This is a genomic window from Salmonirosea aquatica (genome assembly GCF_009296315.1).
In the GTDB taxonomy this organism is placed as follows: Bacteria; Bacteroidota; Bacteroidia; order Cytophagales; family Spirosomataceae; genus Salmonirosea; species Salmonirosea aquatica.
Genome location: NZ_WHLY01000001.1, coordinates 115,343 through 173,013, shown reverse-complemented (window position 1 = coordinate 173,013; position 57,671 = coordinate 115,343). Strand labels below are relative to the sequence as shown.

The window sequence follows — 57,671 nt, the reverse complement described above, 5'->3', positions numbered from 1 at the left end:
AGCTAAATAGATAGTCCCAAAGTGCGCTTATTGGAGGCCAAGCGGAACATTTCGTACGAATGTGGGCGCCCCCCCCTGTATCGGCTGGTGGATTGGCTCAATGAAGTGCCTTTGGCCAAGACACGTCAGGCCGCTTTTGTGCGATTAATTCCTCAAAATATTGCCCCGAATTGAATTCGCCAACAGTATCCAGTTGTAATGAGAACCTCTACAAGGGCGAGCCCGAAATCCTGGCCATGAACCGACTCGGCTACGACGCCGGTACAATCGGGAACCACGATTTCGACGGGGGGATCGACAACATGGTGACGCAGTTTGGCAAGGCCCGCTTTCCCCTGCTGATCGGCAACTACGATTTTTCCAACACCGCCCTGGACGGCCGGACCAGGCCATACCGGATTTTCGAGAGGGGCGGGATACGCGTCGGGGTGTTCGGGTTGGGGATCAAACCCGACGGGATGATCCCCAAAAGCGCCTTCGGGGAAACCAAATACCTCGACCCCCTGGAAATAGCCACCGATCTGGCAGCCACCCTCCGCCTGGACAAACAGTGCGACTGCGTCATTTGCCTCTCGCACCTTGGCTTCAGCTACCCCGATGACCGGGTTTCGGACTATACACTGGCCGCCGGGACCCGGCACATCGACCTGATTGTCGGGGGGCACACGCATACGTTCCTGACTGAACCCGTAGCCGTTCCCAATGCCGATGGGTGGCCCGTCTGGATCAACCAGGTCGGCTTCGGAGGCATCGACTTAGGCCGCATCGATCTCACCTTCGAGCGAGGGAAGGCTATCTTTGCGACGGGCAGAGCCGTTGCGGTAAGAACAGTGACAGTTAATTCTCCAATCAACATTCCATGAGAGCTAAACAAAGCTTGGGGTAATCCTGGTTAAGCGGCCGTCGTCATACTCTCCACTAACTGCGAACTAGCGTATTAAATAACGGCGATAGTAGGAGCATCAATTTTGAATTAGCGGGTCAAATCGACCACGGCCATGACGGGAAGGTGATCCGAATAATAGCGTCCTTCCTGTTGGTCGGTCAAGGTAGCGTGCTGTAGGACGCGTACCTTAGCGTTCACAAAGATGAAGTCGATCCGGCTTCTAATGGGACCCTTGCTCACCCAGAATCCACTAGAAGTGTTAACCGGCCCGTAATGCGGTGTTTTTGTTTGCATATAAGCATCCATCAGCTTTCCTCCCTCGACCACCTTCTGGTAGGTGATCGACGTGGGGGATGCATTAAAATCCCCGGTCAGGATAACGGCCCGTTGACCCGTAAGTGCGGTGATTTGGGCATGAAGCACTTCTGCACTTTTCTGCCTGGCTATATCACCCCGATGGTCGAGGTGGGTATTGAAAAAGTAGAACTCCCTGCGCGATTTTCGATCAGACAGCTTACACCACGAGGCGGTTCGCGGATAAAAAGCGTCCCAGCTTTTACTGCCCTTCACGTGAGGCGTTTCAGAAAACCAGAAAGTATCCGAGTCCAGTACCTTGAAACGATCTTTACGATATAAAATAGCCGTGTATTCACCAGCCTTGCCCTCCACCCGGGGCACACCATACCAGCCGAACTCCGGGAGAAGTTTCTCAAGATCGGCCATTTGATCCGCCTGTGCTTCCTGTAGGCCCACAATGTCGGCCTGATGGTACCTGATCAGACCGACAACGTTCTCCTTGCGAAACTCCCAGCCATTGATGCTGTCAATTGTATTTTTGTAACGGATATTATAGCTCATCACCCGCATGTTCTGAGCCTGGGCCAGGTAGGATGACAGGGCGATGGCAATTGTGATAAGGTACCTTAAAGATAGACTTCCCAGCATGCTCTTCATAAGGGCTATCGGTTAATAGGTGATTCATTTGTACGAGTAGCTATTCCGCTTTTTTACGGGATCGCTCCTCGCTTTGTCTGATGAAGTCAATTCCCTCCACCGTAAATTTCGAAGAGTCGTCTTTGGTCTTTTGGTAATAAGGAGAGTACATGCTTGCCGCAACGGTGCCCTGGTCTAGGTCGAACGCCAGAAGTCGGATGTACCCCCCTCCGAGGTCCTCATTCTGGTAGTTTTGAAGGATTTGGTACACTTTATTCCCCGCTACTCCCGTGTCGACCTTCATTGCCGAACTCATGACATGTCCGCTCAGTACAAACCGAATGTTCGAGTGCCTTTTGACGAGTCGCTCGAAAACCACCTGTGGGCTGAAGTCCCCGTAACCCGCATTGGAGCTGGCGACTTCGCCACGCGGCGTCAAATGGTAGTGTGTTACGATGATTACGTTGTAATTGAAGTATTCTTTGATAATATCCCCGGCCCAGTTGATCGGACCCATGCGGGGGCAAAACTCCATAGTCACCACCAGCCAGTTTGTGTCGCCAACCTTAAAAGTATAGTAAGCGTTGTCGCTTTTGCCAGGTTCGTAGCGGCCGCGTTGGTTTTTGAACCGGCTCACCGGAAAATATGAGTTGAATTTAAAGGTTTTTCTCAAATTCTGGTTCACATTGCCCGGTGCGGCGCTACCACTGTAAAAACCCACGGCCTCGGTATCGTGATTTCCCACGGCAATAGCATAGGGTATATGATTGACGTCCAGGGAATCATAACCCCTGCTGGCGATCTCCCAGTGGTCGTAATTATCGAAGTTCACCAGATCGCCAACATGTAGTACCATCGGTACGTTGAGGGAATCCTTGTGCTTGACTACCCAATCCATGCGGCTATAAAACATCTCCGGCCGTGCCCCCACTTCGGACTGCGTGTCAGGGAAGACGGGTATCGTGAATTTCTGGGCAAAACCACTGCTGGTAATAGCCACACAACATGCGAGTGGCGCTAGTAGTAACTTTATTAGGTGTTGCATGAGCAAAGGGATGATAAATGGCAAATGTTGGAAAAATGAGTGCGAAATCAGAAGCTGAATACCTGATGGGTTCTTTTGATTATTTTCCGTAGGCACTTAATTGGTCTTTTTATGCTGCCGGGTCATGACATCCCGCACCACCCTAAGATAGGAAGCGTCAGGATCGTCCCGGGTAGGTACCAGGTACCCCCCTTCACCGAGTTCGTTCCAGGCGTATAACAGCATCATGCGTTCCTGGGTGGTCTGATCCGGATGCCGATCCATCCAATCAAGGGCGTCTTCCAGAAAGCCTTCGAACTGAGCCGTCGTCCGGTCCGGGAAATACCAGCCTTCGGGTTGTGTCAGGCCATTGGCTCCTTCCCAGGGCCGTTTGTCCCATCCTACGGTCACTTCCGGTATGTAGGGTTGGGCGGGGGTACCTGCCCAGTTCTTTTTATGAGCTTCTACCAGCTCGGAATACGGATGGGCCTCCGAACCCGCCGAATAGCCGGGAATGATATTGTAGTGCGTTCGGTGCGTGAATCCAGGCGTCGAAGCGGAGCCGCATCCAGCTATAGACAAGCCGTTCAGGCCACCCCTGCCCGCAACAGCTTGCATGCTGGCTAAGCCTTCTTCTTCGATTCCCTTTACATTGAACAGTACGATCAAGGGTTTTCCTCCTACTTTAACGTATTGATTATCCCTGAAATAGGTCATCCAGTATTCAGTTGCTTTTTCCCAGTTCTCCGCCCCTATAATTTCAGAACCGGAGTGGTTGGCAACCAACAGGCCAAATTTTACCCTATGTTTGTTCTTTGCTTTCAGATACAGGTTCAGGCTGGTGTGGTGGGGTAGGTTCTGTATGGCCTCCGGATTTAGGGGTCCCTTGTTATCCCGCCAGTACCAGCAGAAAAGAAAGAAATCGACCCCGTTGTCTGCGGCAAGATCAATCTGCCTCTCCATGATTGCCTGAGAATCGTCCCTCCACCCCAGATGGGCGCCCGGTTGGAAAAATCTTCAACAAAGCGTCGGGTCAAGTGAGTCGGCGCATTTTTGGCCCAGGGTTCAGCCGGATTGCGAGCATGCCTATTTCGGCCCGCCCATCCGTCAAAATAGTATACCCCGATCTGAGCCCTTTTTCTGTTTTCGGTACCCTGTGCGCTACTGGGCCGGATGCCGCCGGCAAAAACGAGGAGGAAGAGCAGCCCGGATAGGTTCCATGGTCGTCTCATAGCTATGAAATGATTTAGGGTTTAAGATGAATTTCTCGTTAGTCAGTAACCGGACAGCATCGTCTGGTAATGAAACTATGGGCAAAGCCAGCAATATCAACGAGAAAACTAATCTGAGACAATCGGTTGGTAAACTTCCATCACCACGCCCCGGTCCCTTATAACCAGGGTGTCCGTGGCGGAGTAGGTATTCGTTCCATCCGAAAATTGGTAGCTCAGGTGAATCGCGTCACGTTTTTTATTCCCCCATTCGTCGGCATCGTCCAAGAATTTCCCGGTACCGGTGATTGAATAGGAGGCACCCTGCTTACTGCTTACCACACACTCGTTGCCAGAAAAGGTAAGGAGAAGGTTTAAGGAACCGGTAATCAACGATGAACGAATCACTCCGTTAACTGCGACCTGGTTCTTCGAGGTGGTCGTCAGTGTCCAGACCTCATCGGATGTGACAAACTGCTGCCGGTACGACGTGGTTTCGAGTTCCTGGCCGGCCGAACTCTTCACCGTGCTTTTTCCCCGATGGAAGTAATTCCCATGGTAAGGATTGACATACTTCACGGCAAACATGGTGAAATCTTTCGGTACAACTTCCCAATGGCTCGTAACTCTGCGGTCGGGCTGAGCAATGGCAGACTTGCCCCGAAGGAGGGAATCCAGATTCATTACCCCGGTAATTCTGATGGGCACCACGTAGGCAAGCTTAGTGGCTAAAGTGTCATCAAAAAAGGCGTCAGTCAATTGTACCTCGACATTGCCATTGAACTCTCCTGCCGGAATAATTAGTTCATTGGCAGAACTCAGAGTATAGTATTCTTGGGGCAAAGGATAAATCGGCTGCCCGGTCGAAGCGAAAGCTGCATTTTCACAGAGGGTGTTGTCCACCTCTATTTTAAAAATCCGATTAGCATCGTTTTGATAAACCCCGCCCATTACGGCCGATATCAGGAATTTGTGGTTGTTGTCATTCGAATTGTCGTAGATATCATCACCTAGCACCAGGGTCCGGACGGGATACTGATAAGGGAAGTAACCGGTCGTATATTCAAAGGCTGGAAAGGCGATTTCCTGATTTTTACAGGCAATCAAGCCGACGGACAGCAGCAGAAATAGTATCTTTTTCATATTAGAAATCTTGCAGGTTATTTTCATGGAAAAATAGGACGGCTACCAACCTTGGTTTTGAATCAGCGCATTGTACTTAACCACCTCCGTTTCGGGGAGAGGCCCATAATGCATGTACTCATTATTGTAAACACGGGGCTCGACATCGATTATCATAATACCTGTTCTATTGATGTTAACCCCCTTGGCTGTTTTTGTCAGATTTTCTTTCCAGCGCCGCAAATCCCAGAACCGAAATCCTTCAAAACTCAGCTCCAGCCTGCGTTCGTTCCGGATTAGTTTCCGCATTTCTTCTTTTGTCCCGATGGAGGCCAGGTAGGCGTCAGGTTGCGCGATGCCAGCGCGCTTGCGAATAGCGGCAATTACATCACGGACAGAATACCCCCACGCACCGGTTCCATCTGGGCCCCAGGCTTCATTGGCGGCTTCGGCATAAATCAGGAATAATTCGGTATAACGCATGTGTACCTCATAATGCTTCTGGGTGGTTGGAGCCACCGGATTCAGATTGACTTCTTCCACCAGAAGTTTTTTCAAATAGTATCCCGTCCGGGTGGATGTTTCCACCGAATCCTTAGCGTCCACTCCGCCCCCTACCCCCGTAGTGATCGTTTTACCCGAAAAAGTATTTCCGTTATAAGCAATGTACAGGCGTAAGCGGGGGTCTCGGTTTGCGTATGGTTTTGTGGGGTCATACTTGCTTTCCGGTTGTGTAATCGGATAGCCATTGGCGGCCGGAAAGGCATCCACCAAGTTTTGGGTGGGATTGACATTACCTCTGCCAAACAGTGAGGGGGGGAAATTGGCCTGCTCTCGCGCATTGGACGAAGCGACAGGGCTCCGCCACAAAATCTCCTTCTGATCGATCGGCGTTCCGGCAGATACATTCAGTGCATCGACCAGGGATTTGAGGTAAAATCTATGTCCGGCCGGATCAAGCCCGTTTAAACCGCCAATCTCCGAAAGTGCTGTTCCGGCATAATCGGCGGCCTTTTCCCACAAGGAGGGTTCATTGTGAAAGGCAGGACTGGCATTAAGTAAAGCAACACGGGCCCGTAAAGCCTTTACCATTCGGGCACTGATTCGCTGATTGAGTTCCTGCCCAAAAATAATATTGTAATTCACGACCGACACGTGCTCATAACCAGCGGGCAACTGGCTGGCAGTATTGATATTGCGATAATCATCCATCGTCAGATATTCCAGGGCTTTATCTATATCGGCATAAATCCGCTGGATGGATTCTTCAAAAGTGGCCCTGGGCAAATTAAAATTGTCCTGAACATTCAGGAACCGATCAAAAATGGGAATGCCCAGCATCTGCCCATTGTTTCCAGGCCCTGCCACTGTAACCAACAGATGGTACTGAAACAAAGCGCGCAACGCATGGGCTTCACCTTTAAACCGCTGCGTGTACATCCAGTTCAGTTCTGGTACCGACCCTTTCCAGTTGACCGTATCGATTACAGTAATGAACTGGTTCAGACTTTGAATGCCCGCAATGCAATTGTTCCATTGACTAACCGGATTAAAAATCGAGGACCACTGTCCGGTAGCCATACGTAGATAGTCATTAAGCTTGTTGTTGCTGACTGCATCATCTGTGGCGACATCATTGAAACTCAGATTATTGGTGGGGATCCTAGCATAAGCAGCCATCAGCACTCCCTCGGCAAAGGATGGGTCTTTATAGATTCGGTCTGAGGTAGCGTGGTTATCGTTCACGGGATCGAATAGTTCACACCCGGCTAATGAAAAAGCGATTAGGAAAAGCAGACTATATTTCTTCAAGGATATTGACATAACTTTAGAGAGTTTAGAACGAAGCATTGACACCCAGGGAAAACGACCGATACTGTGGTTCGCTACCAATATTCAATTCCCGAATATCCCGGTATTTTGAAACAGTAAGGAGGTTAGAGACATCAGCGAAGCAGGAGAATGACTTTACGTTTAGTCGGTTTGCTAGCTGAATCGGAAAATCATAGGTCAGTTGGAGGCGGTCTAGCGTAAAATAGTTGTCACGATATAGCCAGAAAGACGAGTTGCGGTAATTATTGTTACTGGCAATGGAGCTCAACCGGGGAAAGGTAGCCGTTGCTTTGGTGGCTTCGGTCCAGCGATTCATGGCATAGGTGGAATACTTGTCATCACTATCTACCCAAAAGTAGTCGTTCGATAGCATGCCATCGGCACCTGTTCTTCCATTGCCCCGAGCAAATAAGGTCAATCTTTTGTAAGCAAGCCTAAGATTCAACCCATACGAAAAGGGTGCCTGGGCTCTGCCGATACGCTTTTCGTCATTTGCATCAATGATACCGTCTCCATTTTGATCAATGTACTTGATGTCGCCCGGCCTGACAGTGCCAAAGGCCTGGACAGCGTGGTTGTCAATTGTGACCTGATCCGGAAAGAAACCATCCGCGACCAACCCGAACCGGGCATCCACCGGCTGCCCGGTTCGGTAACGATACCCATCCGCATAGAGCTCATCCTTTTTCTTTACTTTCGAATCGGCATACAAGGCATTTATTCCCAGTGCCATTGTCCAATCGCCAACATTTTGCTGGTAGGTGATCCCGATTTCCGCTCCCCGGTAGGTATTTTCATCAAAGTTCTGGTACGGGATATAACCGGTAAAATAGCTGGGATAAATGGTTTGCGGCCTCGTGATAATACCCGAGTACGTACTGGAAAAAATATTGGCATCAATTGATAGGCGCTTGGCAAACAGCATACTTTCAAAGCCCACATTGACTTCTTTGCGTTGTTCAAACGCAAGTTGGCTGTTCCCCCCGTTGATGGGTACAGTACCGGCTCTGGACCGGGTACCTTCGTACCAGGAATAACTGCCTGAATTGCCAAAGCGGTCATCATAGTAATAAAAGCCATCGATACCCGCGTCTGAGTTCATGGCTCCGCCTGATATTCGCAACTTCAGGTAATCCAGATAGGTGGCTGAAGAAAGAAAATCTTCGGCACTAATCACCCAGGCTAAGCCTAACGAGGGTGAAAATGCCGTCCGGTTTCCTTCGGGCAACTTGGGCGAATTGACATAAGCGCTGCTGAAATCCACCAGGTACTTATTCTTATAGCCGTAGGTCAGGCGCAGGCCCAGATTGGCATTCTTACTACCCTGCAAGTTTTCCTGCACTTTGTCGTTGGTTAGGAATCCCAATAATGAACCTGTTACATGGTGCGTCTCATTGAAGGTGCGGTCGTAATCGAACAACCCGTAAAACCCTATTCTTCTTCGATACGAAGCATTGTCGACATTTTGTGTTCCGGAACGCACATCTTCTCCAAATTGCCTTAGGTTAACAATACGGTCCTGTTCATCCCATACCGGCTCGTATACCGCATACTGATTGCTGATAAATTGATCGTAATTGGTAAGGTACTCAAAGCTTAAATTAGTATGGAAACCCAAACCTTTTATGGACCGACCCAAATCAAAATCAATGCGGTTGTTGAACGAAAAGGTACGCTGTAGCTGCTCAATTTCGCCCCCCGAATAAGCGGCGGCAATAGGGTTGGTTGGGTAACTTGTGGTACCACCAAGCAGATACATTCCGTCTATATCGCTTTTACGCTGCCTTAGCACAGCGTTTTCGGGATCAATGGTTGAAATGGGTAGTAAGGGCGCAAATAGATTGGGGCGCAAGGTGGCAGCATTCGACCAGTAATTCCCCTGCGGGCCCCGATTATTATTCAGAACAACCACGGCATCCAGAGCGCTTTTAACCCAGGGATTGATCCTTAGGTCAATATTTCCCCTAACATTGAAAATATTTGATTTCGCGGATTTTCCCTGCCCGAAATCATAAAGACTTCCCGTCTGAGTCCAGCCAATGTTGGAATAGTAGGTAGCGACCCTGTTTCCTCCCGAAAAGTCTAACATTGCTCTCGAAAATGGCTTAAAGTCGTTCAAATATTCACCAGAGTAGTAATCGACACTCGGATATCGGTAGGGATTACCGGCGCGGTAATTCTGGATCAACTCGGGGCTATACTGGAGGCTCAATCCATCATTCATTCTGGCTTCGTTATAAAGTTCCATATATTCGGCCGATGGCAGGTACTTAGGTAAGGCGGCGGGCTTGGATACCCCGTAAAAAGCCGAAGCGTTGATCTGCCTTTTATAGGGCTGCCCCCGTTTGGTGGTGACCAGCACGACCCCGTTGACTGCGTCATTCCCATACATAATGGCCGAGTTGATGTCTTTCAATACGGTAATCTGCTCCACTTCGGCCAGATTGATAGTACTGATGTCGCGCGGGAGTCCATCCACCACAAAAAGGGCATTACCAATGCCCCGAATATTAGAGCTTCCCAGCAGGCCGGGAAGCATACCCGTCATCGCGGAAGCTATGCTTTGGGTATTGTCAAATTTCCTGAGCTGGGTAGGGTCCAGCACGCTCACCGCGTTGACCTGGTTTGCCTTTTTTACCTTACCAAAGGCAATCCGAACGTCATCTTTCTGGCCTAACAGAAAGCTGGACTTTTTTAGTGTCAACGCTTCTTTTTCCATATATTGCTCAGGCTCAAAAACAGCAGGCTCGTAACCTTCCGCTTCGATCAGCAGGTTGCTTGCTCCTGTAACAGAGAGTGAGAACCTACCCTCGGCGTCAGTATTCGTGACCGCAATACCTTCATTGGCGTATACCCATGCGCCCTTGATGGGCTTGCCATCTTCATCAGCTACTACCAGTTTAAGGGTGCTGCCTTGCTGAGCGCGGGCCCAACCCGGATAAAACAGCAGCCCACAGCACGCAAAGGTGAAAAGGTACTTATATAGTTTTTTCATGAAATTCCATTTTTAATCAATAATCTAGGATAGATAGTCTGGAGCTTACCAGCCAGGATTCTGGGTAAAGCCTTCATAGAGCCTCGTGTCACCGAGCTGGAAGGGTAGCCAGTTGTGCTTTTTCTCAAATACCCGGGTCACCACTACTCTTTCGCGCAGGTTGATCGGTTTTCCATCAGGGCCGCGGTCAAAATCAATCGCTGTCTTCTGCAGGTACTCCTGATTCCCGGCAATATTCCAACGGCGCAGGTCGAAAAAGCGGTGCCCCTCAAAAGCCAGTTCGACGGCGCGCTCCCGAATTATCTCATTCATAAAGGCCTCTTTTGAGGCAGTGAATTTATTGGCCAGGTTCGGCAGTTGCGCCCGGTTCCGAATCGTATTGACCGCATCGACCGCTGTAAGCCCGATCACCGGCGATTTGGCTGTGGGTGAGCCATACCCGTGTAGGGCCGCTTCTGCGTACATCAGATAGACATCGGCAAGACGCATGATGGGGTGGTAGGACTGGAAATTTCCCCAGCGATTGTCCCAGGGGTTGTTTCCTTTTGGAGTCCACTTCCGGTAAAAATATCCCGTCACACTGCCCGCTACCCCATTGCTGGCCGGGGTACCATTGCGGTGCCTGCCCGAATTGGACAGCTGGGCAAATTCATTCTCCTTGGCGGCCGCTACGCTTGCATTATCAACCAGCCGGACGCCATCATACACAATATCTATGTAAAAGCGGGGTTCGCGTCCCGTCCAGGGGGCATTTGGGTCATAACCCGACTGCGGGTCGTCGATGGGCAGGCCGTTGGCCATCCCGTAATTCTTAATGTAATTGTGGGTAGGTACTTCTACCCGGTTGTTACCGGCTCCAAACTGAACCGGGTTGGAGGTTCGGTTAGTCGTGAATCGTACAAAGTTTGGTATGATTATAGTGGGGTTCATGATCACTTCCGTCCCGCCCGGACGCTCGCGGTTTCCGGGAGACCAGACCCAGAAATTATTAGTCCATGTCTCCCAAGATTGTAACTGGTATGCCCCTGATTCGTTACAGATCCGAATGACCTCAGCAAACGTGTCAGCCGCCCGCTTGCACAATTCAGCATCGTAGGTGTTGCTGCCGGTCGAGGACTCATTCATCATCGGGCTACCCGCATACAATAGGTTTTTACCCAGCAAGGAAAGTGCATGAATTTTGGTAATCCTTTGGGAGTTATTCCCTAAGGTAGCCTTCCCAACGCCCGTATCGTCCCACTTCAGGGGAAGCAATGCGGCGGCCGCCTCAAAGTCCTTTGCCACTTTCATAGCCGTTTCCCGGTAGGTCAGCCTGGGCAATTTCAACTCTTCCGAAGAGGACAGTACCTCATCTACGTAGGGCAGACCGCCGTACCAGCGCATAAGTTCGAAGTGGAAATAAGCGCGGAAAAATAAGCATTGCCCCTCAATAATGTTCCGGGCTTCCGGGTCTACATTGGTGAGTAAGTCCAGCTTACTCAATCCAAGATTGGCCTTCCGGATGGCGTACCAGGCAAAAGGCCATACCCGCATGCGGGTAAGGTTACCGCTGTAATCCATCCTGGGGCTAGCTCCGTACAGGAAAGTACCCTGGTTCCAGTAGTTGCCGTCATCCCAGACTATGGGTACATTGGATAGTACTTCGTCGGATGAACTGAAATTGTAATACTGGTTCCCTCCCAGAACTTTATGGATATCCACAATGCAATCGTACATTTCCTCCACATATCCCTGAAAGCTGACAAAACTACCAAACACATCCGTATCGCTGATGCTTGCCTCGGGCGCCCGGTCCAGGTAGTCTTCGCAGCCTCCGCAGATAAAGCCGATACTTACAATACCCGCTATGAAGGCCAACCTATATTTATGCATTATACTTTTAATACGTTTCATTTTTTAAAAGGTTAAGTCGAAACCGAAGTTGATCCGTTTGGGTGTAGGATAAGCGCCTGCGCTTGCATCTCCCCCTGATGAGGCAGCTTCACGGTCGTCGGGCAGCCGTGACCAAAACAAAAGATTATTTCCATTGACGTACACACGCAGATTAGACAGGCCGAGTCGCCTCAGAACAGGATCTTGAAAGCTATAGGCGATTTCGGCCGTTTTGAGCCTGACATAGGAGCCATCATAAATAAAATAATCTCCGATAAACTGTCCCTGTGATTTCCAGCGGGGAATGAACGAAGTCGCATCGGGATTGTCTTTTGACCAGTGGTCCCTGACATGCGCGAAAAGCGTATTCTGGTACATGTAAAAGTTACTCAAAGGCACATTCCTCGATACATTATTTACTCCATACAACTGGACCATCAGGCTAAATCCCTTGTAACTTCCGCCCATGGTAGCGTTGAAATTGTTTTGAGGTACTTCTGAAAAACCGTACGGTACTGTGTCATCGTTTCCCGTAATTACACCATCTCCGTTAAAATCAAGTATGTTATAGTACCCTGGTAGCTTGGAGAGATCATTGGTTTGCTGTGGTGTACTGGCAAATACGTCATCCCATGTATTATAAAAATCGGTACGTACCTGTGTCCTAACTTGTCCAATTTGGTAACCAGCCTGCTTTAGGTAATCCACCTGGAATAAAGGATCGTCACGATTGATGATTTTGTTTTCGGTATGCGTTACTGAGAAAGCTCCCCACAGGTGAAGCCCGGAAGGAAAGGCTTTGTTGAGCCGCAGTTCCAGTTCATATCCTTTAGAATTTACCCGGCCGAGGTTGGCAGCAGGGGGCGTGGCGCCGAAGTAGGGAGGGATGGCCCTGGAGGTACCACTGATGATAATATCGGTCCTGTTGTCGGTAAAATAGTCAAAGTTTACAGAAATGAGATCATTAAATAGACCCATTTCAGCGCCATAGTTGGATTTGCGAGCCTTTTCCCAGCGGATATTCGGATTTCCGACAATCTGCTCCTTATAGAAATTATAAGGGCTTCTTTCGTTCGGGTTGGCGTTTAAGCGGGCGGAGGAAATTCCGCTGCCCCCGTATTGGTATTGTGATTGGTAAGCCCATCGTTCCCCTCCCGTGTCGTCCCCGACCATGCCAGTACTGTACCTGAATTTCAGACGGTTTATCCAATCCAACTTAAAGAATTTCTCATTGGAAACGTACCAGCCTACCGCCAGCGATGGAAAAAAATCGAACCGGTAACCGGGGCCAAACTTTTCTGAACCGTTATAGGCTCCGTTGAACTCAAACAGGTAGCGCGTATCATAGTCATAGGTTGTACGGAAGACCCACTCCTCCCGGTAACTCGGGAACATACTACCCCGGGCATATTGCTCTCTTTTAAAGAGTCCCATGCCCCCTACATGATGCAAATTGAAGTCACGGCTATAGTTTAGCTGATGCTGATGCGTCAACCTACGGGTTATCGCAGAGGCAGTAGTTGTTTCAGCGTTGATATTCCAGGGATTTACTACCCAGTCAAATGCACTTGCTGCTACCACAGGGGTAATTTGGGTATATTCGCTAGGGTCTTGGTCGCCCCCAACGTAAAGATTAGGAAATACGATTTTGCCCAGTAGGTTTCCTTCGGGACGAACATGGTTCTGATCCGCGATACCTCCTATTGTCTGGATACCATTATCGTAAAATAAGGTTCCGGTATAACTTAATCCTTTGGTCAGGAAATCAAGCTTTTGTTCTAACAGGAAATCGGCCCGCAACTCTACATTACGCTGCTGCCAGATACCCGTATTGTAAATCAACGCCACTGGGTTTTGTAAAGCTTCCGGAGGGAGCGCATAGCTTTGTCCCCAACTTCCGTCTTCGTATTGGGGAAGAATCACATCGGGTGGGAATCGGTAGGCGGCCGCCCATGCCAGGGGATTTGTACCAGAACTCCCGTTATTAAACGAGTAGTTGGTGTTTTTCTGGCTGAAAAGCCCAGCCAGATTTACCCGCACATTGGTCGTTTTTGTCAATTTAAAATCCAGGTTGCTCCGGAAGTTGAAGCGGTTGAACCCGTAGCCGGGATCATAGCCCTTATGGTTGTCATATTCCCGGAACATGTCCCCTTCATTGAGGTAGGCCAGCGACCCAAAATATTTTACGAAACTGGTTCCTCCCGTGACATTAAGGTTAGCCCGCTGGGACCATGATACGTCCCGGAACATCGCTTTTTCCCAATCTACATTCGGATAAAGCATGGCATTTTCGGGCGTCTGAGGTTGTTTGTAGCGTAATGCCACGTCATAGGGGACATAATCGGCCCAGGAAATCGGACTTATCAGCCCTTCGCGCTCAATCATCTCATTCCGAATCATGATGGCTTCGTACGAATCCAGCTTTTCAGGTAATCGCGATACCGACAAAGCCGTAGCACTATAATTCACAGAAAGCTGTGGTTTGGATTCGGAGCCCCGTTTAGTGGTGATCAGAATTACACCGTTGGCACCTCGTACGCCGAAAACCGCTGTTGCTGACGCATCCTTCAGGACCGAGATACTCTCTACCTCGCTTACATCCACATTGCTCATTTCCCGTTCGACGCCATCAATTAGAATCAATGGTTGACCTCCGTTCCACGTATTTCGGCCACGGATGTATATCTCGGTAGCATTACCAGAGGACAATGTCCCCCCCGGCTCACCACTGGAAGTGATGGTGGTCAGGCCGGGGAGTTGTCCGGTCAACGCCTGCTTCAAGTCGGTAACGTTGCCTGTCCTCCTCAAATCCTCGTTGGTGGTCTGTACGATGGCTCCCACTACGCTCTGCTTTTTCTGGGTACCGAATCCAACCACCACCACTTCGTCCAGTATTTTTTCATCAACTGCAAGTGTAATTTCAATCGTATTGCGGTTTCCGACGACAATCTCCTGAGGAGTATAGCCTACAAATGAGAAAACCAGCACAGCAGTCTGATCAGGTACATCCAGCGAGAACCCCCCTTGTGCATCGGTGGTGGTACCACGCTGGGTACCTTTTACCAGAATACTCACCCCCGGAAGGCCATCTCCTTTTTCATCAACCACTTTTCCACGAACCCCAATATCTTTACTATTGGTTTCAGGAGCTCTGTTTGCCAGTTGGTTGTTCATTCGTTTTTCTATACTGGACAAAGCTTTCTGGTTGAGTTCTTTTGACTCAATGGACTCCGGGACTTGAAACGATCGCAAACTTTGGCGGTTTTCATTCTTTCTTTTAATCACAATCGTTTGATCTACGATCTGGTAGGTCAGGGGCTGATGCTTCATTATCTCATCCATGAGTTCCCCGACCGAACCACCTGAAAAGTCTAGAGTAACTAAGTTTGCTTTTTTGATGAGCTTGTTATCATAGAAGAAAACAAAGCTGCTCTGCTTTTCAATTTGATTAAACACCACTGTTAGGGGAGCGTCTTTTACTGACAAAGTCACCCTTTGGGAAAAAACGCCTGCGGAGACGTGCAAACAGGTGATCAACAGGAGAAGGGAAGAAAGCTTCATCGCTAAGATCAATTTAGGAAAATAACGCTTACGTATATACGTTTTTCTCTTTTGTAAAAGAATGTGCATATATTTGGATTAGTTTTGGGTTTCTGAATTGTTTTTTGGGTCACAAAGGGCAATACATTTCTGGCTCGCTATTCAGCGAATTAAGATAGAACCCGAACTTATAACCGTTTCAGCCCCCCTGAAACGGTTTTTTTAATTCAGGCCTGCCGCGTTTATGTTTGATGTTATTTCATAGGCATCAATAATTTACTACTCGGATATAATTATTTTTTTTCCTTCTTGACGAAACTTTACCCCACCTACTTCCAGGATCTTAAGAACTTTGGATAGATTGGTATTTCGTTCGATCTGCCCCACAAATTCGTATTCTTTAACCCGACCCTCATAAACCACTTCAACATCGTACCAACGTGATAGCTGACGCATAAGCTCAGGCAGGCTGATATTGTCAAATCTGAATCGCCCTTCCTTCCAGGCTATTACCGAACGGGTATCCACTTCCCGCACATTAAAGGGCTGCTGCCGGGGAGAAGCTTTTTGAGACTTGTTAAGCAACAGCGCCTGCTGCCCTGGCTTGAGTAGGAGGCCTTTATCCCGAACTCCGGAAAGGTGTACCTTGATACTCCCCTCTACTAAGGTAGTTGTGATACTTCCTTCATCGGCATAGCTGCTCACATTGAAGCGTGTTCCCAGCACTTCCACAGTTTGATTTCCGGCTAATACTATAAATGGAATACGCCTTGTTTTATGAGTTGCTTTGGCTACTTCAAAATAGATTTCACCGGTTATTTCAACTAGTCGCTCCTGGTTTGAGAATACGGTAGGGAAACGGATGGAAGAGGCGGCATTAAGCCATACGCGGGTCCCATCGGGTAACTTAACCTGATACTGACCCGCTTTGGGAGTTGTAATGGTATTGTAAGATACCGCTCCGTCAGTAGCTTGTGGGTTAAGAGAGGACCGCCCGGATTGTTCATAAATAATTTCCCCCTCTTTGGTCTTGATGATCGTTGCATTTTTTTCACGAGCGAATTCTCCATTTTTTAAGGCTTCAAGTACTATCCGCTCCCCGTTGGCCAGCGTAAGCACCGCGCGGTTATCGCCTGGAGGGACGTCTGCTCGGTGCACTGCCGATTGTGATACTGCACGATGATTTGTCTGCGTCTGCTGGAAGTACCAGTATGTACCGCCAAAGAGGGTAAATAAAACTGATGCAGCAGCTATCCATTTAGGCCAGAATTTTATTATTCTAGCCTGAGGTGATTGCTCAGATCCTGGCAAAGATTTAAAGATCGAAGCAAGATGCTTTTCCAGTGTAGCATCTTGAAGATCAGTTCGCTGAGTATTAGCCAGCGATAGGTACCAGCTTTCGAGAATGGCCTTCTCGGCGTCGGTGAGGTTTCCTTCCCGATACTTTTCTAGTAATTTTTGAGCCTGAGACACCTTCATGAGGATAAACCATCTGCTTTATATCTATAAGACGGGCGGGGAAGGCCAAGGTAGTAGATGAATATAAAAAAAAAGGAAAAAAATTATAGAAAGCGGAGGAAGAGAGCACAAATAAAGGCAATATCCAATTTTTGACGGAGAATAGAGAGAGCATTATTAATCTGTTTTTTTACAGTTTTGTCCGAAATATTCAATTCCTCGGCAATTTCTTTATAGGTAAGGTTGTCCTGTCGGCTGAGCTCAAATACTTCTCGCATCCGTGGAGGTAACAGAGATACTTCTTTTTCGATCTGTTCCCTAAGTTCCTTTTCTCTAAAATAGTGATCGGTTATATATTCTCCTTTTTCAAGAAAGCAGTCTAAAGACTGAACATATTTTTCTTCAATTTTTTTATGGGCGATAATATCAAGAATGCGATTTCTTGTGGAGGTATACAGGTAGGATGAAAGCGCTGTGCTAATATTGATATTCTCTCTTCGGGTCCAGAGTTGGGTGAAAAGCTCCTGTACTACATCTTTAGCTTCCTCTTCATCACCTAGCATACGGAAGGAGTGCCTAAACAAAATTCCCTTATAACGATGGTAGATTTCGGCAAAAGCCAAGGAGTCACCGTCGGTAATTAGGGCGGTTAGTTCCGTATCACTATACTTATGATAAATATTCATACAGAATTAAAACATAAATATATCATAATACAATGGTTATGATGTGAACTAAATATGAAGAGTGCTTAACATAGGTTTAAATAAATGGTTATTTCACACATTATCAACATAGTAACTAGGGAAATCTACTGTTACTTTTAGAGATTTTTTATCCTTACTTGTGGGTGAATAAAGTCATATACTCACTTCTGTTGTTCTGACAGATATAAATTTATGGTAGTGTAACAGAATTTATGCCGTTACTAAGCGACGTTTTTACCCAGATGTAAGCCTTCATCATCCCGTAGTGCATATCGTTTTTTTAGAGAAACAGATCGTCTTGCTAGCCGGCCGCTTCATGTACGTCCTGAAATTGAGGTTCTGCCGCTCGATTTTCTGAGTCTTCTTCTTTGCAACCGTGTGCTTGTCGGGCGGTATGTGTTTCTTGTAAGACTTCCAATCATCTGTATAATAATATCTTATGTCCAAGCGCGCCAGTTTACGCATCAGCTTCTTGCACTTAGCGTCGTCGCGCTTACCAATCTGGAAGGCGAGTATCTTGCGACTCTAACCACAGTAGCGGCCCGCCGCCCGGGCGTACCAAAGCCAAAGGTTGCCCGCCTTGCGTCTGCCCACCCACATCTACATCGCGTCGATCATCACGCTCTGATAAGTGCCCTCGAAGTCCGGCTCACCGTGGGTTTTGAACCACAGTCGCAAAACCGCAATCACGGTCATCGCATTCATTATCAGCACTCTGGCCGTGTCGCGAATGCCGCTGCAGTTCAGAGCCATCTCACAAACTTTGCGCTTGACGCGCGGGTCGGTGCCAGGATACCTATACTCAAACTGAAACTGCTTGCGGCAGTCCTTACAGTGAAAATTCTGCTGACCATTGGCCCTCCCGGCGGCCGTCGAGACGCGCACATAGCCATGAATCATGGTTGAAAAGGGGGCTTCGTTCTTAAAGGTATTTGCACGGGTAAAAGTAGCATATTCATACGCTTTTACACGTACCTTAACACCATCCATTCTCATCGCCTTTAGCGCTCGTTATCACCGAACCCGATGCCCACCCTTCGGCCGATTTTAGAAAAGGGCCACCAGCGCGAGTTCGAAACCCCGCCCAGCTTCACCTACGCCCAGCGCCGGTTCTTCTTTCAGATCACCGACGAGATTAAGCCAGTACTGGCCAGTTTGGACACCCAGGCAAACCAGGCGGGATTTCTGCTCCAGTTAGGGTACTTCCGGGCGTCCTGCCGATTCTTCTCACCAGCGACTTTTGCTCAAAAAGACTGGGAGTTCACCGCTCAGCGCGTCTCGCGCAAGGGGGCCGCCCCGCCAACGCCCGGTTATGCCGACTCAACGGCCCGGCGTCACCGGAGCCTGGTCTTGACCGTGCTCGAAGTGATGCCCTTCGCCGACGCTGTTCGGGAACGGTGCCAGCAAGAGGCCAACGAACTTGTAGCCCATGGCTTTGGCGTACTGCACCGCCAGGTGACCCAGGCCGCCTATCCCCGAGATGATCACCCATTCGCCGGCACGGGTGTCCGTTTCCTTCAGTTCCTTATAGACCGTGACCCTGGCGCAGAGAATGGGTGCCGCCTCCAGGAACGAAAGGTTATCGGGAAGATGCACAACGTAGTCCGGGTTGGCCCGTACGTACTCGGCGTAACTGCCCTGGACGGAATAATCCGTGTTCTGCTGGCTATGGCACAGCGACTCCCAGCCGCTGTGGTAATACTCACAGTGTCCGCAGGCCGAGTACAGCCAGGGTATGCCCACGCGGTTCCCTGACCTGCGTCACGCCTTCGCCGACGGCCACCACGGTGCCCACGCCTTCGTGGCCGGGAATCAGCGGCAGGGTCGGCAGGACTGGCCAATCGCCGCTGATGACATGGAGGTCGGTTTGGCAAATGCCGCAGGCGGCCACTTTCACCAGGATGCTGCCCGGTACCACTTCGGGTATGGGTACCTGCTCGATCCTGAGCGGTTGGCCGAACTGCCGGGCCACCGCGGCGTTTCATGGCTTGGCCATTGTGATGTTAAAAAATCGGCGGGATATTTCTCCTGCCCCAATCAGTTTGCCAAAATTAGCCCCCTGACCTGTCTGCCGGGGCGACACAGATCAGTTGCCAAAGTGAGCATGCTCAGCTCAAGGTTGGATGAGATGCCATTTTTTTGCAGGAATCTTTCCCTCTCAAAACCACCCTGCTTAACCCATGAAAACCACCGTAGTCGCCACCGACCTCACTTCCAATGCCAACAAAGCGGTTCACTTCGCCATGCAACTCGCCCGCGACCGGGGCGCAAAACTGGTCATTGCCCTATTGCATGGCGGTCATGTGATAGATGCCCTGGAGGATTATTGTGATTAAATCCTAACGGATCTGTTGATCGTTTCGAACAGGCAAAGAGGCTTTTTTGAAAAGCTTCACAACCCTTCAATGACAAAAAATTAATGGTGGATACCCCTGTGCCGCTTTTGGTCTACCACCAACAGTCCCTTGAATATACGCTCAAAGCGCCAATGGTGATCCTAGGATGATTGAATGGGATTATACAGGCAATAATCACAGGTTGGGCTGAGCAACATCATTCTGAAAGTAAACCCCGCTAAATACCTTTGTAACTAGGCCATTGGAATGAGCCCCTATAGAACCTTAAACATTTTCAACTATGAAAACGATGATGGAAATTCAAATAAATGTAATGGAACAACTCCGTTGGCAGCCTACTCGGTGGATTCCGCAATTGCAAATTTGAATCCAGTCATGCATTCAATAAAACGGCGATAAGGCCAGTAACAAGTCCGCTTCTGCCGCCATTTAAATCCAATTATGGATTCACTAAAACACAAACGATCATGCTGAAATTTCCCAGGATCTCCGTCACGCTGTCCGTTTTTCTACTAGTGTATTGGCTGACCCCTGCTGCTGCCCAGAACACCGTCCTGACTACCTCGGGCGCCCTACCCGGCGGTGGCACGGGGGCTAGCAACGTTGTGGTGGGGACGAACAACACTTACCCGGCGGCTGACCATGCCAACCTCAATGTATTCGTCGGCCAGCAAGCAGGCGTGGCTTCCACGACCGGCAGCCAGAACTCATTTTTAGGCTATCAGGCCGGATACAGCAACACCACCGGAAACAGCAACTCATTTGTAGGTTCCAGGGCCGGGTACAGCACTACCACGGGCAGCAACAACTCGTTTTCGGGTTACAGGGCCGGGTACAGTAATACGGAGGGCAGCGGCAACTCGTTTATAGGCTCTGAGGCCGGGTACTATACCACTACGGGTAGCGGCAACTCGTTTATCGGTACTGGGGCCGGATTCCAAAACATCAGCGGGGGACGGAACTCGTTTACAGGCTATCAGGCGGGATTCCAAAATACGGGTGGTAGCAACAACTCGTTTACAGGCTATCAGGCCGGGTACAGCAATAATGCGGGTAACGACAACTCGTTTATAGGTTCTCAGGCCGGGTACAGTAACAACAGTGGAAACAACAATTCGTTTATAGGCTCTCAGGCCGGGCTCAGCAACACCACAGGATTCAGCAACTCGTTTGTCGGTTCTAACGCCGGGTATAACAACACGGTAGGCAGCCAGAACACGTTTGTGGGCTATGAGGCCGGGCGCAACACCACTACGGGCAGCGGCAACTCGTTTATCGGTACTGGGGCCGGATTCCAAAACACCAGCGGGGGAAGCAACTTGTTTATCGGTACTCAGGCCGGATACAGCAATAGTGCGGGTGGCCAAAACTCCTTTATAGGTTATAGGGCCGGGTACAGTAACTCCTACGGAAGCGATAACTCGTTTATAGGTTTTTTTGCCGGATACAGCAATATTGCGGGTAGCGACAACTTATTTATAGGTACTCGGGCCGGGTATAGCAATAACTATGGGGGCAATAACACGTTTATAGGTTCTGGGGCCGGAGCCGACAATATTGCGGGTAGCAGCAACTCGTTTATAGGCTCTGGGGCCGGGCACAGCAATACTCACGGAGGCCAGAACTTGTTTATCGGTACTCAGGCCGGATACAACAATACGATGGGCTGGGGAAATTCGTTTACTGGCTATCAGGCTGGCTACAGCAATACTATGGGTAGAAACAACTCGTTTACAGGACCTAGGGCCGGGTTCAATATCATTACTGGAAGTGGTAATTCTTTTTTTGGTAACGAAACCGATGCTACCGGTGCTGATAAAGCGAACCTCCAACGGGCAACCGCCCTGGGAAATAAAGCCCTTGTAGGTGTGGATGACGGCCTGGTGCTGGGCGACACGGCCAATGTCAAAGTCGGTATCGGCACAGCCTACCCCAACCAGCGGCTGACCCTACGGGGCAACATGAACTTCGTAGCCTTCGACAACTCGCTGCGCCTGAAAAACCAACCCTTCCTGCACTTCAACGAACACGAGAGTCTGGCCCTTGGCCTGGGTGCAGAGATTCCCGCGGGTGCGGAGAAAACGGTGGTGCTTGGGGGGAATGAATCTTCCGTGCAAATCCCTGGAATCCTGAGTACCTACCGGCCCAACGCCGGGCAGTACTTGACGGTCGATGCGCAAGGCAAAATTATCCTGAACCAGCCGCGCGTGCAGGTAGCGAGCGTGGCCGATTGGTCGGACAAGGTTTTCGAGCCGGGCTACGCGCTGCGGCCTTTGGGCGAGGTGGCGGATTTCGTCAAAAAACACAAACACCTGCCGGGGGTACCTTCAGCGGCGGCGATGGTATCAGAAGGGATGGAAACCACGGCGTTCAACGCGAAGCTGTTGGAGAAAGTCGAAGAACTGACGCTGTACGTGGTAGAATTGGAGAAGAAAGTAGCCCAGATAGACGAATTACGCGCCAAGGTATCAGCCCTGAAAAAGAAATAGAAATAAGCAATTGTTCCAAAAACGGTTACAAGTTATAGACAAGTGTAAGGAGGAAAGTCTAGGCCGGCGCCGAGCTCAGCCTGAGGTGCGTTCCCTACGTCTACTTCGCCACCGCGAGCAACCGGCAGGCCGTCGTTGACGCCCACAGCACTTCCGTCCAGGGTTTTTTCGTGAAGCCCAGCGGATTCGATGAGATAAAGGAAACCCTTAGGGCTTGTTGGAGATTTATAATTGACTTACTTTCAGTATTTTAATACCATTGAAATACTGAATAGGCACCTTGATTTACCAAAAGTACAGACGATCCGCTTGACAATCACTGCGATTATCATTCGGCAAATTATAGGTTTGACCAAATTTAATTTCCCAACACGCTCTTAAAAATTAACCGGGTACCTTTCAACACAATAAAACCGCTGACAACAGCTTCCCATGTTCAAGAATAGGTTTTTTATAGAACCTCTCATCGCGGCCGCTTTCTATCCCGTGAGCACCAATATGCCGGAAATTTTTAAAGTACAAGTCAATAAGTGGAAAGAGCACTTTACCGGTGAACTGGGTCAATTGTTGAAATTTAAGTTTCTATACATTTATAATAATAAAGAATTATTACAATGAAAACGATCGGCATTTATACCGTGTTGTTATTTCTCGCGGCACTTCTTACTTCATGTGGCATCAGTGCCGCTCTTGTTACCAACCACAATCAAAATGCCACTGAGGTACACTTAAGTGGGAACAATTTCAAAGTAGTCGATCAGGTAAGCGGAAGCTCCGAGGTGACTTACGTATTGGCAATTGGAGGTATGAACAAAAGGCAATTGTACGAAAATGCGTACTCAACGATGATGAAGAAAGCCAACTTGCTGAATGGTTCCAAAGCCATAGTCAACGTGATGACAGAAGAACACGTCAGCGGTTTTGCCCCTTTCTTTGTCAGAAGAACCATAACTGTGAGTGCACATGTAGTTGAATTTACAAGGTAAGTTTAAAGAAATGAGTACGACCTCGTGTTGGACAAGCCCCTGACGCTCATTGGTGAGCCGAATAGCGTGATAGACGGGCAATCGAGGGGCGAGATTCTGCGAATTGTCTCGAATCAATTGCTGGTGCAGGGGCTGACGTTCCAAAACGTGGGCATTACGAGCCTGGAGGAATGGTCGGGGATTAAGGTCAAGGAGGTTTCGCACAATATTATACGCGGGAATCATTTTCAGAACGCCTTTTTTGCCCTCTACCTTTCCAATTCCAACCACGTGCAAGTGCTCGACAACACGCTGGGCGGCGTGGCGCACCGGGGCCGGCTCCGGCAACGGCATCCACGCCTGGCAGTGCGACGGCCTGCACTTCATGTTCTCGCACGCCGACGATTACCTGGACAACACCTTCCGCCGCAACGGGGCCGGGGTGGCGGTGATGTATTTCAAATATGTCAGGATGCACAACAATATTTTTGAAGAAAACTGGGGCAGTGCTGCTTCCGGTCTGCTGCTGAAAGACATCAGCGGAGGCTCGATCATAAACAATATTTTAGAAAAAACACCGTGGGTGTACTCATGGAGGGCGCGGGGGACGTTCCTGGGTTTGTCGGTAATGACGCTATGGGCAGCCCTGCCGCTGTTGGCAGCCGTTCGGCATTTCTGGCGCAAGGATTTGTAACAAAGTAATTTTCCTGCTTGAAGTAGAGTACCGTAGTTAAAAAAACGCTGTCAGGTTTGTCTCCCTGACAGCGTTTTGCCTGTTTTATGTTGAAAGTAAGGACCGGGGTTGGCAATCCGTTCAAACTACCTGCGAAGCAGTCAATTCTTTTTCCAGCGCGATGGCTCCGGGAAAAAGGATATTGTTTTCCAGGTGGATATGTTTGTGCAAATCCTCCTCGAACTCCTGCAAAAGGTTGTACGCCACGCGATAAGTCGTGCATCCGTCTGCGGGAACGGTGTAGCGGTCGCTCAGTTCGGCGATTTTAGCAAAACGGTCTCCTTCGTCGATGTGCTCGTGCATCATCATCGCAATCGGATTCTGTACCGTGCCGTAGATGGGGGTAGCCACTTCCTGGTTTTCGCGTTGCGCTTTTGCCATTTTTTTTACAAAAGGAAACAGCATCAACTCCTCTTTCTTCATGTGGGTGGTCAGTTCGCCCACCGACTGAGCGAACAGTTCCCGGATTTCCAGTAACTCGGGGTGGCGTCCGCCGTGGACGACGCAGAGTTTATCGAGGTAGGCCGACAGTTCGGGCATTTGGGCTGTCACGTAGCCGTGGTGCCGGGTTTCGATGTATTCGGCCAGTCGGTCGAGGGGCCAGGCGGCATAATCGAGTTCGGGCGCGGCGTCAGCTTCCAGAATTGCGTTGATTTCGTCCGTAATTTGGTCGGCGTCCAACCGGGCCGCCGCGCAGGCTTCGGTCAGCGGAATGTTGCCTTTGCAGCAGAAGTCGATGTTGTGTTGGTGGAAAACGGATGCAGTGCGCCAGTTTTTAGCTACGATGGATCCTATGGTTCTTTCTTTCAAAGTTGTCATGATTCAAACGGTTTGTTTTGCATGTGGGGTTGATAATTCAAATTCAGGAATGGGTTTATGGAATAGTCCGACGCCGAAAACAAGCAGACAGGTAACCTTGGCCACTTCGGCTGCGACGTAATAAAAATGCAGAAATGAATCGGGTACCACCGCGCCCCGTATGTGCAGTTCCGCACGGGTATCGAGGGCGGGCAGCAGCCAGAGCGTCTGGATCAAAAGAATCAGTAGCGGCAGGATGAACGTGAGGTTTGATTTCAAGGTAAAATTGCCTCTACAGAATAGAGAGAAGGTAATCATCAGGGCAAAAACCCACTCCACCTTATTGAGAGCGGCAAAGACCAGTCTCCCGATGCCCAGCCCCAGGGCAAGCGTAATGTCGGGAGCTTGGAATTTGAGCGGTGCTTCGAGAAAACTGATAGCCACGACAAAACCAATCCAGAGGAAGGTACAGACGACGACAATGGGGGATTTAATGTTCATTCAGTTAACGGTTGCCCTGCGACTACGCTCAGAGTGGCAGAAGGTGTTTCAGGATTGAATTTTTAAGTATATAAATACCTTTTTATCTTTTATTTATTCAAAATTATACTACTGCCTCTCCTTGATATAGCTTAACCCTAGGTTCAACTCTTCGTTGAAGTGCGTGATGGTAGTGGAATGAAGCATTACCGACAACCGATCACGGATTTGAGCAAATTCAGCATGAACCGGACATGGTTTGATAGCGGAACATTCTTGCAAACCCAGCCCGCAGCCCGTGAAAAGGCGATCTCCGTCCACGGCGCTCACAATATCCGCCAGGGTGTTATTACGCGTTTCGGCATCGGTGTAAAAGCCTCCTGTCGGTCCCTTTGCCGACTGGATGAGGCCGCGCTTGCTGAGGTCCTGCAGAATTTTGGCAATGAACGGCTCGGGCGAATCGATGCCAGCGGCTATCTCCCTGATGCCCACTTTCCGGCCATGTTCCGATTTTTGGGCAATGAAGAAAACTGCCCGCAGGGCATACTCACAAGTTTTGGAAAAAAACATATTATTGGATTGATTGAGACAAAGGTAAGGCAGGTTTTCCAAGTATAAAAGAGTTTTTGGTATTTTATTCTTGGGAACAGAAATCCATGTCGCCAAAAACCGTCTCTTCATGATGAATTGCCTGTTACAGGCATAACCACCCGGTGTGGGGGAGCATCAGAAAGTGTGACGTCATCAAAACCTTTTTCGGCGTTTGCTCCGGTACGAATTCGGACCTCTGATCGGAAGCCGATCGCGCGTGGTCGGCCACGCGTTGAGATAAAATAAAACCCGCCCCCTACCTGAACAAGTTAAGAACCACCTGGGCTTGCTAGCGGGAAATTGGCAGACTAAAACCGATTCTCCTTAAAAGAGACTCACGCGCTTTTTCAATGACAAAATGACCCAACACTGGTTATTGAAATGGCTAGTTGTCCTGATGGTTGAAAACTTCAGACGATGGGACGATCGCTCCCGAAGCCCACACAAGACTCGTGATGGCACAAGCTGGCTGCTGGGGGCTGTCAGATCCAACTGTTGATGCTGCGCCTTGTGTACCAGGGCGGTGATGCTCATTAAACCTAAGACCTAAAGTACTCGGAGGAGGCTTCTCCTTTTGGTCGGAATGTCCAGTAAGACGATGAAAAAGAGCATAAATATCAGCATCATGAAGAAAAGGAATCGATGAAACCGTAATTTAACCCCACCTTCGTAACTCCCTAATCTCATAATGCGGTCCCCCTGGTAATTAGATCGCACAGCCCCAATATTATTAATGGCAAGGCAACAGCCTGGCTTTGGATTTGAAAAGTGTGCAGCATAATAGCACATATTAGTTTAGCTGCACACTTTTTCCGTGACTCACATCACTAGCCAAGCAAGCTATTGTAATTAACTGAAATCCGCTCGTGCACGAAAATACGCTGGGAATACTTCACTATTTCACGAATCTCCCAATGATCTGGCGGATGCAGTGACACAGAAATCGTTTTATAAGTGATATGATATCTCACAGCATAGTGGTGGGACACACATAGTCACTAACTGGCAGAATGCCTTCGTCTTTAATGGCTTTGAAGCCTCCGCGCACATCAATCAGGTTGTGATACCCACGGGCTCTCAGCACCGAAATGAAAATCATGGAGCGATAGCCGCTGGCACAATGCACGAGGTAGTTTTTGTGCTTGTCTATCTCCGCAAGATGTTCGTTTATATAATCCAGCGGGATATTTTCTGCACTGATGACGTGTTCGGAGTCGAACTCGGAGGCTTTCCGGACGTCCAGTATGCTCAGTGACGGATCCTGCTTAAGTTGATCAGGTATTTCTGAGGCGGCAATGGAATCAATGTGATCTATTTCCTTTCCTGCCCTTTGCCAGGCCTCAAAGCCGCCTGCCAGGTATCCGATCGTGTAGTCGTATCCTACTCGCGCCAGTCTGGTGATTACCTCTTCTTCCCGACCGGGATCGGCAATCAGAAGTATTGTCTGTTTGATGTCCGGAATCATTGTGCCGACCCAGGGAGCAAAACTTCCGTCAATGCCAATGTTAATCGAGTTAGGAATGAAGCCATCAGCAAAATTTTGTGCATCGCGCGTATCGAGCACCAACGCGCCGGTTTCGTTCGCGGCAGCCTCAAAGGCATCGGGACTGAACCCCTGGCCACCGCGTTCGAGAACTGTATCGATGCTATCGTAGCCTTTGATATTCATCATGACATTTTCGGGAAAATAGGCCGGTGGAGCTGTCAGGCCTGATAGTACCTCCTGCATGAATTCTTCTTTGGTCATATCCGGGCGTAACGCGTAGTTGAATCGCTTTTGATTGCCCAAAGTATCGGTAGTTTCCTTACTCATATTCTTGCCGCACGCGCTGCCAGCGCCATGTGCCGGATACACCACAAGGTGGTCAGGCAAAGGCATGATTTTCTCCCTGAGCGAGTCATATAAGTGGGCTGCAAGCTTCTCCTGGGTCAGGTCAGCGGAAACTTTTTGTGCGAGATCGGGGCGGCCTACGTCGTTGATAAAAAGGGTGTCACCAGTGAAAATCGCCGCATCATTCCCTTCCTCGTTCGTAAGCAAATAACAGCTACTCTCCATGGTGTGTCCCGGCGTGTGCAACACGGTGAAAGTAATACCACCTACCCGCAGAACTTCACCATCGTGTGCCACCAGCGCCTCAAAACCCGGTTTTGCCGTAGGACCATACACAATCGTTGCGCCGGTTTTCTTAGCCAGGTCGATGTGTCCTGAGACAAAATCGGCATGGAAGTGAGTTTCTAACACGTACTTAATTTTTGCGCCATCTTTTTCGGCTCTTTCTATGTAGGGGGTAACTTCACGAAGCGGGTCGATCACCACCGCCTCTCCGTTGCTTTCGATATAGTACGCCCCTTGCGCAAGGCACCCGGTATAAATCTGTTCAATTTTCATTTTTTTTGTCTGATAGGTTTACAATAAAAGGACAGTGCAAATTTGCATATCACCCATATTCCGATCAGTGACATTTATCACCTACCAGCCTGTATTTGACAATATTTTATCTTCCGGAAAAAAGAACATTGCCTGATTGAACATGGTAATCAATAGGCAGAAGTACCTCTCGGCCGCCGGCCCGGGGTGAAAAATTACGGCGGCATCCTTCGCATTTACTATGATAGGTTAAAATTAGAAAAGCGTACAGGTCCAGCGACAAATTGGAGGTGACAATTGTCATGAAAGGCGAAAGCGGTCGTCATAAGATCAGCCCAATAGCATGGCTACTTTTGACAGCCGATATGGCTAATTGTCAGGCTGATCGAGTATTCACGATTACACACGCAACTGGCTTAGGAAGGTCCCAAATAATGAACTGTTTTCCTTAGACGCTCAACTCATGTCTATTACGCCAGAACTGTCCTGACAATCACGCCAATGCTGTTGGAAATTCAGAACATCCATCGAACTCTCTTTCATTCGCCGGATACGATTCATTTAATTTCTTCGACATGCCAATTTCTGACAGAATACTTCATGATTCTTTAAAAGACCGAGTTATTTCGGCCGACAAAGCCGCATCATTATTCCACGACGGAATGGTTGTCGCATCCAGCGGTTTTACAAGAGCGGGTGTTAGCAAGGTCGTCGGCGCACTTGCCAGTCGTGCAACACTGGAACCCTTTGAGATGACACTGCTCACCGGTGCTTCCCTGAGCCAGGGCACCGTCGGTACCCTGGCTCAGGGAAGCACCGGTGGCACTGAGGGTACCCTTTCAGACAGACCGATTCATGCCTACGACATCTGTGGGCAATATTCCTAAATTCGCCCAGCTGGCTGACAAAATCATTATCGAGATCAATACGGCGGTTCCCCTTTCGCTCGCCGGATCACATGATATTTTCCTCACGGGTAATTACCCGAACCACGCCATCATCCCAATCACCGCACCGGGTAAACCTGTCGGAAAAAACAATGCCATTTCCAGGATTGTGCCCATGGTTTCGCACGTGGACCATACCGAGCATGATGTGGATATCATCGTCACTGAGCAGGACCTGGCCGACCACAGGGGGCTTGCCCCACGCCAGAGAGCGAAGGTGATTATTGAAAACTGTGTCCACCCGGAGTATCAGTACCCTATGCAGAAATACTTCACAGATGCCTGCAAAAGTGGAGGGCATACGCCACAAGTACCGAAGGAGGCCCTGAGCTGGCATGAACGGTTTCGGCAATACGGAACGATGCCACGCCGCCAGGTACTTGCACGAATATGACTCAGACTGTCAGCTAAAAAAATAACCAAATCAATTAAATCCATGAAAACGACTTATTTATTCAAATGGCCCCTATGGATAGGTTTGTGTCTTGGGGTTATTGCCTGCATCGATCATCAGTCACCCGAACCAAAGAAGATGCGTGTGAAAAGTCTGGTCAGGATTCTGCCCGAAGAACCCGGGGTAAGGCATGTCAGCCTGCTTACATACGACAGTCAGGGAAAATTGAATGAAATTTTTACCTACCAGACACCCGACAGCGCTGCTAACCAGACTGAAACGAGCACCTATCAGTACGATAACCTGGACCGTCTATCCGAGATGTTGCGTATCCGGAGTGGAGGAGAAAAAGAACATTACCTGTATAGTTATGATCCGGCGGGAAAACTGGCTGCCATCAAGTATACCAGCGCTGACCATACTTTCTATGACTTTCTGCTGGCATACGATGGCAATGGAAAGCTTTTGTCCACCAAAAGGTCTTTCAATTTCTTTAGTGCCCTTTCCTACGTAAAACTCAATACCTATTCATTTAATGAAAATAATCTGAGTAGGGTGGTTGCCACTACCACGATAAAACGGGTGGTTCCCGGTACGTGGACCGAAACTGCTGATTTTGTTTTTGACAGCCACCCCAATCCTTTCTACGGTAATGTGCTGATTCCGGCACCAGTGAGAATTGCCTCGCCTACAACGGGTAACTTCGGGCACTATACCTATTACGGAGGAATTGACAATGTACTTCATTTAAGCGAAAACAATGTGGTGTCGTCCAGTGTGGATGGGCGCTCAAAAACAACTTTCAACTATACCTATGAAAGTTCGGGACTGCCAGCCAGCCGTGAAACCCTTGCCAGTTTCACTATCGAAGGACCTGCCCAGCTTACTGAAACCCTTTTGTATGAATATGAAGCATACTAGAAAATCCGGGATTGGCCTGGAAATAGTCACAATCCGGCTGGGCGAGCAACTAACAAGGTACTACGCAAATTCATAGAAGAAGTGCTGAAAGTGAAGCATTACCACCTGATAGAAAATGCCCCTCAGCAATGAATGCAAAGGGCATTCAGGTCCTTGACCCATTGCTTTTGCCTTAGGATAAACCCAGCATTTTTTCAAAGCCTGGCAGCTATTTAAACTATAAACTTTATAACCGAAGTACCGTATCCACATTAACTAGTGTAAAAAATTGCTAAAATACTTTAAGTTTTGGATAAATGTGCCAAACCCAGGTGGTCGTATGTGAATTACCTTTGCTCCTGACAGTGTATTGTATTTTTCTTATGAAAACATGTCTTTACAGTTGTTTGACCTGGCCGGTAAAACGGCTCTCATTACCGGAGCGAGTCAAGGGATTGGACTAGCGCTGAGCCGGGGGCTGGGGCTTGCCGGAGCGCGGGTAATTCTGAGTGCCCGTCGGCCGGACACCCTTCATGCAGCCGTTCAGAAATTACTCAGCGAGGGAGTAGACGCACATGGATATGCATTTGACGTCACGAATGAGGCCGAAGTCTTGGATGCCGTAGCAAGTATTGAAGCCACACACGGGCCATTGGACATTTTGATTAATAATGCGGGGATCATTAGACGTAATCCGGCTGAAAACCTGACACTTTCGGATTGGGATGCAGTAATCCTAACAAATCTGACTGCTCCTTTCATGGTGGCTCAGGCCGTTGGGCGGCAGATGATCGGCCGGCGCGGCGGAAAGATCATCAATATTTGCTCCCTCATGAGTGAGCTGGGACGTGATACGGTGGTGGCTTACTCGGCTGCAAAAGGCGGACTGAAAATGCTGACGCGAAATCTGGCAACCGAGTGGGCAGGGTATAATATTCAAGTCAACGGGCTTGCCCCGGGGTATATAGCTACCCCTATCAACGCCGATTACCGTACGCCCGATAATCCTTTGAACGACTACATCCTCAGTCGTACGCCCGCCGGTCGCTGGGGTGCGCCTGCCGATCTCGTGGGGACAACAATCTTTCTGGCTTCTGCCGCGTCGGATTTTGTCAACGGACAATTGATTTATGTGGATGGCGGTTTGGTTACTACTTTCGGAAAACCCTTTAATACGGTAAAACCAAAAGATTAATTTGAAGCCGCTGAACAATTATCGCTGGTGGGTTTGCGCGCTGATTGCAACAGCCACGGCGATTAATTATCTTGACAGGCAAAATCTGCCAATTGCAATCGGAGAAATCCGGAAAACCATTGAAATCAGTGATTTTGAATACGGACTGATCAACAGTTTGTTTCTTTTCGCCTATGGTACCATGTACGCCGTAGGCGGAAGAACCATTGATTTGCTGGGTTCCAAAATGGGCTACGCGGTGATGATTCTGTGGTGGTCAGCCGCCAATATCATCCATGGGCTGGTTTCCAGTGTCACCGGACTTGGGCTGGCTCGCTTTCTGCTGGGCCTGGGGGAGGGGGGCGGTTTTCCGGCCTCGGCGAAGGTGGTTTCTGAATGGTTTCCGCAGCGGGAACGCTCAATTGCTTTTGGGATTTTCAATGCGGGTTCGAGTCTGGGGGCTGTAATGGCCCCTCCCCTGCTTGCCGCGATAATTTCGCTGGCGAACTGGCGCTGGACCTTTATCCTATCGGGCTTGCTGGGTTTGGGTTGGGTGGTGCTTTGGTACAGAATGTACAGTCTGCCCTCAAATAGTCGGTATTCCTCTTCGGCTGAAAAGGACTACATCAATAACGGTCAAAGTTCCGCGGGGGTAGGAAAACCCCAACCCTCCTGGCTTAGCTACTTCAATAATCGGGATGTCTGGACGGTCATACTAGTTAAGATTTTTCCCGATTCGGCCTGGTACTTTTTCATTTTTTGGCTACCCAAATATCTTAATGACGTACGGGGCTTGGACATTGTGAGCATCGGGCTTTATGCCTGGATTCCCTATGCTTTTGCGGGAATAGGTAGTTTACTGGGTGGCTGGCTAAGCAGTTTTCTGCTACAAAGAAACGTTTCGCTGGCCGTTTCCCGCAAAATCCCGCTGGGGTTGGCCGCGGCTCTATTGCCTGCTTCGCTGCTGATCACAAGCGTGTCATTACCTTGGGCCATTGTGTTTTTCAGTATGGCCATGCTGGGTCACCAGCTGTATTCTACCATCGCCCAAACCTTGGTAACCGACCTTTTCCCCTCACAAGCAGTGGGCACTGTCACAGGACTGATGGGCTGCCTCGTGACCTACGGGGCCATGTTGTTCAGTGTACTGATCGGGCACGTCATCGGTGAGTCTGGTTATGGACCCGCTTTTATAATTGCGGGTATGCTGCATCCTTTGGGCTTTATCCTGGTGCTTTTGCTGCTTAAGAAAGACAAATTTGTTCGAAATGATCTTGCTACTATTTAATCCTGAATGCGATGAAATTATCAATTGCCATTGCCGACACCCACGCGCGGCCTTCTGCCTTTGTCGTGTACCGCGGTTTCGAACTGTGCATACCCAAGGCTGCAACCCTGGGCTTTAAAGGCGTGGAGCTGGCACTGAAGCGGGCCGAAGAAATTGATCCCCTACGCATGCAAACCCTCCTGGAGGAGCACCAGATGGAAATTTCATGCATCTCCACGGGGCAGGTATACGCCGACGACGGACTGATGTTTACCGACCCAAGGATCGAAAAAAGGCAACAGGTACGGAAAGTTTTCAAGGAATTGATTGACTTGGCGGAAAATTTCGGAGGGCTGGTCAATATTGGCCGGGTACGCGGGCAAATCGGGGAAGCCCCACGGGCCGAAGCAGAGAACCTGTTCATTGAAATGGCCCAGGAACTGTGTGACTATGCGGCCCCCCGGCAGGTGACGCTGATTCTGGAACCCGTCAACCGCTACGAGATTGATTTTGTGAACAATGTGGAAGAAGGTGTTGGGCTAATGCAAAAAGTGAATCGGTTCAATATGATGCTCATGCCCGATGTTTTTCACATGAACATTGAGGACCGTGCAATCGGTCCTGAACTTGCCCGACATATTGACCATGTCAGGTACATCCATCTGGCAGACTCCAATCGCCTGGCACCAGGTCAGGGACACCTGGATTTCCCGGCTATCTTCGAGGCGCTGCTGGAAGCAGAATACGACGGTTGGGTATCGGCCGAAATACTGCCCCTACCAGATCCCGATCAGGCAGCCCGACAAACCGCTGAGTACCTCCTGCCGTTGATTGACACCTTCAACCGAAAATCCAGCGAAAGATGGGTAGACAGCCCCATGGCCAAACCCTTGGGATACCGCTAATTCTTACGACATGTTTAAAAATTGATTTCACCTATGGAAAAACCAAAAATCTACCTGGGCTGCGATCACGGAGGCTACACCCTGAAAGCCCTGCTGATCGACTACCTCATTGGGCAGGATTACGAGGTTCAGGATTTCGGATGCCATTCAGAAGACATTGTAAGATATCCGTACTACGCCGAAAAGGTGGTAAAAGCCGTACGATCCGTACCGAGTGCTCGCGGAGTTCTACTTTGTACCACGGGTATTGGCATGAGTATTTTTGCGAATAAATTCAAGGGCATCAGGGCTGCTTTGTGTACCACATCCTATCAGGCAAGAATGACCGCCGCCCACAATAACTCCAATATATTATGCTTCGGCGGCCGTTGTATCGGACTGTATGAGGCGCAAGACATGCTGCATACCTGGCTGACAACCCCATACGAGGGAGGCCGCCACGACATCTCACTGGGCCTGATTCAGTCGGCCGAAGACATAAACTTTTCAGCAAAGGAATGGGAGGGAATGGGAAGCCATGAACCCTAAAGCTGCCGGCAATTTCTGGATATAGTCACGGAATGCCTATCCCTTTGTCATGTCCATACTCTTGGCGCATTTTCTTTTGGGTAAAGCTTTTGGCTACATCCTGATTTAACGACCAACCCATAGCGCATTTCAATCAAACTGTAGTCAATCGCTTTTTTTGGGTTTATATTAACATAGTATCATGAAATCAAGCTATCTTTTTGCTAGAATACTTTAATTATTGGCTAATTCACTTCACTTCGCCCAATTCTTCAAAAAGTACCTTTGCACTTGTCATCTAGGTTAAAGTCAAAAATATTTAGTTTAAGTACAAGTATTTTTAAGCTTAGTTTTAGGTGGCGGATCACTAATCCTAACTACTCTAAACAAATGCATTGGTATGAAAAACTACCCGGTATCAGCAAACAGAGCACTATTTGGAGGTCTGCTACTTGCGGCATGCATCCTCCTTCTGGGCTTTCGAGCGTTGGCGTCACCAAGGTCTGCCATAAGCAATTTTTATTCGTCCGCAGTAGAGGTTTCGGGCCAGGTGCTTGGGGAAGACAGCACCGGGATTCCGGGCGTGAGCGTAAAGGAGCGCGGCACAACAAACGGAACCATCACAAATGCCGAAGGGGAATTCAGCCTTGCGGTCACTAACGAGGCAAGTGTACTTGTGTTCAGCTTTCTCGGGTATGTTTCCCAGGAGAAAGTCGTTGGCAGCAGCACCCGCCTGCAAATAAGCCTGCAGCCGGATATAAAGGCATTGTTAGAGGTAGTTGTGGTGGGGTACGGTACCCAGCGTAAGAGTGACGTGACAGGAGCAATATCAAAAATTTCGGCTGACAAGGTGAAAGCTGTTCCGGTAGTTTCTACCGAACAGGTATTACAGGGCCAGGCGGCCGGAGTTGACGTGGTAGCGGCGGGCAACGCGCCGGGGTCGGGCATGACCGTGCGGGTGCGCGGACAACGATCGATTCAGGCGGGAAATGATCCTCTCTACGTGGTGGACGGCATTCCGTTTGATGGGGGATTGAATCAAATAAGCCCCAATGACATTCAGTCGATAGAAGTATTAAAAGATGCCTCTTCGGCCGCTATTTATGGTTCCAGGGCAGCCAACGGGGTGGTTCTAATTACAACCAAGCGAGGCAGCGCCGGCAAAACCACCGTCAGCATAGACTCCTACTACGGGGTGCAGAACATCCTCAACCAGGTGAACGTACTTAACGCGGATGATTTCGTGAATTTCAGAAAAACCGCCCAGAACCGTACTGATTTGAATACGATTCTGGCACCTGAGGAAATTGCCAACTTTGAGAATGGTCGGTCGGTGAACTGGCAGGATCTGTTGCTGTCAATGAATGCCCCGCAGCAGAATCACCAGATCAGCCTATCCGGGGGGAGTGAAAAAACCAGGTTCCTGGTTTCCTTCAACTACCTTCAGCAGAAGGGGATCATTGCTCCCTCTGACTTTTCCAGGGGGTCGCTCCGGATCAACCTTGACCACGAAATCAACAAGCGGATCAGGATGGGGGTGTCATCGTTGCTGACCCGGAACCTCACCAATCGCGTGGACGTGGGCAATGCGCTCATAGCCGCCTCGCAGATCAGTCCTTTGGGGGATGTGCGCGATGAGCAGGGGAACCTGCTGCTGTACCCTACCCAGAGTGAGCAACTGGTGGTCAATCCCCTGACGGATATTGCCAACAACATCAACAAAACCTGGGAAAACCGCATATTCGCGAGTTTGTACGCCGAACTTACGCTGGGCAAAGGTTTTACATATCGCTTTAACTTTGGCCCCGATTTATCGTTTGAGAACAACGGTGTGTACATCGGATCGGAAACAAACGCCAAAAAAGGCGCTCTGGACGAAGGGCAGAGCAACCGGGCCGATTCGTACTCCTACACACTTGAGAACATCCTGCGTTATACCAAAGCTATTGCTGAAACACATAAGCTGGATGTGACGCTGGTACACAGTATTCAAAACCGCAAATACACCTATACCCGCGTTAGCGCACAGGGGTTCCCCACCGACCAGGTAGAATGGCAGAAGTTGTCCAGTGGAACCATAAAAGGATTCGACACGGGCTTTGAGGACTGGAGGCTACTTTCTTACATGGCTCGGGCAAACTATGGATTCCGGGACAAATACCTGTTCACACTTGCCGCACGCCTGGATGGATCCTCCCGCTTTGGCGATCGGAACAAATTCGGTTTCTTCCCCTCGGCGGCCTTTGCCTGGCGTCTCATTGAGGAAAGTTGGATGCCTTCTGCTTCCTGGCTGTCGGATTTGAAAATGCGTGTAAGCTACGGTACCGTAGGCAACACGGCCATTTCGCCCTACCAGACGATCGGGGCACTTACGCGCTCCTCGTACCTTTTTGGTTCTAATCCCGCCCAGGGATTCGGGCCGGGCAGTCTGCCAAGCCCTGACCTGAAATGGGAGACAACCCGGCAATTCAACGCGGGGCTGGATTTTGGCTTGGTGAACAACCGGCTTTCGGGGGCACTGGAATATTACCGTACCAGTACTGACGACCTACTCCTGAGCCAATCGCTGCCCCCGACCTCGGGCTACTCTACCATTATTTCCAACATAGGCGCTACCCGGAACCAAGGCATTGAACTGACTCTGCAAACGGTAAACCTGGATTTGACTTCGGGCTTTAAGTGGGTTAGTGATCTCAATTTTTCGGCAAACCGGAACGAAATCGTCCGGCTATTGGGCGATAATAAAAACGACATTGGCAACCGCTGGTTCATCGGACAGCCCATTCAAGTGTACTTTGATACACGCTACCAGGGTATCTGGCAGCAGGAGCAGGCCGAAGAAGCCAAAAGCTATGGCCGTACCGTGGGACAAATCAGGGTGGAGGACCTCAACGCTGATGGCCGCATCAATGCCGACGATCGCACTATTCTGGGGTCTCCGTTTCCGAAATGGACGGGTGGCATGACCAATACGTTCAGCTATAAGGGATGGAACTTCTCATTCTTTGTCTATACCCGTCAAAACTTCCTGATTAACAGTGCCATTTACGCCGGCAATCTGGGAGAGCTCAATTCCCGCTTTAACATTCCCCAGTTCATCGACTACTGGACGCCCGAGAACACCGGAGCCCGCTATCCCAAACCACTGCCCATTGGAAACAATAACCCCGATCTAAACGCCTTAGGCTACGTGGACGGCTCTTACGTACGGCTCAGGACGGTAACGCTTTCGCATGATTTCGGCAAGACGCTTATCAGCAGACTGGGCATGCAGTCACTTCGGGTGTACGCTACGCTCAACAATCCGCTTAATTTCACCAGCTTCAAAGGGTGGGATACCGAAGCAGGCTCGTCGGTAAACTCCTACCCGTCGACCAAACTGGCTTTGCTGGGAGTGAACATTACCTTGTAAAATAACCTGACAGATTAAAAGATGAAAACATACCTGAAAAAATACCTGGTTCCGGTTATCCTGGTTGCTACGACATTCTCCTGTACGGGGTCTTTTTTGAAGGAAAACCCGGTCTCGGTTCTCAATCCCGCCAGTTTTTATACCAGTGAAGCCGGACTGACTCAGGGAGTTAATGCCGTATACGCCAGCCTGCGCTCTGTGTATGGCGAGAATCAAGGTCCCCTTTTTTTAGCGCTTATGGGAACCGATGAGTTCCTGACGGGTAAAAATGTAGCCGGGGCGCATATTGTGAAATATGATGCCACGTTCAATTCCAGCATGGGCGAAACAGCTTTTGTATGGCAGTCTTTATATAAGACCATCAATACGGCCAATGTCGTGTTGGCAAGTGAAGAAAACGTTTCCATGAATCAGGAGGCAAAAAATCAGCTCCTGGCGGAAGTACGCTTCATTCGGGCACATGCCTACTTTTATCTTGTCCAGTATTTTGGAGAAATCAGTCTGCTCACCGAACCGACCATTGGTCTGCAAACAGATTATGAGCGGAATACCCGCGAAGATGTGTACGGGCAAATTCTCGAGGACCTGACTTTTGCGGAGGCCAATCTGCCCTCTACCACGAATGATTTTGGACGGGTAACAAAAGGGGCAGCCCGTCATCAGCTGGCGAAAATACACCTGGTATTGAAAAATTGGACAGCCGCAGCGGATTATGCCAAAAAGGTAATTGAATCAGGGGTCTACGAGTTGCAGGACGATTATGTGAGTATTTTTGAGGTGGACAATCAGATCAACTCTGAAATCATCTGGTCGATTCAATATGAAAATGATTTACTGAATTCCGGAGCGGGGAATCAATCGCATACCTGGTTTACCAATTCGTACAGTGATGTGCAAGGCATGCAACGTACCCTGGAATGGGGTCGGCCGTTCACCCGCTTTTCTCCCACCACCCATTTAATGAATTTGTTCGAAAAGGATAAGGATCAGCGGTGGCATGTCTGGCGGAGGTTCGAAGATTACTTTTACAACAATCCGGCTTCGTTGCCGGCAGGAAAAAAACTGGGCGATCCGATTGATGAAAGCTGGCGGGGAAAGCCGGAGTTCCACTGGGCCCTGAAAAAGTTTCAGGATCCTTCGCGCTTGTCGCCCAACGAAACCCGGGGCAATAAAGATTTTCTGGTATTCCGCCTGGGGGAGACCTACCTTATCGCGGCCGAGGCATTGCTCATGGCTGGAAAACCCGATGAGGCCGCAGTGTATTTCAATGAAATCAGGCGACGGGCCGCAAAACCCGGAGTTGATTTTCTGATCAGCTCATCCGCACTTACCCTTGATCTGATTCTGGATGAACGCTCCCGTGAGCTCGCCGGGGAGGTGAATCGCCGGGCTGATCTGGTACGGACGGGTAAACTACTCGAACGCGTTCGTAAATACGGCGATCCGGCCGTGCTAACCAATTTGAAAGAACACCATGTGTTGTTACCTATACCTCAAAATCAGATTGACTTGACGACGTCGGTCTATTCCCAAAATGAGGGTTACTGACCCGTAAGAATATGAAAAATGCTGTAATGGTTTTGCTCTGCCTTGTCCCTTTGCTGAGTTTCGGGCAGCAACCTGTGAAAATCATTCTCGATACGGACATGGACTCCGACGTGGACGACGTCGGCGCTTTATCCATGCTACATAGCCTGGCCTCCGCGGGCGAAGCTGACATCCTGGCCGTGATGGTCTCGAGCCTGAATCCCTGGTCGGCTCCTGCCGTCGACGTGCTCAACACCTATTTTGGCAGGCCTGGTATACCTATCGGCAACGTCAAACGATTTGGTGTATACCATCCATCGAGGTACGCCCGGATGCTTGCCGAGACATTTCCCCAGCAAGTAGGATCAGGGGAGAAAGCTCCGGAGGCAACGGGGCTGTATCGTCAGATACTGGCACGGCAACCCGATCATAGCGTAGTAATTGTTACCATAGGGGACTTGACCAACGTAGCGCGTCTGCTCAGTAGTGCGCCGGATACAATCAGTTCACTAAGTGGAGAAGCCCTCGTGGCCAAAAAAGTAAAGCACCTGGTGGCTATGGGCGGACGCTACCCCGTAGAACTTGACGCGTGGCCCAATGGCAATTTCAAGCCTGACCCCGCCTCGACCCGGCAGGTGGTCAGTCAATGGCCCACAAAAATCATTTTTACGGGTGGAGGTGTTTTTGCCAACGCCATTCCAACAGGTAAAATCTATTTCGAATCCGCCCAGGAGAAAACGCCTATGCGTCGGGCCTACGAAACATTTCTGGTAGGCTGGAATCGCAACTACCACCATAGCGCCGACATGATCGCCGTGTACGTAGCCGTGCGGGGCCCCGAACCCTATTTCAAAATTCAGGAGCAGGGAACCAACCATATTTTTGAAAATGGAACCACCGTTTGGCGTATGGAGCCGGACGATAAACGGCATGCGTTGGTCAATGAGTTTGCCGAAGGCGTGGATCCATTGGAGGTTGCCAGAAAGTTTGACGAATTACTCATCAAAAAGGGGGTAGGCAAGTGATCCCGATGCAGAATGTGTACCATGAAACCAATTCTGAAAATTGTCAATACGCAGCAAAGTGAAGCCCTCCAGATAATGAAAGTGCGGGATCCGTATTTTTTTCCAACCTGGCATTTCCATCCGGAACTGGAGATTATGCTGGTGCAGGAAGGTTCGGGTATTCGTTTCGTGGGTAATAGTATGGAGCGTTTCCAGGCGGGCGATCTGGTGCTACACGGCAGCAATATTCCGCACCTGTACCGCAGCGATAAGGAGTATTACCAGAAAGACACCAGCTTGGTGTCGCGGGCGATGGTCGTGTATTTCAAGGAGAATTTCCTGGGGGAAAGTTTTTGGAAGTTATCGGCCATTGCCCCCCTGAAAAGGCTGTTGGCGTTATCCAGGCGTGGCATTAAGTTTCGGGGCCGTGCCAAAGAGGAACTGCAAGAGCGGATCGAAGGCCTGGAATCGCAGAAAGACAGCATCGGCCGCATCATCGATTTACTTGCCATTCTGCGGTCAATGGCTGAAACCCGGGAGTACGACCTTCTGTTGGCCAGTGATTTTACGCGTCACGTAAGTGAGGACGACTGTGAGCGAATCAACAAAGTATACCAGTTTATCATTGACCATTATACAGAGAACCCAACCCTCGATCAGGTAGCTGAAGTCGCTAATATGTCAAGCACGGCCTTTTGCCGCTATTTCAAATCGCATACCACAAAAACCTACACCCAGTTTTTGAATGACATAAAAATAGACAATGCGTGCCGGTTATTGTTAGATAACCGACTGAGCATATCACAAATCTGTTTTGAGACGGGCTTCAATAATTTCACCCATTTTAACGGTCAGTTTAAAAAAATCACCGGCCTTACCCCCAAACAATACCAGACTTATCACCTTAATCGCTGAAAAAACAGTTATATTTCACTGGCAACCATTTTTATTTTGGTACAAGCGCATGTTGTCTTTCGGTTGTTAATTTGTTCTCTCCGGTGAAGGTATGCGTTAGGCATCGTTACTCAGCGAAAGTGTGCTGGTAACCTGTCGTAACAGGGCGCAAGTTTCCTTCAATGAAACGATTTTCCTTCTGCTCGTGGCGACCTTAGGTTAAATGTTTTTGCTTAGATTTGGGGAGCGTACTGAGGAATTTAATGTCACACTCATCGCATCCCCTTTAAGCAGCCATCATGTTGTCGGAACAATACACCCCAGCATTTGCCGATCTTCTTTTCGATAAGACGGACGAGTTTATCGGTATTTACGATCTAACGGAAGAACGTTTCAAGCGTGTCAACCGCGCAGGGGTACGCATGCTGGGGTTTGTATCGGAGGCGGAACTGCTGGCTGACCCTGTCCGGTCCCGCTCCATCCGAACCCCGCCCCTCCCCGATGAGCATCGAGGTAGTTTGATAGCGGGTCTTTTGCAAACAGGAAGCCATCAGGAAACTGCGCTGATCGGCCGACAGCAGGGAGAAACTTTCTGGGGGCGAATGGTGCTTACCGCCTTTTCCGCCCAGGGTGAGGCCTATGCCTTGGTGCGGGTGGCCGACGAAGGCCGGCTTCGACAAACCGAACTTGAGCTGGCTCAGACTGCCCGGCGCTATGAGGCCATTTTTTTCAATGCTACCATCGGCATCGTCGTCTGCAATGCGCAGGGGCTGATTATCTCTGCTAACCAAATGGCGGAGCGGCAGTTTGGCTACCCACCCGAAACAATGCTTGGGCGGATGATTGAAGACCTGGTTCCGGCAGGTGTAGGCCGCTACCACCAGAAACTCAGGGAGTCGTTCAACAACGAGCCCGCGGTGAGAGCCATGGGGCATAACCGGGAACTGCACGCAAAGCGGAAAGACAATTCGATATTTCCTGTGGAAGTAAGCCTCAGCTATTTTTGGCTTGAGGAAAAAATTCACATCGTGGCGTTTGTAGTTGATATCACGGCGAAAAAAGAAGTCGAACGAGAGCTGCTTGACCAAAAGGAAAAAATCGAGCGCCTGAACGCCAGCCTGGAGCGGAAGGTTCTGGAGCGCACCCATGACCTGATGGACACGCTGGAGCAACTGGAGCGGTCGAAGGAAGAACTTGGGCGCGCATTAGACGCTGAGCGAAAGCTCAGTGAGCTTAAGTCCCGCTTTGTATCAATGGCATCCCATGAATTCCGCACTCCGCTGACCGCGGTGCTGACCTCCGCGGCACTCATCGAGAAATATCCCGCTGGTGAACAACAGGATAAGCGCAAGAAGCACATTGACCGTATCCGTACTTCGGTGACGAATCTCAACGATATATTGGAAGAGTTTCTGTCGGTAGGCAAGCTGGAGGAAGGAAAAATAGCCGCCCATCCTAAGGAAACTGTACAGTCGAAACTACTTTCCGAAACTGTGGCCGATATGCGGAGCATGCTCAAGCCGGGACAGACCATCGAAACCCAACAAAAAGGACCAGACCAGGTTTTCCTCGATCCTTCTCTCCTTCGCAAAATTCTGGTCAATCTGATTTCGAACGCCATAAAGTACTCCCAGGCGGGAACGGTAGTCTCCGTGCGCTTTACCAGCAATGAAGGCCACTTAAGGGTTATAGTCGAAGACCAGGGTGTGGGTATTTCCAGAGAAGACCAGGCGCACCTTTTTGAACGGTTCTACCGTGCCCCAACTGTGACGAATATCGAGGGAACCGGATTAGGATTGCATATTGTAGGGCGGTACGTGGAATTGATGGGGGGAACCATATCCATAGAAAGTGAACTGAACAAGGGAACCATAGTCACCATTTTACTGCCAGCACTATGAAAACCATCCTTTTAATAGAGGATAACGAAATTATCCGGGAGAATACCGCTGAAATTCTTGAGATGACGGGCTACTTGGTGAGGACCGCCGCGAACGGAAAAGCCGGGGTTCAACTGGCCCTGGAAGATAGACCGGATCTGGTCATCTGTGATATCATGATGCCCGAACTGGATGGTTACGGAGTACTACACATATTTAATAAAAACCCTGAATTGGCCGGCATACCCTTCATCTTCCTGACGGCCAAAACCGAACGGGTCGATTTTCGAAAAGGGATGGAGCTTGGCGCTGACGACTACCTCACCAAGCCCTTCGATGAATCGGAACTCCTGAGTGCCGTGGAAAGCCGGTTCAGCCGTTTTGAGCATTTGAAACCCGATCACGAACATCACGGCAACGACGCAGGGAAGGCTTTGTCTGATGCCTACATACTAACAGGAGACCTGGAAAGCCTCACTGCTGACCGGAAAATACATGCAGTGCCGAAGAAACAGTACCTGTATTTCGAGGGTGACACTCCCATCAGGCTATGCTTCCTTCGGGCGGGCCGGGTTAAGACCTTCCGCACAGACCCCAACGGCAAGGAGTTTATCACAGGTCTTTATCATGCCGGGGATTTTTTTGGCTATTCTCCTCTTCTAGAGGACAAAAATTACTTCGACTCTGCCATCACCCTGGAGGAATCGGAGCTGATATACATTCCCGCGGACGACTTCCGAAAGTTGTTACTTGCCAATCCGGAAGTCAATCAGCAGTTCCTGCGGCTTATCGCGAGCCGGGTAGCCGAGCAGGAGGTTCAGTTGTCCGGTATGGCGTATGGTTCGCTTCGCCGTCGTGTGGCCGATACGCTGCTCAGGCTGCATGAACAGGAACCCGACCATCTCATTCAGCTCAGCCGCGCCGATCTGGCGGCTATGGTAGGAACTGCAACTGAATCGCTGATCCGGACCTTGAGTGAATTCAAACAGGACGGGCTGGTGGAAGTCGTTGGGTCCGGCGACATCCGGGTAGTCAAACCAGACCTCATGCGTCAGGCCAAATGGTAGTATCCTGTTTATACTACCTAAAACCCTGCAAAATATCACCAGGCTAACCATACTCATGGCAGGACTTGAGCGCGCTCATTTTCCTCATAAAAATGCGGCTGTATTTTTGGTTCATTCACCAAACAGAGCCCCCTATGAAACCGGTTGTATTGCCTTTTAAAGAAATCGACAACACGATGATTCACCTGGTGGGAGGTAAAAATGCCTCACTCGGTGAGATGTTCTCGCGCCTGGGCGGAAAGGGCGTGCAGGTGCCGGATGGATTTGCCATTACCACGGCTGCCTTTAATGATTTTATTGCGGAAAACCAGCTCGAAAAACCTATCCGTGCTGTGCTGGTTGAGCTGGATACGATCTACTATACCAATCTGGGTGCCGTAGGTGAGCGCATCCGTGCTTTGATCAGTAAGGCAGAAATACCATCCGGTATTGCCAACGACATCCGGCAGGCCTACCGAATTCTCGGTGATAAAAGCGCCGGAACTATACAGGTTGCCGTCAGGAGTAGCGCCACGGCTGAGGATCTGGTATCGGCCAGCTTCGCGGGGCAGCACGAGTCCTTTCTTAATATCCGGTCAGAAGTTGAACTCTTACAGGCCTGCCTCGACTGCTATGCGTCGCTTTATACCGACCGGGCCATCAAGTACCGCAACGATCATGGCTTTGATCACATGAAAGTGGCTCTTTCGGTGGGGGTACAGCGCATGATCCGCTCCGACCTGGCCTGCTCCGGCGTATGCTTCACCATCGATCCGGACTCAGGCCACACCAATGTCATGCTGGTGACAGGTGGTTGGGGATTGGGTGAGAACATAGTGCTGGGTAACGTGAACCCGGACGAATACTATGTATTCAAGCCCTCCATTGGAAAGCGGAATGCCGTACTGAGCCGGAAGGTAGGTGAAAAGTCGGAGACGATGGTTTATTCCGAGCTACCCGGTCACCGCAATACCGTCAATGTACCCACGCCCCCTGAGCGACGGACCCAGCTAACCCTGAATGACGATGAGGTCAACCGACTGGCTGCCTGGGCATCGATCGTGGAGGAACACTATGGCAGGGCAATGGATATCGAATGGGCCAAGGATGGGCTGGATAATGGCCTATACATTGTGCAGGCACGTCCGGTGACGGCTTTGCTCGATACCGCCCTGACTACCGTTATCGACTACCGCCTGGACGATTCCGGGCCAGTCCTGTGCTGGGGGTATGGCATCGGGCACCGCATCGTATCGGGAACGGCCCGGGTGGTACTCTCGCCCAGGGACGCCCCCGCCGACCTTGGAGCAGGCGATATTCTGATAACCGATATCACTTCGCCAGACTGGGATCCGATCCGGGCCAGTCCTGTGCTGGGGGTATGGCATCGGGCACCGCATCGTATCGGGAACGGCCCGGGTGGTACTCTCGCCCAGGGACGCCCCCGCCGACCTTGGAGCAGGCGATATTCTGATAACCGATATCACTTCGCCAGACTGGGATCCGATTCTGAAAAAAGTATCTGCCATTGTCACCAACCGGGGCGGGCGTACCAGTCACGCAGCCATTGTGGCCCGGGAGGTCGGCGCGCTGGCAGTAGTAGGTACCAGCGTAGCCACCGATGTGATCCATGATGGTGACCAAATCACGGTAAGTTGTGTAGATGCGCAGCAGGGGGCAGTTTATGCCGGCGCATTGCGCTGGACAGAACAAAAAACAGAAGTAGAGACGCTTCCCAAACCACAGACACCGTGCATGCTGATTCTGGCTGATCCGGACCAGGCACTACGGCTCAGCCAGTTACCCAGTCAGGGTGTAGGACTATTCCGTATGGAATTCTGTGTGACTAACGACATAGGTATACATCCCATGGCGTTGGTCAACTACCATGAATTACCCGACCAGGAAGACGTGCGGGCGATCTGGAGGTTAACCGAAGCCTACGCCGACAAAAGCGCCTATTTCGTGGACCGGCTCACCCAGTCGGTAGCTATGGTGGCGGCCGCTTTCTATCCCCGACCTGTCCTTATCCGGTTTAGCGATTTCAAAACCAATGAATACGCCAATTTGCTGGGCGGGCGCTCCTTCGAACCCGTGGAGGAAAACCCGATGCTGGGCTGGCGTGGCGCCAGCCGTTACTATGATGATCGGTACGCCGAAGGTTTTCGGCTTGAGTGTGAGGCGATGCGCCGGGTACGCGACGATCTGGGGCTGACAAACCTCAAACTGATGGTCCCCTTCTGCAGGACTGTAGAGGAAGGTAAAAGGGTACTTGACCGGATGGCTGAGTGCGGCCTGCAAAGGCACAGGAACGGACTTGAGGTATATGTTATGGCCGAAATTCCCAGTAATATCGTGCAGGCACGGGAGTTTGCCCGACTATTCGATGGATTCTCGATCGGCTCGAACGACCTGACCCAGCTGACCCTGGGCGTTGACCGCGACTCTTCAACGGTACAGGGTTTGTTCAGTGAAAATGACCCGGCAGTCCGGACCATGATTTCGATGCTACTGCTATCGGCCCACAAGACAGGTGCTCCCGTCGGAATATGCGGACAGGGTCCCAGCGACGATCCTGCTTTCGCTGAGTTCCTGGTGAAAGAGGGCATCAGTAGCCTGTCGTTCAATCCTGATGCTTTTTTACGAGGATTGAAAGCCGTCGGGGATGCCGAAGAAAACCTGGTCGTGCACGCTATTGGGTTTGCCGGGTAGCCATACAAACACTTCCTCCGTTTAGTGCAGTTGCCAGGCGGAGGAAGTGTTAGGCAGGTATTGTGTTTCAAGGAATGGCTACCACCAAATCGTTCTCTTTCTCCCCCGTTCCATGGCTTATTTCAAGGCAAAGTATGGATTCTATGTACAGAGGTGGTCAGAAAGGCGGTAAGGTGGTTAAAATCAATCTGGTGGATGACTCTCGGCATAGCCCCGCTGAAGGAATAGAGCCAGTTTTGTCCCTGTCCCGGCGGATCACTTCGACAATATTAGTTAGGTGCTTGTGAGATAAATAAATCGGCTTTTGGCTCAAAATCGACTCCTCACATCATGAGAAACCCTTTATTGCTTTTCCTGCTTCTTATTAGTCTGTTTTCCTGTAAAGAAAAAGAAGTTGCTCTCTACAATCTTCGGGTTGAAGTGACACCGGTAGGTAGCGGTACGATTTCTCCGGCAGCGGGCCAATTTGAAGAAGGTAAACAGATACAGATCACGGCCATTGCTGGCCCCGAGTATGTTTTTAAGGAATGGCAGGGCGGGGCAAGTGGTTCGAATAACCCGATTATGGTCACTATGACGGGGGATAAACAATTAGTGGCGGTTTTTGAGAAAAGAAAATACCCCCTCGCCGTGCGTGTGGAAGGTGAGGGATTTGTGCAGGAAAAAGTTATTGAATCTGGTAGAACCACTACGGATTATCCAAGCGGCACGGTTGTGGAGCTAAGGGCCGTTGCATCCGAGGGTTGGCTGTTTGGCTATTGGGATTCGGATACCATACTGACCATGAACCCCCGGGTGGTTACCGTAAATAGTCCGCAGACCGTCAAGGCAACTTTTATTAAAGACGTACCTGTTCGGATGGAGATCGGTGGCTTGGATCAGGACCTTATTGTTTCGCACGAGTACCCTATAACCGTAAAATTGGTTTATAAATCCGGCAAAGAACTGCTGATTCCTGCTGACTCCTTCGTAGTTAATTATGTTGCCGGGGATGGGATTGCGATTCGAAATAAAATGAATTTCCTCGCTGTCAAACGCGGAAATCTGACAGTCAGGGTTACCTCCGGAAATTTAAGCGAACTGGTTTCCATCCGGGTTTCAGAAATAGATGATGTCAGCCAGTTCGATGCGTTTTTGAAAACCCCCGCGTCCGGAGCGAGTGTGGTGATACCGGTGGTTGTAATCAATTTCTTACCCACCATGGACGGCTCGAAACTGGACATGAGTCGTGCGCCGGACGACTATTGGATCCTCAGGCACTCGACCCTTGCCGAAGCAAAACAGCGGATCATGGGTGAATTGAGGTTGACAAAATTTGGAATTGAGGAAGGGACGCGTTTTCGCCAGTTCACGTCCCACGAGCGCATCAGTCCGTATGCCGGCATCGAGGTAGTAAGGTACTTCGACGTCTATGAGCTAGAATTAAGGCATTGGACCAGTACGCAGAAAACCATCGACTATCATTCACTCTTTGACAAACTGGGCATGGAGGATTTAGTGAATAATCACGGGGTCAAGGAGGTTTGGTTCACTATCTTTAATAAAGATGCTTACCCATCGGTGGTCAATAGTCCTTACAACGATCCCGATACGTACTATGGCATGCCGGAATCCAATATGTCGAGCCCGCTGACGGGCGATATCTCCAACAGCTACCGCTTACCCAACGATTTGCCCATTTATAAAAACACGTATGTAGTGTATGGCAACAGCGGTCACCGGGGCTTTGACACCAATTTGCATAACCGCGGACATCAGATTGAGGCACAGCTCAGTTATATGGAAAGGCGCACTGACCAACCGGCTCCAAACGCCGAATTGTTTTACAATAAATTTGTAGGGTTGAATCCCGGAATGGGCAACAAGCCCCTCCACCGTGCTGGCATGACGCATTTTCCACCCAATACCTCTATCGATTATGACTACGATAACTCGAAGTTCGAGGAAAGCGATATCCATACCTGGCAGCCATACGGGGGAGATTTCATCATGGTCAACAACTCCAACTGGAAAAATGCCGTTTATCCCTTTGACCTGAAAAATACTTTTTACCAAAACGGGGTGAGGGTCATCAATGATTATACCCATGACGCCCATTCCAAATGGCTCATGTACTGGTGGCAGGCTATTCCGGGAGAGGGTAACCCAATTTCTTTCGACGGCCGGCCACTGACCAATTGGTGGGACGTGTTCTACAACTGGGATGAGGCTATTCGGACCAATCGAGGGCTAACCCAACACAGCCCAAACGGGCGAACTGTCCCAAATACCCAGCATGCAAGTGAAGTGAGCCAGCCGGATTGTAAGGTGTATCCCCGTCCCCGGTAAACCCGGGAATGGGGTACTTCCAGAAAGTGGCGTAGTTACGATCGTAATAAATCCTCCCCAGTCTCTGTTCCATAACTCACTTCAGAGCAGGATATTCCTTCTAAACACAGGGGCGGTCAGAAAGCCGGTCAGCTGGTTATAATCAACCCGGCGATTGACCCTTATCATAGCTCCACTGAGCGAACGTAACCAATTTTGTCACTATAACAGCCAACCCCAACGCCCTATGAAAATCGCCTTTTTCAGTACACAGGCATTCGAAAAAGAACAGTTTGCCGTGTTTCTCGGACGCCACGAAACCACCTTCTTTTCCGAACGATTAGAAGTTAGTACGGTTTTTCTGGCCCAAGGCCACGATGCCGTTTGTGGCTTCGCAAATGATGACCTAAGCCGCCCGGTACTCGAGGGGCTCATGGCTCAGGGAACTTCGATCGTGGGCATGCGATGCATAGGCCTTGATAATGTGGATCAGGTAGCCATGAATATGCTGGGCATGACACTGCTGCATGTTCCGGGCTATTCGCCCTACTCCGTGGCCGAGCAGGCAGTGACGATGCTGCTGGGATTGGTACGGCACCTTCCCGAAGCGCAGCAACGCGTCAGGACTGGAAATTTCACTATCGATGGCCTGTCAGGTTTCGACCTCCATGGCAGAACCGTAGGAGTGATCGGCCTGGGGCGGATCGGCAAGGCATTCTCCAACATCATGCGAGGATTCGGCTGTAAGGTAATAGCCTATGATGTACGTCCCGACCAACGGATTCCCGTCACAGAAGTGCGTTATGTGACCTTTAATGAGTTGTTGCGTACGTCGGACATTATTTCGCTTCATTGCCCGCTCAATCAGAATACGGAATACATAATCAACGAAGATACTCTGGCCGCTGTCAAGCCCGACGCGGTGCTGATCAATACCGGTAGGGGACGACTCGTTGACACACTTGCGGTGTTGGATGCGCTGGACCAAAAACTACTGGCTGGCTACGGGGCCGACGTATACGAAAATGAGAAAGACTATTTTCATTACGATTTCTCGGATAAAGATGTGGCCGACGAACTCCTGAACCGCCTACGCAGGCACGCCAAGGTGATCCTGACGCCCCACCAGGGTTTTCTTACCGAAGATACCTTACAACAGATTGCCAGAGGTTTGCTTAACCAGTTCACCTATTACGACAGCCAGAGAAAGCTTGCGTTTTCCAAAGCTTCTATGTGTTAATCAGTAATTCAAAATAATGACACGATGAAACTCCTCTCCCTATTCATACTGCTGACCGTTGGCTGTACTACTGCCATGGCTCAGGAGTCCGCCACTTATGGAGGCGCCGGGTTCTTCCGTCTTGGCCACGCCAGTCTTCATCGGTTCAGCCAGGTAGCTGACCATTTTTCGCCTGCACAGCAGCCCGCCCTCAGCAATAATTTCGTGTACCTGGGCGGGGAAGGCTATGCCAGGATCAATCGTAACATCATCGGCGGGGGCGGATATGCGATGGTCAATCACGGAATTGACAGTCACAGCTACCGGGCCGAACCATTCAGTGGCGGCGGATACCTGCATTATGGCCGGATTCTGTTGGAGCACCGGCGCTTCTGGATTTATCCGTCCATTGGCGCAGGGGTGGCCATGGTAAGCCTGACCCAAAGCCAGTCTCAGGGACAGGCCGGTGAGGAATACACCGTTATGCTACCCGGTTTCAACGCCCAGGTGGGCCTGGGTGCCGACTAGGTAGTGCTTCTTTTCGGAACGGGAGAAAACTACGGAGGGCTGCTGCTGGGGATACGCACTGGGTACCAGCTAAGTCCGATGTCGTCGGCCTGGCGGACCTCCGGCGAAGTGACCGTGACAGACCACCCGCGCTATGCTACCAATGGATTTTATTTCACGTTAACGCTTGGCGCTGGTGGGTTCCACAAGGCAGCGCAATAAAGAAAAAGCCCAAACAGTAAACATTCACTTATTATGGCACGTATTCTCTTCTCTACTTTAATGCTCATACACGGGCTGATCCACCTCTTTGGATTTGCCAGGCAATGGAACCTGGCCGAGGTCAGTCTGCTAAACGGGAAATCGCTTATTCCGGTGTCGGAAGCTACGGCCAGAACTCTGGGAGCCGCATGGTTTGTCGCCTACGTACTTTTCATGTTAGCTTCCTTAGGCTATTACCGACGGCATACCTGGTGGATGCCTACCACGCTCGTCGCCCTGATTCTGTCGCAGGCCCTTATCTTTTTTTATTGGCCTGATGCCAAAGCGGGGACCTTGGTCAATATTCTGATTGCCCTGGCATTGGCCTCTTCCTATGCAAAGGAACGTTTCGGCAGGCAGATCGATTCGGAAATTAAGAATATACTTCCCTCTTCGGAAACTCAGGAACAGGTCATTTACGCAAGGCGGCTGACGGGGCTGCCCATACCGGTACAGCTTTGGCTTACGGAGTCGGGAGTTGTCGGCAGTAGGGAGGTCGCTACCGCCCGACTCCTGCAGGAAGGTGAGATGCGGCTCAGCCCCGAAGGGCGCCGAGTGCCAATCAAGGCGGAGCAATTCATCCGGGTGGATGAACCGGGTTTTGTCTGGAAAGCCAACCTCCGTATGTTTTCTTTCCTGCCTGTTGTAGCACGCGACAAGTATATCGACGGTAAAGGCCACATGCTGGTCAAAGCTTTTTCAATGTTTCCCTTCGTTAGTGCCAGGGGACCAAAAATTGACCAGGGATCGCTGCTCCGGTTCCTCGGGGAAATCTGCTGGGTCCCTTCTGCGGCACTTGGTTCTTATATCCGTTGGGAGGCAGTGGACGACAACTGTGCCAAAGCAACCATGACGTACGGGGGCATTTCGGCCTCGGCCATATTCTGTTTCGACGAGCGCCATCGGCTCGTTTCCGTATCGGCCAATCGTTATATGGGGGGAGGTGAAGACAGTCAGCTCACGCCCTGGGTCGTCACCTGTCAAAACTGGCAGGTCATGCAGGGTGTAAAAATTCCTGTCCAGGGATACGTAACCTGGGAATTACCTACCGGAGATTTTAAGGCATACGATTGGGAAATTACTGATATCACATACGCCTCACCTGCCTTTCACCAGCCGGAAATAAAAACCGAAAACGATACAAGGATACCACTTCACCAAACCGCCCAGCTAGAAAAGACAATACACTAACCCAACAGCCTTACTTTCCACGTTTCCCCCAGGAGTTATGAAAGCATCAAAAATCATCCTCTTGATCATTCCGGTACTTCTGCTCGCCTGGCTGGGGTTGACCTTTTGGGTCGAGTACTCAGGAGAAGCGAAAGTTCTTCTAGTGGGCAGTTCGGAGGCCAATCATAAGGCGCTCATCGTGTACAATCCCGATCCGATTTATAATTTGGATGAACAAGTCTGTAAGAGCTTTGCGGAAGGATTATCCCGATATGACTATCAGGTAGTGATTGCCACCGTAAAAGCCGCAGAGAAAGATCCCGGCAAGTACGACTGTTTCGTTTTTTGTGCCAATACCTATAACTGGGCACCGGACCGATCCATAAGAAAGTTCATCGCCCAACATCCGATGCTGAAAGGCAGCCGTATTGTTGCCATTACGCTGGGCTCCGGAACCACAGGGAGGTCTCAAAGAATACTGGAGGAATCGATAAGCGCGAAAGGCGCTACCCTACTGGGATCAGAAGAGTTTTGGTTGTTGAGGCCCAATGACGAAAACCGTATGGAAGAGGCAAACGTGACGATCGCCGTTGTAAAAGCAAGGTTATTTGGAAGCGAAATTGGCCGAAAGCTGACTGCGGATTCCAATCATGTTACGCAGAATCGCTAGAAATATCAGACGAAAAAGGAATAGGGAAAACCGCGGTTATCCAACTCGATACGGGGTAAAATCAGGCCCGCCTGCAATAACCAGCAGGCGGGCCTGATTTTGATTAAATCTAAGTATTCGCCTCCACACCCGTATGGCCAGTACCTATGTTTTGGTGCGGATTTCTTGGTTAGCTGAAGAAGCGATGCGGTGAATAGGGTCAGTCTCTTGCATAGTCAGGTGGGGCGCAGGCTTTTCGAAACGCTTTATCCTCGTCGACCACCATAGTATCCGTGGGCCACCTGGCCAATGCTTTGCGAATGCCTGCTTCCGACTTTACTGTGCGCATCCTACTAAACTAAGGGAACATTTCTGTGCCGCTTGAAGACAAGTACTTTCTTTGGAATCGCTGATTGTTTTCAGCCTTTATCTTAACTTAGATCATTAAATCAAAGCGGTTTATCGAGTTTCTTAGTGGTATACATATTGTCCATCTAAACGAATAAACCATGAAAACTTCATTTCTTCAGAGGAAAGCCAGATACTTTTTACAAACTGGCACGGTAGCCTTCATCTTAACGACTTTTTCGCTCATGGCGCAGGCACAGAACCGATGGAGCATCGAGTTCCGTCCCGGCGTCAACTTCGCCACCAAAAAACTCGCTGATGCTGACTTGAAGACTGGCTTCGGGGCTGGGGCCATTATCTCCTATCGTTTTCTGCCCCATCTGGGCCTTTACACTGGGTGGAGCTGGAACCGGTTCAACGCCAGCCAGTCGTTTGCGGGTGTCGAAACTGACTTCGAGGAGACAGGCTACAACTACGGTCTACAATTTATCCATCCAATCGGCGACTCCCGAATTAACTACCTGATTCGGGCGGGCGGCTTGTGGAACCACATTGAGGTCGAGGCTACCGACGGTAACCTCGTCGCCGACTCAGGCCACGGCTTCGGCTGGCAGGCCGAGCTAGGCTTGGCCATGCTCCTGGACGACCACTGGCGGGTGCAACCGGGTGTGCGCTACCGTTCGCTCGCCCGCGACCTCAGCGTGGGGAGCGTGTCCAATGCCGTCGATCTGAAATACATTTCAGTGGGTCTCGGAATCGTCCGCACGTTCTAACGGTGATATTCAATAAGGTTAATAGAAAGCCGACCTTATCCTTTGAAAGGTTCTGTAGCCAATCGGGGATGAGGTCGGCTTTATTTACTAATGAGAATGAATTCATTTTGATCGTAATTTAAATTTTTATTGAAAATTAAATTCTTTCATTTAAAAAATAATTATCATGAAAAAGGGCTTTGTTGCATGGGTATATTGATTCCCGTTTGACAGCTTTTGACATACCCAACCTGGCGAATTGGTTCAAACAGGCAGCTTTGATTTGGGCTTCGGTCTGTTGGTTGGTTAGCAACCGAGCAGACAAGCGTTCACCGAAAGTCGCCTTCCAACGAAACATAGCCGTCTCGGCTTTGCTACGGCGATGGTAGCCAATCTGCCGTTTCCACTCTGCCAAGCCTACCTGGCCAATATGCTTAAGTGATTCATTTCGAGGATGAACCAGCGTATTGCCCAGGCTGTCTGTCCAGAACACAGCATTGGATCGGGGTGGTATTACGGGCTGAATACAGCGTGCCTCCAGCTCGTCATAGACCTTGACCTGGTCATAAGCACCATCGCCATTTAGCTTAGCAACAGGCCACTCAATAGCCGCCATCAAAGGTTTCACCATCTCAGCATCACTGATGGAATTAGTCGTCAACTCAACAGCATGGATCGCATTGGTCGATTCATCCGCTGCCAGATGGAGTTTACGCCAGGTGCGGCGTTTGTTGGCTCCATGCTTTCTTACCTTCCACCGCACGGGGCGCCCCGCTTACCAATGGGTCATAAACCCGAGTTTCCATTTGAGTCCTTGGCAAGTACTAACAGGGCGGGGCCTGAATCCGCGCATAGAGCTGGAACTCTGCGGCACCCTAGGGAAACCCGCCTTATTTACTTGGTAGCAAACTATGCTAATGGTGTTTTTTACCAAAGGCCAACTAAAAGAAGTTGTTAAGATGGGGCCTGAATCTGTGCATAGGGCGAAACCTCTGCGGCCCTTTGGGTAACCCACCCAATGGCTTTTACATGGTTCAAATCTTGAAATCTTACTACTGCTCAAATCTAAAGGGCCGCCCCGCTGATTTCAAGGAGAATAGGGTGAAAGGCAGCAGGTCCTCATAGCAAGTCAAATGAGGCTGGTCGGGACATTCCGACCGCCTTTCTTGGAGAGTCTGGCCAAATTTTTCCTGATAGGCTTTCTCGAAAAAAGAAAGTAGCAGGTGGAATCTTCGCTTGTCCAGACCAGTAGCCGAACGCCACTGCCGGTCTGTCTTTAAATCGGTCGTTGATAGCTTCATTTAGCAAAGTTAATCCAGTGCAACAACTCTATTCCCATATTCACCGAACATTCCCGTTGGCCCTGTATCCAACTGCTATGTTTAGCTAGGACGGTAGTTTCTGGTTGTGGATTATTCTATCGATTTACAAAGAGCCCTCTCCTGTTCATGCATGCTGTATCTGCTTTTCAGCTGGCCTCCCAAGCATTTGTATTTAAAGCGTAAAGAGCCAGCATTACAAGCAAGAAAATTTATATGATTCTCATAGCGACGAGCAATTTGATCTTACTTCGTAAAATCAGGTGTGGGTATCTTACTTTTGCCCAACACCCAGGCCGAAACTCCTTTAATGAGGATGTTTTATAAACAATAAAAAGAATTTTGGCCGATAAAGTCGTTAGCGTACCTCTTATTGCAGAAAATCGATTGCTGTCTGCTCTTTTAAAAAAGCTGGTATGCTTGCAAAGGAGGAATGAACTTTTGCCGATAAGACTTGAATTCAAGAACATTAGTCAACGAGAAAAGGCGCAGGGGTAAGTTAAATAGTTAACCACTGATCTAATCCCAAATAAGTTGGCGATGCATTCTTGAGCCAACATTCTTTCCTCTCGAAAACGCACTTTTCCTTCCAGAAAAACCGTGCGCCCGGTTACGCGTACTATTATTTTGCTGCAATCGATAAGTACGTTTTCTCGCAGCGCATTCATTACTACCCTTTCCAGATTTCTATCTGTTTCAGCTTTGTCGACCCCATAGTTATGATGCGACTGGAGAAAATTGACTTCGGGATTGGTTTGGCTTTTCATAACTGGTGAAAGATGAAAGTGGAACGTAGGGCCGATTTTCATTGCGCCAGGTACCCCCGTCGATGGGATAATACGAGCCGGTTACGAACGAGGCTTTATCCGACGAAAGCCAGACCACCAGTTCGGCCACTTCCTCGGAGCGGCCCAACCGACCGATGGGATGCAGGCCCGTCAGCATTTCTCTGGCTTCCTCCGGCAATACGCCCAGCAGGGGCGTGTTGATATATGCCGGGCCAATCGCATTTATCCGAATGCCGCGTGCGGCATTTTCAATGGCTGCCGCCTGGGTTAGACCCACGACCCCGTGTTTGGCGGCTACGTAACCCGGCGACTGCGCCGTACCGACCTGTCCGAGAATGGAGGCCATGTTGACAATAGACCCGGTGCCGGCCTGCTTCAGCATGGCTTCCAGTTCATATTTCAAGCAATAAAACACACTATTCAGATTGACATTGATAATGTGCTGCCAGCCCTCCACCGAATAGTCTGCGGTTTGGTTCAGTTCGCCCCCAATGCCGGCGTTGTTAAAGGCAATATCTAGTTGGCCAAAGGCGTTCACGGTAGCCTGCACGAGTTTCTGGCACTGATCCGGGACGCCCACATCAGCCTTAAAAAAAATGGCGGAGGCCCCGGCTTCGACCAATTCGTCGACCACCTGTTGGCCTTGCGTTTCGTTTATATCGGATACCATTACGTTTGCCCCGAGCTGCCCGTACAGCAACGCCGTGGCTTTGCCAATTCCCGAAGCGGCTCCCGTTACCATAGCCGATTTATTCAATAGGTACTTGTCCATAATTGGTTAGTGAGTTTTGGGTCGAAAACAGACGTTACTTTTGAACTGTGCGCGGCAATTCTCTGAACTGTCGAATGGCGTCGTAACCGCCTTTGAAATTCACCACCTTGTCGTAGTCGCGGACTTTCAGCATGGTACAAGCACAGGTGGGGAAGGGAGTTTCTACAGGATTGGCTTCTAGGCCGCGCTACGGCTGTGCAATCGGTTGAACTGAACACTAATGCCCCAAAAGCAGGCTGGCATTGATCTGCTGATTGATGCGGGCATTCGTCTCCAGACTGACACTCGCAGCCGAAACCTGAACAGACGGAGGAATATTGACGGCGTGGTTCTGCTGAATAACGACCGCATCCAGTGAGGTGGGCACAGTCTGGCACGACCAGGTGGAAGACTGATTCCAGTCGCCGTTCTGCACGCTCTTCACTATCCGGCTGATGGGATCAATCGCCAGTGTTTCGGTATAACAATCGCCTGCCAACGTTACAGCCACGCTGTAAGTACCCGGTTTGTAAGCCACTATTGTACTATTGACGCCACCGGGGACAGGGTCCCCATTCAGTTTCCATTCGTAGGCCAGTTGTTTGCCCGTGTAGGCAGAGAGCGATACCGGGCTTTCGCAGGTGATGGGAGGTGGGGTTAAGGCGGAAA

At 50.0% G+C, this 57,671-nt stretch carries 49 protein-coding genes and 3 pseudogenes (1 of these 52 cut by a window edge); 30 read left to right on the top strand and 22 right to left on the bottom strand.

The features are described from left to right. Positions 1 to 203 precede the first annotated feature (203 nt). A pseudogene (locus GBK04_RS00730) lies at positions 204 to 863 on the top strand (metallophosphatase); the annotation flags it as partial. 110 nt (positions 864 to 973) lie between these two features. Here the strand turns inward: GBK04_RS00730 and GBK04_RS00725 are convergent. The 3 genes from GBK04_RS00725 to GBK04_RS00715 form a co-directional block, all read right to left on the bottom strand. Continuing rightward, positions 974 to 1,840: an endonuclease/exonuclease/phosphatase family protein gene (locus GBK04_RS00725; RefSeq protein ID WP_152755988.1), complete on the bottom strand. Its 867-nt coding sequence runs from the start codon at positions 1,838 to 1,840 to the stop codon at positions 974 to 976. 40 nt (positions 1,841 to 1,880) lie between these two features. Then, a complete protein-coding gene (locus tag GBK04_RS00720) occupies positions 1,881 to 2,864 on the bottom strand; it encodes a metallophosphoesterase (protein ID WP_152755986.1) in 984 nt (327 codons plus the stop codon). A 96-nt stretch (positions 2,865 to 2,960) separates the two neighbouring features. Further along, entirely contained in the window at positions 2,961 to 3,806 is an 846-nt protein-coding gene (locus GBK04_RS00715) for a glycoside hydrolase family 99-like domain-containing protein (protein WP_152755984.1), read from the bottom strand. Between the two features lie 119 nt (positions 3,807 to 3,925). On the opposite strand from GBK04_RS00715, the gene GBK04_RS30140 reads away from it, so the two are divergent. Then, the gene (locus GBK04_RS30140; RefSeq protein WP_373330575.1) at positions 3,926 to 4,057 is read left to right on the top strand and encodes a hypothetical protein; all 132 of its coding nucleotides are present in this window, start codon (positions 3,926 to 3,928) and stop codon (positions 4,055 to 4,057) included. Positions 4,058 to 4,183: 126 nt separating this feature from the next. Here GBK04_RS30140 and GBK04_RS00710 read toward each other — a convergent pair whose 3' ends face one another. The 9 genes from GBK04_RS00710 to GBK04_RS00670 form a co-directional block, all read right to left on the bottom strand. Then, positions 4,184 to 5,197: a DUF5627 domain-containing protein gene (locus GBK04_RS00710; protein ID WP_373330574.1), complete on the bottom strand. Its 1,014-nt coding sequence runs from the start codon at positions 5,195 to 5,197 to the stop codon at positions 4,184 to 4,186. A gap of 42 nt (positions 5,198 to 5,239) precedes the next feature. Beyond that, positions 5,240 to 7,000, bottom strand: a complete 1,761-nt coding sequence (locus GBK04_RS00705; RefSeq protein WP_152755980.1) for a RagB/SusD family nutrient uptake outer membrane protein — start codon at positions 6,998 to 7,000, stop codon at positions 5,240 to 5,242. A gap of 13 nt (positions 7,001 to 7,013) precedes the next feature. After that, on the bottom strand, positions 7,014 to 10,004 hold the full coding sequence (locus tag GBK04_RS00700; protein ID WP_152755979.1) for a SusC/RagA family TonB-linked outer membrane protein: 2,991 nt from the start codon (positions 10,002 to 10,004) through the stop codon (positions 7,014 to 7,016). A gap of 45 nt (positions 10,005 to 10,049) precedes the next feature. Continuing rightward, a complete protein-coding gene (locus GBK04_RS00695) occupies positions 10,050 to 11,897 on the bottom strand; it encodes a RagB/SusD family nutrient uptake outer membrane protein (protein WP_152755977.1) in 1,848 nt (615 codons plus the stop codon). Between the two features lie 3 nt (positions 11,898 to 11,900). Then, positions 11,901 to 15,206, bottom strand: coding sequence for a SusC/RagA family TonB-linked outer membrane protein (locus tag GBK04_RS00690; protein ID WP_373330573.1), 3,306 nt, complete (start codon positions 15,204 to 15,206; stop codon positions 11,901 to 11,903). A gap of 489 nt (positions 15,207 to 15,695) precedes the next feature. Further along, on the bottom strand, positions 15,696 to 16,895 hold the full coding sequence (locus GBK04_RS00685; RefSeq protein WP_152755973.1) for a FecR family protein: 1,200 nt from the start codon (positions 16,893 to 16,895) through the stop codon (positions 15,696 to 15,698). A gap of 83 nt (positions 16,896 to 16,978) precedes the next feature. After that, on the bottom strand, positions 16,979 to 17,560 hold the full coding sequence (locus tag GBK04_RS00680) for an RNA polymerase sigma factor (protein ID WP_152755971.1): 582 nt from the start codon (positions 17,558 to 17,560) through the stop codon (positions 16,979 to 16,981). A 276-nt stretch (positions 17,561 to 17,836) separates the two neighbouring features. Further along, positions 17,837 to 18,097, bottom strand: coding sequence for an IS1 family transposase (locus tag GBK04_RS00675; RefSeq protein ID WP_373330591.1), 261 nt, complete (start codon positions 18,095 to 18,097; stop codon positions 17,837 to 17,839). A gap of 84 nt (positions 18,098 to 18,181) precedes the next feature. Next, positions 18,182 to 18,571: an IS1-like element transposase gene (locus tag GBK04_RS00670; RefSeq protein ID WP_373330572.1), complete on the bottom strand. Its 390-nt coding sequence runs from the start codon at positions 18,569 to 18,571 to the stop codon at positions 18,182 to 18,184. 36 nt (positions 18,572 to 18,607) lie between these two features. Here GBK04_RS00670 and GBK04_RS30135 point away from each other — a divergent pair, with 36 nt between their 5' ends. Further along, positions 18,608 to 19,336 carry a DUF4158 domain-containing protein gene (locus GBK04_RS30135; protein ID WP_373330590.1) on the top strand — a complete coding sequence of 243 codons (729 nt, stop codon included), beginning with the start codon at positions 18,608 to 18,610 and terminating at the stop codon, positions 19,334 to 19,336. On the opposite strand, the pseudogene GBK04_RS30130 reads toward GBK04_RS30135, so the two are convergent. Continuing rightward, positions 19,223 to 19,472, bottom strand: a pseudogene (locus GBK04_RS30130) (alcohol dehydrogenase catalytic domain-containing protein); the annotation flags it as partial. The gene GBK04_RS30135 and the pseudogene GBK04_RS30130 overlap by 114 nt on opposite strands. Positions 19,473 to 19,761: 289 nt before the next feature. Between GBK04_RS30130 and GBK04_RS00655 the strand changes: the two are divergent. The 5 genes from GBK04_RS00655 (at position 19,762) to GBK04_RS00635 (ending at position 24,086) form a co-directional block, all read left to right on the top strand. Beyond that, positions 19,762 to 19,917: a universal stress protein gene (locus GBK04_RS00655; RefSeq protein ID WP_152755967.1), complete on the top strand. Its 156-nt coding sequence runs from the start codon at positions 19,762 to 19,764 to the stop codon at positions 19,915 to 19,917. Positions 19,918 to 20,405: 488 nt separating this feature from the next. After that, the gene (locus tag GBK04_RS00650; protein WP_152755965.1) at positions 20,406 to 22,427 is read left to right on the top strand and encodes an autotransporter outer membrane beta-barrel domain-containing protein; all 2,022 of its coding nucleotides are present in this window, start codon (positions 20,406 to 20,408) and stop codon (positions 22,425 to 22,427) included. Positions 22,428 to 23,041: 614 nt separating this feature from the next. Next, positions 23,042 to 23,413 carry a DUF6567 family protein gene (locus GBK04_RS00645; protein WP_152755963.1) on the top strand — a complete coding sequence of 124 codons (372 nt, stop codon included), beginning with the start codon at positions 23,042 to 23,044 and terminating at the stop codon, positions 23,411 to 23,413. Positions 23,414 to 23,440: 27 nt separating this feature from the next. Beyond that, the gene (locus tag GBK04_RS00640) at positions 23,441 to 23,884 is read left to right on the top strand and encodes a right-handed parallel beta-helix repeat-containing protein (RefSeq protein WP_152755961.1); all 444 of its coding nucleotides are present in this window, start codon (positions 23,441 to 23,443) and stop codon (positions 23,882 to 23,884) included. Further along, positions 23,778 to 24,086, top strand: coding sequence for a NosD domain-containing protein (locus GBK04_RS00635; protein WP_152755959.1), 309 nt, complete (start codon positions 23,778 to 23,780; stop codon positions 24,084 to 24,086). The genes GBK04_RS00640 and GBK04_RS00635 overlap by 107 nt, the downstream gene beginning before the upstream one ends. Before the next feature lie 120 nt (positions 24,087 to 24,206). Here the strand turns inward: GBK04_RS00635 and ric are convergent, their stop codons facing one another. The 4 genes from ric to GBK04_RS00615 form a co-directional block, all read right to left on the bottom strand. Further along, a complete protein-coding gene (gene ric / locus GBK04_RS00630; protein WP_373330571.1) occupies positions 24,207 to 24,944 on the bottom strand; it encodes an iron-sulfur cluster repair di-iron protein in 738 nt (245 codons plus the stop codon). A gap of 3 nt (positions 24,945 to 24,947) precedes the next feature. Next, on the bottom strand, positions 24,948 to 25,424 hold the full coding sequence (locus GBK04_RS00625) for a hypothetical protein (protein WP_152755956.1): 477 nt from the start codon (positions 25,422 to 25,424) through the stop codon (positions 24,948 to 24,950). A gap of 108 nt (positions 25,425 to 25,532) precedes the next feature. Beyond that, positions 25,533 to 25,973 (bottom strand): RrF2 family transcriptional regulator, encoded by a 441-nt coding sequence (locus tag GBK04_RS00620; RefSeq protein ID WP_152755954.1) that lies wholly within the window; start codon positions 25,971 to 25,973, stop codon positions 25,533 to 25,535. A 988-nt stretch (positions 25,974 to 26,961) separates the two neighbouring features. Then, on the bottom strand, positions 26,962 to 28,383 hold the full coding sequence (locus tag GBK04_RS00615; protein ID WP_152755952.1) for an MBL fold metallo-hydrolase: 1,422 nt from the start codon (positions 28,381 to 28,383) through the stop codon (positions 26,962 to 26,964). A 641-nt stretch (positions 28,384 to 29,024) separates the two neighbouring features. On the opposite strand from GBK04_RS00615, the gene GBK04_RS00610 reads away from it, so the two are divergent. The 22 genes and pseudogenes from GBK04_RS00610 to GBK04_RS00505 all read left to right on the top strand — a co-directional run bounded on the left by GBK04_RS00610 (position 29,025) and on the right by GBK04_RS00505 (position 54,165). After that, complete coding sequence (locus GBK04_RS00610) at positions 29,025 to 29,249, top strand: hypothetical protein (RefSeq protein ID WP_152755950.1); 225 nt, start codon at positions 29,025 to 29,027, stop codon at positions 29,247 to 29,249. After that, a complete protein-coding gene (locus tag GBK04_RS00605; RefSeq protein WP_152755948.1) occupies positions 29,218 to 29,703 on the top strand; it encodes an acetyl-CoA hydrolase/transferase C-terminal domain-containing protein in 486 nt (161 codons plus the stop codon). The genes GBK04_RS00610 and GBK04_RS00605 overlap by 32 nt, the downstream gene beginning before the upstream one ends. A gap of 42 nt (positions 29,704 to 29,745) precedes the next feature. Further along, positions 29,746 to 30,624 (top strand): hypothetical protein, encoded by an 879-nt coding sequence (locus GBK04_RS00600; RefSeq protein WP_152755946.1) that lies wholly within the window; start codon positions 29,746 to 29,748, stop codon positions 30,622 to 30,624. A gap of 370 nt (positions 30,625 to 30,994) precedes the next feature. Then, complete coding sequence (locus GBK04_RS00595; protein ID WP_152755944.1) at positions 30,995 to 31,798, top strand: SDR family NAD(P)-dependent oxidoreductase; 804 nt, start codon at positions 30,995 to 30,997, stop codon at positions 31,796 to 31,798. Position 31,799: 1 nt separating this feature from the next. Next, complete coding sequence (locus GBK04_RS00590) at positions 31,800 to 33,065, top strand: MFS transporter (protein ID WP_152755942.1); 1,266 nt, start codon at positions 31,800 to 31,802, stop codon at positions 33,063 to 33,065. A gap of 11 nt (positions 33,066 to 33,076) precedes the next feature. Further along, positions 33,077 to 33,949 carry a TIM barrel protein gene (locus GBK04_RS00585; RefSeq protein WP_152755940.1) on the top strand — a complete coding sequence of 291 codons (873 nt, stop codon included), beginning with the start codon at positions 33,077 to 33,079 and terminating at the stop codon, positions 33,947 to 33,949. 33 nt (positions 33,950 to 33,982) lie between these two features. Further along, entirely contained in the window at positions 33,983 to 34,477 is a 495-nt protein-coding gene (rpiB, locus tag GBK04_RS00580; protein WP_152755938.1) for a ribose 5-phosphate isomerase B, read from the top strand. A gap of 466 nt (positions 34,478 to 34,943) precedes the next feature. Next, positions 34,944 to 37,868 (top strand): SusC/RagA family TonB-linked outer membrane protein, encoded by a 2,925-nt coding sequence (locus GBK04_RS00575; RefSeq protein ID WP_373330570.1) that lies wholly within the window; start codon positions 34,944 to 34,946, stop codon positions 37,866 to 37,868. Positions 37,869 to 37,889: 21 nt separating this feature from the next. Beyond that, the gene (locus tag GBK04_RS00570; protein ID WP_152755934.1) at positions 37,890 to 39,416 is read left to right on the top strand and encodes a RagB/SusD family nutrient uptake outer membrane protein; all 1,527 of its coding nucleotides are present in this window, start codon (positions 37,890 to 37,892) and stop codon (positions 39,414 to 39,416) included. Positions 39,417 to 39,427: 11 nt separating this feature from the next. Then, positions 39,428 to 40,420 carry a nucleoside hydrolase gene (locus GBK04_RS00565; RefSeq protein ID WP_152755931.1) on the top strand — a complete coding sequence of 331 codons (993 nt, stop codon included), beginning with the start codon at positions 39,428 to 39,430 and terminating at the stop codon, positions 40,418 to 40,420. 21 nt (positions 40,421 to 40,441) lie between these two features. Continuing rightward, positions 40,442 to 41,314, top strand: a complete 873-nt coding sequence (locus GBK04_RS00560) for an AraC family transcriptional regulator (protein WP_152755929.1) — start codon at positions 40,442 to 40,444, stop codon at positions 41,312 to 41,314. A 278-nt stretch (positions 41,315 to 41,592) separates the two neighbouring features. Then, positions 41,593 to 43,194, top strand: coding sequence for a sensor histidine kinase (locus tag GBK04_RS00555; protein ID WP_373330569.1), 1,602 nt, complete (start codon positions 41,593 to 41,595; stop codon positions 43,192 to 43,194). Continuing rightward, entirely contained in the window at positions 43,191 to 44,240 is a 1,050-nt protein-coding gene (locus tag GBK04_RS00550) for a response regulator (protein ID WP_152755927.1), read from the top strand. The genes GBK04_RS00555 and GBK04_RS00550 overlap by 4 nt, the downstream gene beginning before the upstream one ends. A 92-nt stretch (positions 44,241 to 44,332) precedes the next feature. After that, positions 44,333 to 45,319 (top strand): annotated as a pseudogene (locus GBK04_RS30125) (PEP/pyruvate-binding domain-containing protein); the annotation flags it as partial. Between the two features lie 229 nt (positions 45,320 to 45,548). Further along, on the top strand, positions 45,549 to 46,931 hold the full coding sequence (gene ppsA / locus GBK04_RS00540) for a phosphoenolpyruvate synthase (RefSeq protein ID WP_373330589.1): 1,383 nt from the start codon (positions 45,549 to 45,551) through the stop codon (positions 46,929 to 46,931). Between the two features lie 330 nt (positions 46,932 to 47,261). After that, on the top strand, positions 47,262 to 49,259 hold the full coding sequence (locus tag GBK04_RS00535; protein WP_152755921.1) for an InlB B-repeat-containing protein: 1,998 nt from the start codon (positions 47,262 to 47,264) through the stop codon (positions 49,257 to 49,259). Between the two features lie 226 nt (positions 49,260 to 49,485). Further along, complete coding sequence (locus GBK04_RS00530; RefSeq protein WP_152755919.1) at positions 49,486 to 50,478, top strand: 2-hydroxyacid dehydrogenase; 993 nt, start codon at positions 49,486 to 49,488, stop codon at positions 50,476 to 50,478. 24 nt (positions 50,479 to 50,502) lie between these two features. After that, positions 50,503 to 50,985, top strand: coding sequence for a hypothetical protein (locus tag GBK04_RS00525; protein WP_152755917.1), 483 nt, complete (start codon positions 50,503 to 50,505; stop codon positions 50,983 to 50,985). Positions 50,986 to 50,988: 3 nt separating this feature from the next. After that, on the top strand, positions 50,989 to 51,186 hold the full coding sequence (locus GBK04_RS00520) for a hypothetical protein (RefSeq protein ID WP_152755915.1): 198 nt from the start codon (positions 50,989 to 50,991) through the stop codon (positions 51,184 to 51,186). A 33-nt stretch (positions 51,187 to 51,219) separates the two neighbouring features. Then, the gene (locus GBK04_RS00515; protein WP_152755913.1) at positions 51,220 to 52,416 is read left to right on the top strand and encodes a DUF6544 family protein; all 1,197 of its coding nucleotides are present in this window, start codon (positions 51,220 to 51,222) and stop codon (positions 52,414 to 52,416) included. Between the two features lie 37 nt (positions 52,417 to 52,453). Further along, the gene (locus tag GBK04_RS00510; RefSeq protein WP_152755910.1) at positions 52,454 to 53,065 is read left to right on the top strand and encodes a flavodoxin family protein; all 612 of its coding nucleotides are present in this window, start codon (positions 52,454 to 52,456) and stop codon (positions 53,063 to 53,065) included. A 488-nt stretch (positions 53,066 to 53,553) separates the two neighbouring features. Continuing rightward, on the top strand, positions 53,554 to 54,165 hold the full coding sequence (locus tag GBK04_RS00505) for an outer membrane beta-barrel protein (RefSeq protein WP_152755908.1): 612 nt from the start codon (positions 53,554 to 53,556) through the stop codon (positions 54,163 to 54,165). Between the two features lie 136 nt (positions 54,166 to 54,301). Here the strand turns inward: GBK04_RS00505 and GBK04_RS00500 are convergent, their stop codons facing one another. From GBK04_RS00500 to GBK04_RS00480, 5 genes are all read right to left on the bottom strand, one after another. Then, on the bottom strand, positions 54,302 to 54,907 hold the full coding sequence (locus tag GBK04_RS00500) for an IS5 family transposase (protein ID WP_373330568.1): 606 nt from the start codon (positions 54,905 to 54,907) through the stop codon (positions 54,302 to 54,304). Between the two features lie 289 nt (positions 54,908 to 55,196). Continuing rightward, positions 55,197 to 55,445 (bottom strand): hypothetical protein, encoded by a 249-nt coding sequence (locus tag GBK04_RS00495; RefSeq protein WP_152755906.1) that lies wholly within the window; start codon positions 55,443 to 55,445, stop codon positions 55,197 to 55,199. Between the two features lie 491 nt (positions 55,446 to 55,936). Then, the gene (locus GBK04_RS00490; RefSeq protein ID WP_373330567.1) at positions 55,937 to 56,230 is read right to left on the bottom strand and encodes a BON domain-containing protein; all 294 of its coding nucleotides are present in this window, start codon (positions 56,228 to 56,230) and stop codon (positions 55,937 to 55,939) included. Next, the gene (locus GBK04_RS00485; protein ID WP_152755902.1) at positions 56,181 to 57,023 is read right to left on the bottom strand and encodes an SDR family NAD(P)-dependent oxidoreductase; all 843 of its coding nucleotides are present in this window, start codon (positions 57,021 to 57,023) and stop codon (positions 56,181 to 56,183) included. The genes GBK04_RS00490 and GBK04_RS00485 overlap by 50 nt, the downstream gene beginning before the upstream one ends. A gap of 217 nt (positions 57,024 to 57,240) precedes the next feature. Then, a protein-coding gene (locus GBK04_RS00480) for a CotH kinase family protein (protein WP_152755900.1) crosses the window boundary here: on the bottom strand, positions 57,241 to 57,671 show its 3' end. Its footprint extends 1,354 nt past the window's final position; the window shows 431 of its 1,785 coding nt (coding positions 1,355-1,785); the start codon falls outside the window, past its right edge — the gene reads right to left on this strand; it ends in the stop codon at positions 57,241 to 57,243.

Coding starts and splice junctions, on each gene's coding strand:
- GBK04_RS00725 (WP_152755988.1), bottom strand. CDS start 1,840: ATGAAGAGCATGCTGGGAAGTCTATCTTTAAGGTACCTTATCACAATT.
- GBK04_RS00720 (WP_152755986.1), bottom strand. CDS start 2,864: ATGCAACACCTAATAAAGTTACTACTAGCGCCACTCGCATGTTGTGTG.
- GBK04_RS00715 (WP_152755984.1), bottom strand. CDS start 3,806: ATGGAGAGGCAGATTGATCTTGCCGCAGACAACGGGGTCGATTTCTTT.
- GBK04_RS30140 (WP_373330575.1), top strand. CDS start 3,926: ATGCCTATTTCGGCCCGCCCATCCGTCAAAATAGTATACCCCGATCTG.
- GBK04_RS00710 (WP_373330574.1), bottom strand. CDS start 5,197: ATGAAAAAGATACTATTTCTGCTGCTGTCCGTCGGCTTGATTGCCTGT.
- GBK04_RS00705 (WP_152755980.1), bottom strand. CDS start 7,000: ATGTCAATATCCTTGAAGAAATATAGTCTGCTTTTCCTAATCGCTTTT.
- GBK04_RS00700 (WP_152755979.1), bottom strand. CDS start 10,004: ATGAAAAAACTATATAAGTACCTTTTCACCTTTGCGTGCTGTGGGCTG.
- GBK04_RS00695 (WP_152755977.1), bottom strand. CDS start 11,897: ATGAAACGTATTAAAAGTATAATGCATAAATATAGGTTGGCCTTCATA.
- GBK04_RS00690 (WP_373330573.1), bottom strand. CDS start 15,206: ATGAAGCATCAGCCCCTGACCTACCAGATCGTAGATCAAACGATTGTG.
- GBK04_RS00685 (WP_152755973.1), bottom strand. CDS start 16,895: ATGAAGGTGTCTCAGGCTCAAAAATTACTAGAAAAGTATCGGGAAGGA.
- GBK04_RS00680 (WP_152755971.1), bottom strand. CDS start 17,560: ATGAATATTTATCATAAGTATAGTGATACGGAACTAACCGCCCTAATT.
- GBK04_RS00670 (WP_373330572.1), bottom strand. CDS start 18,571: ATGGATGGTGTTAAGGTACGTGTAAAAGCGTATGAATATGCTACTTTT.
- GBK04_RS30135 (WP_373330590.1), top strand. CDS start 18,608: ATGCCCACCCTTCGGCCGATTTTAGAAAAGGGCCACCAGCGCGAGTTC.
- GBK04_RS00655 (WP_152755967.1), top strand. CDS start 19,762: ATGAAAACCACCGTAGTCGCCACCGACCTCACTTCCAATGCCAACAAA.
- GBK04_RS00650 (WP_152755965.1), top strand. CDS start 20,406: ATGCTGAAATTTCCCAGGATCTCCGTCACGCTGTCCGTTTTTCTACTA.
- GBK04_RS00645 (WP_152755963.1), top strand. CDS start 23,042: ATGAAAACGATCGGCATTTATACCGTGTTGTTATTTCTCGCGGCACTT.
- GBK04_RS00635 (WP_152755959.1), top strand. CDS start 23,778: ATGTTCTCGCACGCCGACGATTACCTGGACAACACCTTCCGCCGCAAC.
- ric (WP_373330571.1), bottom strand. CDS start 24,944: ATGACAACTTTGAAAGAAAGAACCATAGGATCCATCGTAGCTAAAAAC.
- GBK04_RS00625 (WP_152755956.1), bottom strand. CDS start 25,424: ATGAACATTAAATCCCCCATTGTCGTCGTCTGTACCTTCCTCTGGATT.
- GBK04_RS00620 (WP_152755954.1), bottom strand. CDS start 25,973: ATGTTTTTTTCCAAAACTTGTGAGTATGCCCTGCGGGCAGTTTTCTTC.
- GBK04_RS00615 (WP_152755952.1), bottom strand. CDS start 28,383: ATGAAAATTGAACAGATTTATACCGGGTGCCTTGCGCAAGGGGCGTAC.
- GBK04_RS00610 (WP_152755950.1), top strand. CDS start 29,025: ATGGTTGTCGCATCCAGCGGTTTTACAAGAGCGGGTGTTAGCAAGGTC.
- GBK04_RS00605 (WP_152755948.1), top strand. CDS start 29,218: ATGCCTACGACATCTGTGGGCAATATTCCTAAATTCGCCCAGCTGGCT.
- GBK04_RS00600 (WP_152755946.1), top strand. CDS start 29,746: ATGAAAACGACTTATTTATTCAAATGGCCCCTATGGATAGGTTTGTGT.
- GBK04_RS00595 (WP_152755944.1), top strand. CDS start 30,995: ATGTCTTTACAGTTGTTTGACCTGGCCGGTAAAACGGCTCTCATTACC.
- GBK04_RS00585 (WP_152755940.1), top strand. CDS start 33,077: ATGAAATTATCAATTGCCATTGCCGACACCCACGCGCGGCCTTCTGCC.
- rpiB (WP_152755938.1), top strand. CDS start 33,983: ATGGAAAAACCAAAAATCTACCTGGGCTGCGATCACGGAGGCTACACC.
- GBK04_RS00570 (WP_152755934.1), top strand. CDS start 37,890: ATGAAAACATACCTGAAAAAATACCTGGTTCCGGTTATCCTGGTTGCT.
- GBK04_RS00565 (WP_152755931.1), top strand. CDS start 39,428: ATGAAAAATGCTGTAATGGTTTTGCTCTGCCTTGTCCCTTTGCTGAGT.
- GBK04_RS00560 (WP_152755929.1), top strand. CDS start 40,442: ATGAAACCAATTCTGAAAATTGTCAATACGCAGCAAAGTGAAGCCCTC.
- GBK04_RS00555 (WP_373330569.1), top strand. CDS start 41,593: ATGTTGTCGGAACAATACACCCCAGCATTTGCCGATCTTCTTTTCGAT.
- GBK04_RS00550 (WP_152755927.1), top strand. CDS start 43,191: ATGAAAACCATCCTTTTAATAGAGGATAACGAAATTATCCGGGAGAAT.
- GBK04_RS00535 (WP_152755921.1), top strand. CDS start 47,262: ATGAGAAACCCTTTATTGCTTTTCCTGCTTCTTATTAGTCTGTTTTCC.
- GBK04_RS00530 (WP_152755919.1), top strand. CDS start 49,486: ATGAAAATCGCCTTTTTCAGTACACAGGCATTCGAAAAAGAACAGTTT.
- GBK04_RS00525 (WP_152755917.1), top strand. CDS start 50,503: ATGAAACTCCTCTCCCTATTCATACTGCTGACCGTTGGCTGTACTACT.
- GBK04_RS00515 (WP_152755913.1), top strand. CDS start 51,220: ATGGCACGTATTCTCTTCTCTACTTTAATGCTCATACACGGGCTGATC.
- GBK04_RS00510 (WP_152755910.1), top strand. CDS start 52,454: ATGAAAGCATCAAAAATCATCCTCTTGATCATTCCGGTACTTCTGCTC.
- GBK04_RS00505 (WP_152755908.1), top strand. CDS start 53,554: ATGAAAACTTCATTTCTTCAGAGGAAAGCCAGATACTTTTTACAAACT.
- GBK04_RS00495 (WP_152755906.1), bottom strand. CDS start 55,445: ATGAAGCTATCAACGACCGATTTAAAGACAGACCGGCAGTGGCGTTCG.
- GBK04_RS00490 (WP_373330567.1), bottom strand. CDS start 56,230: ATGAAAAGCCAAACCAATCCCGAAGTCAATTTTCTCCAGTCGCATCAT.
- GBK04_RS00485 (WP_152755902.1), bottom strand. CDS start 57,023: ATGGACAAGTACCTATTGAATAAATCGGCTATGGTAACGGGAGCCGCT.